Genomic DNA, 57,671 nt, shown 5'->3' with positions numbered 1-57,671 from the left:
GCTATGGTCTTAGCGGTAAGAAGGCCTATATTGATTGCGTCCATCAAAGCCTTGTCGTCAAAGATGGCCTTCTCTCTTCTGTGGGAATATGCTAATCCCCAGGGTGGAATGATGCACCCCATTGAAGTTAGAGTGGCGACAAGATAACCCGTAGCCCAGGAACCACCATCATCCGCGCCAACTGCTATGGCAGCTGCCACTTTCCCCTCAAGATAACTGGGCTGTCCATATGCTACCATATTTTCCATGGAAGTCATCCGGTCAATGAGGTTCTTCATTTGACCAGAGGGAGCGAACCAGTAAATTGGTGTTGAGAAAATGATTCCATCTGCCTCGTAGATCTTCTGCAAGATTACTTTTCCATAATCATCAAAAATACAGGGGAACTTACAGTAGGGTTCCTCGTCTTTTATACACCCTACACAGGGTTTTATCTCACCATCATACACACTTACAAGCTCTGTTTCGGCACCCAGTCTTGAGGCGCCTTTCAGGGCTGCAATCAAAAGCTGGGCAGAACCACCCGTTTTATGCGGTGATCCTAGAATTCCTAAAACCCTCATAATACCTCCCTAACCTTGCTAAGTCATTGAGTATAATAGATATAAAGAATTTCTTTCGAATTTTCAAGGGATTGAGACGCATTTAGCGTAAAAGCGAGCCAAAAAATGCTAAAAGTTGTCGGGCTATCGGGCCTTTTTAATTCACCTTTTCAAAATCCTGACTTCCTAAAACGCAAGAACCATTCTAAAATTATTAAGTGATAGAACGCTTAATCTTAATCCTGCTTTACATTTACCTTCTTTTGAATCTGCCCTTTCCCAGCATAATAATCAAAAAAATGCCTCTAACAAAGGGAGAGATCAATATCGACTTCGAACCGGTAACTGCATTTTACCGCGCAAAGATAAGGTTATCAGGCAACTTTGACTCACTAAAGGTCGAAGGAAAGGATTACTCCCAAACGGTTTACAATGCATCCTCCCTTGAACTTCCATTAAGTTCAGGCATCAACGAGTTCAATTTATCTATCTACAAAGGTAAAGAACATAGTTCAAAAGCCATCCAGATTTATAAACTTCAGGAAAAAACAAGAATTGCAGTATTTACCCCACAATTTAACCCGCTCTTCAAAGTAATAAATTCTCATGGAACTAAAAGAGGAGACTTGATAACTCAGCCTTTTGTAACAGTCAATAACGACTGGATAACCCTAAAGGAAAACAGCTTAGTCAAGGAGAAAAATCCAGATTTCACCAGCTTCAATGCCTTAATTATTGATAACACAGAAAAGCAAATCCTTTACAGAAGGGTAAAGTTTCCGGTATGCCTTATTGATCGTTCCGAAAATACTGTAAAACTAAACAACGCCTTTATAGTCTCCGACAGGTTCAAATTAAGGGCAGAAAACATCTTCCTTTCACCAGTACAGAGAGAGGTCAAAGACACCATTATATGGATAGAGCCCAACAAAATTCCTCTTTTCTTCCTCGGAGCCGATGGAAACTTTTGCTTTAACCTCGAAAACCTTTTTGAGCTCTCCTTGAAAAGCCCTGAAATTACGGACTCTATCTTAAACGTAATTATCGAGAACATCTCTTACCCAAAATTTAAAATAATCAGTTTAAACCAAGATAACTATTTGTTATGTGAACCACCCCATCTACCCGAATATCTTTTGGTTGAAGCTTCGAGAAATGGCAAGAAAATGCCAACTTCAAGTCTCATTCAGGGCTACCTTAAAATCCTGCCTGAAAAGGAAGTTGATACAATCAAAGTAACAGCAAAGGTTATGGAAAAAGTTATTTACGATACCACCTTTGTTTTGCACAGCAAGCTCAATTATAAGGATAAAAAACAATACAAAGCCAAAATCCATTTTACAGTTTTGCCCTCGCAATCCAGCTCTCTTTTTCTCATTTTGCTTTTTATCTACACTGCTTTAATTTATACTTTTGGAAGAACCAGGAGGCAGAAGGATGAGAATGGTTGACATAATAAAGAAAAAGAGGGATGGCGGTATTTTATCAAGGGAAGAAATTGCCTTTTTTGTGGAAAACTATACCAAAGGGGAAATTCCGGATTATCAAGCCTCTGCACTCCTTATGGCTATTTACTTTAGAGGCATGACTTCTGATGAGACCGTCGCACTCACGGAATATATGATGAAATCAGGGGAAGTTCTCGATCTTACAGATATTCCAGGTCCCAAAGTAGACAAACATTCAACGGGTGGTGTCGGAGACAAAATTTCTCTCCCCCTTGCTCCCATAGTTGCTTCTCTTGGAATCTTCGTTCCGATGATTTCAGGAAGGGCCCTGGGACACACCGGCGGTACCCTTGACAAACTCGAATCAATCAAAGGTCTGACAACCGCAATTTCGCCTGAGAAATTTAAAAAGCAACTCCTTGACATAGGTGTTGTAATGGCAGGCCAGACCGAAAACCTCTGCCCTGCCGACAAAAAACTTTACGCGCTCAGGGATGTGACCGCTACCGTAGAAAGTATTCCACTTATTTCTGCAAGCATAATGTCTAAAAAACTGGCCGAAGGTATTGACGGCCTTGTCTTAGATGTAAAAACAGGTAACGGCGCCTTTATGGCAAAATACGAGGACGCTAAAAAATTAGCCCAAACTATGGTAGAAATCGGTAAAGGAATGGGTAAAAAGGTAAAAGCCTTTATCACCAATATGAACCAGCCTCTTGGCTATAAAATAGGAAACGCATTGGAGGTTGAAGAAACTATCGAGATTCTTAAGGGAAAAGGTCCAGAAGATGTAAGGGAACTCACTTACACCTTGGCAGCTGAGATGTTAATTATTGCAGGAAAAGAAATCTCAAGAGAAGAGGCGCTCAAGAAAGTAGATGAGGCAGTGAAATCAGGAAAAGCACTTAAAAAGTGGGAGGAGCTTGTAAAATACCAAGGCGGTGATCTTGATTACATGTACTCTGAAGAATTCACAAGGACAAATTATTCCTTTGAGTTAAAGGCAAATTCTGATGGATATCTTTATTCTTACAATACTTACGAGGTAGGTGTAGCGGTCTCAATACTTGGAGCAGGGAGAAGCACAAAGGACGACGAAATCGATCACAAGGTTGGTATAATCCTTCACAAAAAAGTTGGTGACGAAGTTAAATCGGGTGAGACAGTTATGGAAATTAAATACAACGATGTAAACAAATTTAATCAAGCTTTGCAACTTTTAAAAAATTGTTACATTGTAAAGAGCGAGAAACCAGCGAAAGAACCTTTGGTCTTTGAAGGCGTGGAATAAATCCTTGATTTTTCCAATAAATGCCACTATAATTTAGTACAATTGGGAGGTTTTTAAAAATGGCAAAACAGATAAAAAAAGTACACAAAGAGGAGTTGAGGCACGACCCAGTTAGAGATGCTATACTTTCAATAATTGCTTTCTTCAAGAAAATTTCGAAATTTAAGTACTTCTGGTATGGCCTTTATGGACTTGGAGGCGTTGTTACAGTCGTAATTGCCGTTATTTTATACAAAAATGCAACTAAACCGAGAATATCAACTGAGGCTGATTTCGTGCTCTTACAGGCAATAGTGTCTATTACCCAACAAGATACCACAAAAGCGCCTCAACTCCTCCAAGAACTTACTACAAAATATAGAACCACAACCGCGGGACAGAGAGCATACTATTACAGTGGTCTTTACTACCAAAAGATGGGAGACAACCAAAAGGCTCTTGGATATTACCGAAAATTTTTAGGTTCCTCCATTGAGGATAAATTGCTTCGAACTTTTACTTACGCAAATCTGTCAGATATATATGTAGATATGAAAAATTTTGGCAAAGCCTTAAATTACATTCAAAAAGCTGAAAAAAGCGCCCCAACGGAGCCTTTAAAAGCATACTATTATTACAAACTGGCAAGGATCTATTATCTAAAAGGCGACATTAAAAAATCGAAAGAAACCCTTGAAGCCTTTAACAAAAAATTCCCCAAATCCTCCCTGACCCAAGCTGTTAATGAAGAGCTACAATTTCTTAAGGGGATGCTCGGGGAGGTGAATTGAATTTTATGAATCTACCCTATTATAATGATTTTACCGCAAGCCTCAAGAAAGTTGTTGAAAGAGCCAAAGAAGAGGCTTCAAAAGAGGGCATTAGTTCCACCGTTAATCTTGAACACTTAATCCTTGGGATTTTAAGTATCCAGGATGGCAGTGCCTATGCTTTTTTAGAAGAAGAAGGTGTTTCTTATGAGCGCTTCAAACGAGCCCTCGATAGATTAAGACCTCCAAGACTTCTCTTAGAGCACCCAATCAGTGCAAAAGAAATAAAATTTAGTGCAAAATGTATCAAAGCCTTTGAACTTGCAAAGGACGAAGCGCTTAAGCTACACAAGCAATATATTGGAACGGAGCACCTCTTACTGGGGATTCTAAGAATCGAAGAAGACGTTACCTACAGGATATTGGTTATTGATTTCAATATCACTTACGAAGTTATACTCGACAAAATCTTAAGGGGTTCGAGAGAGGGTGAAAGAACAGGACTAAAAAGCGGTAAGTTGAAAAACCTTGAAACCTTCTCAACAGATTTAACAAAATTGGCTAAGGAAGGTAAGCTTGACCCTGTAATCGGAAGAGAACGAGAGATTGAAAGGGTTCTTCAAATTCTGGCAAGGAGGAAAAAGAATAATCCAGTTTTGATCGGCGAACCAGGGGTTGGAAAAACCGCCATTGTTGAAGGAATTGCCCAAAGAATTGCACAGGATCAGGTTCCCGACTCTCTCCTGGACAAAAGAATCTTGCAGTTAGATTTAACCGCAATCGTTGCAGGTACTAAATACAGAGGCCAATTCGAGGAGAGGCTTAAAGCCATCGTCGACGAAGCTAAAGAAGCCCCAGATGTAATACTTTTCATTGATGAGCTTCACACCGTGGTCGGCGCCGGCGCAGCAGAAGGTTCTCTTGACGCATCAAACATCTTAAAACCTCCACTTGCAAGGGGACAAATTCAAATAATTGGGGCCACTACCCTTGAAGACTATAGGAAATACATAGAAAAAGACGGTGCCCTTGAAAGAAGATTCCAGCCTGTATTCGTCGATCCTCCAACGGTAGAAGAAACCATTGAAATACTTTATGGTCTTAAAGAAAAATACGAAAGCTTTCACGGCGTTAAATATACAGACGATGCAATAGAAGCGGCTGCGAAGCTATCAGATAGATACATTACCGATCGCTATCTTCCTGATAAAGCGATAGACGTACTGGACGAAGCAGGGGCTAAGGTAAAGCTCAAAACTCAGGAAAACGATGAAGTACTTGAAGAACTCAAAAAAGATTTAGAAAATGTCAAAAGAGCAAAGGAACTTGCAAAAGAAAAGCAGGATTTTGAAACAGCCTCTCTCCTTAAAGAAAGGGAAGACCGATTAAAGGAACAAATCGCAGAGAGAAAAAGAAAATTAAGAAGCAGGGGTGAACCACTGCTCGTAACCAAAGATCATATTGCTGAAATTATTTCCCTCTGGACTGGAATACCAGTTACAAGGCTTGCCGAAAGCGAGATGGAAAAGTTGCTGAAAATGGAAGAAGAAATGCGGAAAAGGATTATCGGACAGGACGAGGCGATCTCTGCTCTTGCGAAGGCAATAAGAAGGTCCCGTGCAGGCATTAAGGATCCAAGAAGGCCAATTGGTTCCTTTATCTTCCTTGGGCCTACAGGTGTTGGAAAAACAGAGACCGCAAAGGTTCTTGCCGAATTTCTATTCAACGATAGGGATGCAGTTATTGAGATCAACATGTCGGAATACATGGAAAAGTTCAATGTTAGCAAGTTGATCGGCGCACCACCAGGGTACGTAGGGTATGAAGAAGGTGGCCAATTAACTGAAAAAGTGAGAAGAAAACCCTATTCAGTTATACTTTTCGATGAATTTGAAAAAGCAGACCCGGAAGTCTTCCACATCCTCTTACAAATAATGGAAGAGGGAGTCCTCACAGACAGCTTTGGACGGAGGGTAAGTTTCAGGAACTCTATAATCATTTTAACATCCAACATTGGAACTAAAAGTCTCAGTAAAAACAAAATGCTTGGTTTCAAGACGGAAGATTTCAATAAGACCTTTGAAGAGACAAAGGAGTTCCTGCTTCAAGAGTTAAAAAATGCAATCCCTCCAGAACTCTATAACCGTCTAGATGAAATCATCATATTCAAACCTCTCACAAGGGAAGACCTATTGAAGATCGTTGACCTTCAGCTTGAGGATCTTGAGGCAAGAATTAAAGAGCTCAACATAAAAATTGAACTTTCACCTGATGCAAAAGAGTTCCTCATTGAAAAAGGTTACGAACCTGAATTCGGTGCAAGACCTTTGAGAAGAACAATAAGAAAGTATGTTGAGGAACCGCTATCAGAACTTATCCTTGGTAAGCACCTAAGTGAAGGAACCTTTGTAAAAGTTTTAAGAAAAGGAGAACAACTCGATTTTGAAGTAATTCAGCCCGAGCCAGTAAAAAAGGGAGGCTAACCTTTGTTCCCCAAAATCCTTGTTTTGCTTTTCGTAGGGCAAACTCTATTAGTTAAAGATGTAAAGGTAGAAAACATCAATTGGTGGGACCAACAAACTATTCTCAATGCCATAGGTATCAAAAAAGGACAAAGCATTTCACCTGCTTCCATAAGGTCTGTCCTCAAAAAGGCATATCTTACTGAGTATTTCAACGACATCTATGTAAAAGCAACTGCTGAAAATCAAAAAGCAGATGTTCTTGTAAAAATCAAAGAAAACCCAAAACTAAAGGAAATTACCTTTGAGGGCCTAAAGGCACTGAAGCCATCCAAAGTAAAAGACACCCTGGGAATAAAAGAAAATATACCAGTAAGCAATGCTACCCTCTTCAAAATAAAGAACTTCCTGCTCGAAGAGTACAAAAACAAAGGATATTACGGGACGGAAGTAAGTTTCAATCTTTCAGAGCCTGATGAAAATGGAAGAGTGAAGGTGTCTGTAAATGTAAAGGAAGGGCAAAAGGCAAGAATCAAGGAAATTATATTCCACGGTAACGACCATTTCTCCTCCAGTAAGCTTAAAAGGGTAATGAAAACGAAGGAGAAGAAATTCGTTATCTTCACTGGGAAATTTGACGAGGAGAAATTTAACGAAGATCTCAAGAGAATCAAAACGTTCTACCTCAATAACGGCTTTCCTGAAGCCAAAGTCGATTCCTTCAAAAATGAAGTTAAAGGTAAAGATCTCTTTGTTCACCTTTACCTTACGGAAGGTAAAAAATACTTTTTCGGTAAGGTTTCCATAGAAGGTAACAAATTTTTCCCAACGGAAGAGCTTCAGAAGAGGATCAAGATTAAAGAGGGAGCTATTTATTCCCAAAAAGGTATAGATAAAACCGTTGAAGAACTCACATCAATATACGGGGACTCAGGTTTCCTATATGTCAACATTACCCCATTTCAGGAAGCCGTGAGAGACTCGAGTATCGACTTAAAGTTTTACATTTTTGAGGGGCCGAGAATCAAAATAAGAAAGATCGACATTGTGGGAAATACAAAAACTCACGATGAAGTTATAAGAAGGGAGCTGGACTTATTCCCCGGCGAGTACTTCTCGAGAGAGAAGCTGATTAAAAGCCAGCGGGATCTTTATTACATGAATTTCTTTGAGAATGTCGAAGTCAACTTCACTCCCACAAAGGATTCCAATCTTGTCGATTTGGTCTTTAAAGTGTCAGAAAAATATACAGGTAACGTAGGCCTTGGCGCTACATACTCTCAGCTCGATGGCCTTTCCTTCTACTTTCAAATACAACAACCCAATTTCAGAGGAAAGGGAGAAATTGTTAACTTTCTAATCGAATACGGATTTAAAAAGAGGAATTTTCAGATTAGTTTTACTGAACCCTGGCTCTTCGGAAAAAAACAGCAGGCTGGTTTCAGCCTCTACTCCCTTACAACCTATTACCCCCAATATACTGTAGCCAAAAACGGGGGCAACATAAGCTACGGTAAAAGACTCTCTAAAAATGATTACTGGAGAATTTTTACTCAGTATACCCTCGAAAAAACCAACGTATATAATATTGACAGCGTCCTCCTTAGCCATCCCTACTATTCCTACTGGGCCCATAAAGGCTGGCAATGGTCCTCAGCAATAAACTATAACCTGTCTTTTGACAACCGGGATAGGGTTTTCAATGCAACCAGAGGCAACATCTTCTCATACCGTGGGGAACTATCCGGTGGGCCCCTCCAAGGTGATATTCACTTTATAAAACAGGAATTCGAATTTTCAAAACTCTTTCCCGTGACTAAATCCTTCATCTCAGCAGCCTCATTAAAAACAGGTTACATCCGCGGAATCTCAAACCCCGATTCAGTGCCTTTCTATGAGAGATTCTTCCTCGGTGATGTTGGCACCTACGGCCTGAGGGGATATGAAGCAAACAGTGTTGGTCCTATCGAAAACGGTGTGAACATAGGTGGAAGGCTTTACTTCATTTTTACCTTTGAACAACGGTACAGGATAAATGACAACATGTACCTCCTTGCATTTTTTGACGCAGGTAATGCCTTCAAGAATGTGAACACAATAAGGCCATTTATCGTCAAAAAAGGTGTAGGTGTAGGATTAAGGATGGAAATACCACTCATGGGTGTTATTGGGTTTGACTTTGCTTATGGAATAGATTCAAAGAAGTGGATGCCCCACATACAGGTGGGAACCTCTTTTTAAGTAAGGAGGTACGCTATGGCCAAAAAGCTAAAATTAGTGCTTCTTATAGCAATTATATTCCTCGCAGGCACCATTAGCGGTTTCATTATAACAGCACAGTTAAGGCTTGCCAATTTAGAGGGAAAAGACTCAAAGCCATATTTCGTTGAAGGCGATTCTGGTACCTTAGAAAGTCCTTTCGTACAAGTTGCCGAAATTGCAACTCCAGCCGTCGTTAACATCTCAACAGAGAGGGTAGTAAAATTCACAAGAAATCCCTTCTTCGACGATAATGATCCTTTTTTTGAACAATTCCGAAAATATTTTGACATTCCCATTCCATCTATCCCAAGGGAATATAAATCCACGAGTCTCGGTTCAGGCTTTATCTTCCAGAGAGACGGTGACAAATATTACATTCTAACCAATAATCACGTAATCAAAAACGCCGATAAGATAATAGTAAAGCTGAACGACGGAACAACAATAACAGGAGACAACGTAAAGGTTGTCGGAACCGATAACAGTACAGATCTTGCAGTGCTATCAATCAAGACAAAGAAAGACCTTCCGGTTCTAAAATTCGGTGATTCTGACAAAATAAGGGTCGGAGACTGGGCAATAGCCGTTGGAAATCCCTTTGGTCTTGAAGGCACATTAACAGTTGGCGTAATCAGTGCAAAAGGGCGTTCAGGTATTCCACTCCCTGAAGGCCCTATTTACGAAAACTTTATTCAAACTGACGCTGCCATTAACCCAGGAAATTCTGGTGGACCGTTGTTGAACATCCGCGGTGAGGTAATTGGCATAAATACCGCAATCACCTCTCCATCGGGTGCCTATGCAGGTGTAGGCTTTGCAATACCGATCAACACAGCAAAATTCGTTGTAGAACAAATATTGAAAAAAGGTAAGGTAACAAGGGGATACATTGGAATCTACCCCCAAGAAATGACTGCCGATTTAGCTAAAACCTACAACCTGGATAAAGTTTATGGTGTTCTTGTAGCAAGAGTAATAAAAGATAGCCCGGCAGAAAAAGCAGGACTTAAAGAGGGGGATGTAATTCTTAAGTTTAATGGTAAAGAGGTCACCAACGTTGAAAATTTCAGGCTTATGGTTGCCCATACCCAACCGGGAGAAGTGGTTACCTTAGAGGTAGTTAGCGAAAACGGTGAAAGGAAAACTCTGAAAGTTAAGGTGGGAGAATATCCCGAACAAAATCCTAAGGAGGAGCAAGAAGATACTACGGGATCTGAGGAGGAAAAAGGTCCTGAAGCAAACTGGCTTGGAATGACGGTAATAAGCACTGAACTCGCAAGACAATACAATTTATATTCAGGCAATGAAAAAGGTGTGGTCGTAAAAGAGGTTGAACCCGGTTCCGTTGCTGACTTTGCAGGTATTATAAGGGGCGACCTGATACAAAAAATCGGGAACTATGAAATTAAAGACATCAGCGATTTCGTTAAGGCTTCAAAGACCTACAAAAACGCATCAGGACCTCTCAGATTTAAGATTCTGAGAAATGGAATGCCCATTTATATTGCCGTGACAATCCGATGATAAGATACCCAAAACACGCAGGTACCTTCTATCCAGACACAAAGGAAGAATTAGAGGTATTCTTTAGAGAGTTTGAAAAGAGAAAAATTTCTACTCCAATTAAATTCGACGTCTATGGCGCTGTTGCACCACATGCGGGTTATGTATATTCAGGACTAACAGCATATAGCACCTACAGGAATATCTTCGATAAAAACTATTATAAAACGGTGGTTATCCTCGGGCCATCTCATTACGTCTATTTTAGAGGAATTGCGGTCTATCCCGAAGGAAAATGGATAAGCCCACTGGGAGAAGCGATCATAGACTCAGAAAGTGCAGGGAAAATCCTAAACAATGATATATTTATCGCGGCTCCTGAAAATCATCTTCGGGAACACTCCATAGAAGTTCAGATTCCCTTTATACAATACTTATCACCGGGCTCAAAGATCTTGCCTCTTCTTGTTGGCGAAATGGAACGTGATGAAATCAGAGAGGCTGGCAAGACCCTATCAAAGCTGCTACTTGGTTCCAAGGAAGTTTTAATTGTAGCGAGCTCGGACCTTTACCATGGATACTCATACAGAGAATGCGTAGAAACTGATAAAAACACAATTGCAAAAATACTGGAATTAAATCCAGAAAGTTTCATAGATGCCTCCCAAAAAGGGTCTATTATGGCCTGCGGTGAAACAGGCATTGCTATATTGCTTTATGCTATAAAGGAGACCTTTGAGACGCCTAAGGCACAGCTTATCCACTACACAAATTCCGCAGATATTACAGGAATTAAGGGAGGATACGTTGTAGGATATGCAGGGATAGCGATGGGGGTGTGAAATGGAGACCCTTACCCTAACTAAAGAAGAAAAAAAGGTATTACTGGAATTAGCAAGGAAGTCAATAGAAAACAAACTTAATGGTCAAAAAGACCCTGTCTTAGAAAACCCGACTCCGAACCTACTTAAGGAAGTCGGTGCCTTCGTCACCCTTAAAAAACATGGTGAACTCAGAGGATGCATAGGTTACATCACGGGCATCAAACCTTTATGGAAAGCCATTGTAGACCTGGCAAAGGAATCCGCTTTCCATGATCCACGGTTTTACCCTGTAAGAAAAGAAGAATTAAAAGACATTGAGATTGAAATCTCCGTTTTAACACCGCTTCAAAAAATCGACGACATAAACAAAATAGAAGTGGGTAGGCACGGAATTTTAATCAAAAGAGGATTCTACCAGGGCCTGCTACTTCCTCAAGTTGCCGTTGAAGAAAACTGGGATAGAATTACCTTTCTGGACCATACCTGCTTAAAAGCAGGACTTTATCCAGGATGCTGGAAGGACGAAAAAACAGAAATCTACATTTTTGAAGCCTTAATTTTCAGTGAAAAGGACTTAAAATAGAAAATTATATCCAGCCTTAACCTTGCTTGTTGCTGTCAAGCTTTTAGAATAAAATCCATCAATAAAAAACTCTCCACTCCCGAAGGGCCTTTTTATGGATAGATTGATTCCATACCTCTTCGCAGTTGGAAGTACCGTAGGAAGAGCACTCGGAGAATTTAAAGGAAAATTCAAGTAAAACGAGCCTACAACCCTGAATTTTTCTGAGGCTTTAAACACGCTACCTTCAAGATGTAGACCGGGAAAGTTGACGGACTCAAAATAGGTGTAATCCAGCCCAGAAGTCAACGACATAAAAGTAAACGTAAAGGTAAGGTATCCGCTCCAAATGGAATAGTTAACCGGCGTCTCAAAGCAATCTCTATACTTCAAGTTCAAAAAAATCGGCTTTAATAGGGGAAATTTGAGACCAATCTCACTATTTTCTGTCTTATGCCCATTTAAAACATTGGAAAGGTTTCTAACCGATCTTTGCCAATTGAATTCCAGCTGATTTTTTCTCAAATCTACTGAAATGAGCGTGTAATCAGTAAACTCGGAATAGGTTCTTTCAAACCGCGCGGATCCAACAAAAGTGTAATCAAAATCAACTCCAAAGGAATAAGACTTCTGAAGCGTCGTATCCATAACTCCAAGGACTACCAACTCCCTCTCGTATCCTCCGTTAATATCAGGAACGAAAATCCCTGTCCTTTCGTCATAGTTAAACATTCCCATTGGAGAGGGGTAATATCTCTCCTCCTGAAGAGGCAGAAAGACGGGCACAAAAGAAAAAGATCCATTAACTGACAGGCCACCTACAAGCTTAGATGTGCCGCCGAGGCTGTACAACAAAGTTTTCTGATACTCCGGAAGATAAAGGAACTCGGCAGATAAATGGTTCTCATCGGAATTATAATTAAAACCGGCCTTAGAAAACAAAGAAACTTTTTTAGCCAACGCGAAATTAACACCGATAAGGTATTCAAAACCATGTAAAGAGTCATATAAAAAAGCCTTAGCGCTGCTGCCCTTAGAGATTAGAAGATTAAGAGATGGCAACTTTTTAAAGTCAAAACCTGCAAGCATTTTAAAACCCAGAGTATCAGTTTTACTCAAAATTCCTTGAGCATGAAAGGGACCCACTTGATTTACAAGAGAAACAAGGTAAGAAACCTTTTCTTCCGTAGCCCTTACAGAACTTTTTAAAGAAGTCCCTACCCTTTTAGAATCGAAAAATAGGTTAATCTGGTGGGAAAAGCCCTTATCCTCTGTGCCCCACAGAGGGTCTATTTCCCCGTCTATGGTAGAAAAGTTGGAACTTTGATTACGCCAGTTGAATTGAAAATCAAAAGCCTTTGTATGAAAATCCCGACCTAATTCAAAATCGTAGCCGAGATTATCACCATCATCTTTAGGGCTTAAAGTATTAAGGTCCCTATAACTTACCCTTCCTGAAAACCTAAATAGTCCATCATAACTAAACTTTCCAAGCAGAAAATCGGTAGGGGGATAAAGATCAATCTCGGGTTCGTAAAGCCCGTTACCTTTGCCTACGAACTTATATCCTCCGATTAAATTATCAAAGACATAGCTACCCTGGCCTTGGCCTTTAAATTTAAAATAGACCTGATAATCACCCCTACCCTGCCCTACAAAAACATAAATAGAATCCTGTAAAATATAATCCCCCTTTCCCGTTCTGATACCTCCACGATAGGGCTCTGATGCACAGGAATCCCCCTTCATCCTTAGGTAATCCAAAATTTCTGCAGGAAAACCAGAATAAAATCCCTCCACGGAATTGAGCCTTTTTAGTTCGAAAATAAAATGGCCTGACCTTCCCCTTACACCTGAAAAAAGGGAGGGAGCATACGAATAGGTGCTATATTCTACATAAATAACATCACCTGGCAAGATCCTCAATCCCTTGAAATAAAGGGAACCAGTGGAGTAATCAAAGGAATAATTTGCCTTATCCAGAGTAAAACCGTTCAAGAAAACTCGAACCGAACCCGGTACTATCAAATAACCATAATCCACAAAATAAGGCCCGTCATAAAAATCCCTGTACTCAATAACCTTTTTCTTCCTTGTTTGTTCTGTGCTGCCGTAAACTGCTTCATAATTCTTATAATCAGCTTCAAAGCCAAGGAGTTTTCTGCCTTCATAGAAAAACTTCCCAAGGTCCAACGAAAGACCTCTCCGATCCCTAACACTCAAATAAATTTCATCAAGATCTCCAAGGGATTTGCTATAATAGTCATTCCCATAATAGGTAAAATTATCCTTAAGGCGGGCGCTTAGGGTCATAGATTCTGTAAGTTTACCCTGTAACTTCAAATCAAGAGATTGCGAAAGGTCTAAATTTAAACCCTGAAAGACAACAAATACGCCCTTTGAACCTTCAAAATTGAAAACCTGCGAGACTGTATCTACATGCGCTTCCTCGGTAACAAAATTAACTGTACTCTCCTCAACAACCCGCGGGTTTGTGAAGATTAATGTGTCAGCAACAAGAAAAAACAAAAGAAAAATCACTTACTTCACATTCAGCACCGCTTTTATTATTTTCTCATCAACGCCGTATTTTAAAAGGAATTGTTCTCTTTCCTTTTTGATTCTAATTACCCATTCATTGTATTCGTTCAATCTGCCCTGCTTTTCGTAAAGTATCCTGGGATAAAGAATTTCAGCAGGCACCTTTTCCAGGAGTTTTTGATTTTCCGGGGCATTAACATCTACAATCCAGTAGCCAAAATCGGGATCCTCCATCCATTTAATTTCGTTTCTAAAGAGTGCCTCCAGCATAGCGGTAGAATGGGATATCTTTACTTTAAGAGCTATTCCCTTTTTCTCATCCAGCTGATCTCCTCCCACATAGCCGGTATTCATCATCCAAGTAATAAGCCCAGGGTTTTTGGCCATAAGCTCACGAAATCTCTCAGCCTGTAGTTTGTGATTAAGTGGGAAAAAGGGCTGAGTAAATGGAGATCTCGTCTTTCCTCGTTCTTTACCAGCTGCAGAAGTCTTCGAAGTTTCTCCGAGCATAAAATAACCAGAAGCAATCTCAGGATTTGGGAATAGAACGATACCTGGAGTCGCGGCATCCTTGCCCTCGTCACGATTAAGGATGCCAACATACTTTAAAGGCGGAAGATTATTCAAATCGGCTACATTCTCAATGGCTTTCAGAGGAATGATGGAACGTCCATTTTGCGTCCATACAACAAAATCCCATCCGTCCTTTGGGATTCCGTATTCATCAACCACTTCCTCAAACTTCACCTCTCCATTTATATAGGCATCAACATGGGCTGGATCACTTCCCGTTAAAATAAATATCTCTCTGTACCTTTTTACCTCTTGTGGTGTAAGTGCCTCCTTTGAAAAATCGTAAGTTCCATCCTCATTCATATAAACATTTTCAACCCAGGCAGAAGGGTCAATAGTACCCTTATAAATGACCGGTTCTGTTTTCTCTGTAAGCCCAAAGGTCTTTGCAAAACAGCCGTTCTCCGTCACTGTATAAGAACCATCGGGCCAGAGAGTGATCATATCATCCTGGATGGGCATGGAATGTTCCCCATGCTTAGCAAAAGTGGTGGTAGTCTTGCCGGTTCCGGAGAGTCCAAGTATTGCAACAGCATAATCTTTCCCGTCAATTCTTACAGACTTCGCTCCAGCATGAAGGACAAGTCCGCCCTTCAAATAGAAGTAGTGATTTAACATCCTTAAAATACCTTTTTTGCTTTCACCGAAGTAGTCTGAATTGATCACATAGGTCACGTAATTTTCAAGGTCAACTAAGATTGCCATTTTACCCGGAAGGTCATCAAGTTCAAGTCCGGGCGTGTAAACAACTTTAAATACAGGTTTAAATTCCTTTTTATACCACTCGGGCCCCTCGACTTCCTCCCGAGAAAACATCATTACTTGTTGCATCCCAGCAACATTCGCTGCTTCAAGGGTGTAAAAAGCCTGTATGGGAACTGCGGTTTCCCCAATACCATAATATCCCTGAATTTCTATTAGTTCACCTTTCCTTTCGATAAACTCTTTCTGAAGGTTTATGTACTTCTCAGCCCTCTCCGGGCTCATAACGGCAGAAGAAAACTCCGAAGCTCTGCTTCCATCCGCTATAATGTAAGTAAACTTTTCCATTCTGGCTTTACGCAGAGTTATCCTGTTGATATTGCCGTAAGCAGACACAAGACAGGTGGGTATGTGCTTCAATGCCAGCTCCCTCAACTCCTGCTGTGAAGGATTGACATGATATTTTACGTTAAAGGGTTTATCCTTTTTTGCAACAATCTCTCTAATTGACATCTCTGTCTCCTTTTTTTATAAGACAAGGTCCTTTGGTACGAAGGTCAAATTAACGGTCCTTCCCTCTTTATCAATGTATAGGGTGTCCTCAATTCTAATTCCAAACCCCTTAGAAGGATAATACAACCCTGGTTCAATGGTAAAAACATCACCCTTTTCAAGGGTGTGTTCAGAGTTTAAATTTATAACGGGGAGTTCATGTACATCAAGACCTACACCGTGACCAAGGCTATGAACATATCCCTCCTGAGCCTGAGGATTTTTCCTCAGCGTCTCATGGCCCTTTGACTCAAAATAGTTTACGACAAGTTCTTCTAACTCCTTACAAGCCTTACCCTCTACCGCTTGTTTCACAGCCTCTTCCTGAATATATCTAACCTGCTCAAAGGCATCGATTACATCCTCAGATGGTTCCCCAAAGGAATAGGTTCTTGTCATATCGAAATAAAAGCCGCCCCCATACTCTCTCGGGTAAATATCAAATACGATGGGAGTGCCAACTTTAATGGGCTCTTCATCATTACCGTGATTATGGGGAACTCCACCATCTCTACCCTGGGCTATAATCATGCCAGAAGAGTCAATCAGCCCTCTTTTTATTAATTCATTTCTAAGAAAAACCCTTGCTGCACCAATTGTAACAGGCCTACCATTATCCTCAAGGTATCCACTGGAACGGTCTAACTTTTTCAAGTAGTCAATCAAAACCAGAAAAGCTTCTTGGGTTCTTGTGGCAACAGACATCAACCTTTCTATTTCCTCTTCTGTCTTCTGCCGCCTTGCAATATAAATGATGTCTTCCTTAATTGGTGGAAACTGAATGCCACTTAGCTCTGAAGAAATTCTCTTAAAAACTTCCAGTGAGACGTTATTGAACCTTTCGCCCTGGAAATAGACTTTTCCCCTTACCCCAAATCTCTCGAAGATCCTCTTATAATAGGCAAAACCCCGTTCCACTGGATCCTTAATTTGGTTTAAGTCTCTAAGATTCAAGGAGGAGAAAGAAACGAGACTAAAGTCAGCAAGATGCTTCACATTATCGCGCTCCATATCAATGTGAATAAGAATAGGAGATTTACCTCTTTCCTTAAGGAAGATGCCCGAACCGATATGCGCACCCCTTGTAAGATAGAAGAGGGAAGTAGCGGATCCGCTTCCCTCAACAACTACCCAATCAACACCATACTTCTCCATTAAAAGATCAATTCTTTCAGGATTCATGCGATAATATTAAATCTAAGCTTTTGAATAAACAAAAATCAGAGAACAGGCCTCAATAAATCCTGTAATCTCTCAATTATTACTTTTTGGTTGTCACCTTCCATGTAGTTTGTGATACTCGCAGAGAACTTAACATTTTTACAAGGTGGGAACATCCCAGACCTCAGGATGTTCAAAACCCTCTGATAAACCACATCGGTCCCAGTAGAATTTGTAAAGGGCAGAATCACAATAAAAGAGTTTTTAGACAGTCTTCCAACAATATCTGCTCTTCTTAAATTCTCTTTCAACGCCTTAGCAATATTTGACATTGTAGATTCTACTTGATAATTCCCATAAATACTGACAAGTTTTTCATAATTCTCAACCCGAATCATTAAAACCGAGAAGGTTATTCCATACCGTTTTGCCTGTTCACATTGCACATCCAGAATCTCTCTAATCAGCACTTCGCTGTAAGTCTGACTAATTAGGTCTTTGTAAGATAATGCCTCGTATTGCTTTTTAAACTCGGCCTTTTGATAAACGAGGGAATAATAGTAAGAGAGGAAAACGAGAAGATTGTGCTCTTCTGGTTCTGGTTCTCTAAATTTATCAAAGAATAAAACGCATAAAGAATCGACAAAATCCTCTTCAAAACCAAAGGGAATAGCCCACCCAGAGACATATCCCGCTTCAATAATTAGTTCTTTAAGGCTTTCCCATTTGTATTCCCCATTTGCAATAATTGGCATTCCGACGCTTAGATAAGTTTCATCCTCAACTTTAACCTGAACTCTATCCCTAAGCTGTTTGAAAGATTCATCCGTTCCGAAAACTATAAAAAATCTCGAAAGTTCCGTCTTGCTTCTCTTCAAAAGCATTGCGTTAGAAGCGCCAAAGATTTCGCAAAGCATAGGTAACGTATGTGCGATAAACTCAGGAAAGGTTGAAACCTCGAGAGAGACTTTAAGTAAATCCCTTAAATTAACAAGAAGGGAGCTACTGGGACTCTGTCTGAGTTGCTCCACTTTATAAAAGGAAAAAACAAAAAACGTGATTCCCTCAACTTCGTATTTCTGGGAGAAAACTTTATAAAACTCCCCTTTTATACTCGTTTCAATTGCAAGGTCTTCAACAATTTCAATTTGGATTATCTCTTTCAAATTCAAACCGATGAGGTCATCCCTATGAACGTCAAAAAGCAATGCGAAACCAACCGAAGCATCGAGAATATTCCCATTAAAGTCCGTGAGGACCATGGGAAGGGGGTTGGTACCAAAAGCAGTTTTATACAATTCCCTTTCAAACATGATTAAATTATAACAAGCCATTTTTGTTTTATCAAATTTTTGTTTTAAAAATTGACTGGATAAGCGATTAAATCTATAATTTAAGCAACGCGGAGGATCGTAATGCTAAAAGAAGATAAAGTAAAGTGGCTTGTGTTTGCTATTGTAGGACTGTTTGCCTGGTTCATATTCTTTCTCACCACAGCTCCCACGATAGTATTCTGGGATGTTGGTGAATTCCTTGCTTGTTCGGTAATATTTGGAGTTCCACACCCGCCGGGTACACCACTTTACGTTTTATTAGGAAGGTTTATGACCATCCTTCCACTCCCCCTCGATACACTATACAAGCTCTTTCATCCGGGAAGTTATCCGGTAAACACGGTATTAAAAATAACGCTAATCGCAATGACTACAGGTGCCCTAACAGCCAGCTTCGTTTACCTAATACTGTACGACCTCGTTAGAATGCTATTCAAAGAGACACCTCCTATTTTTGCTCACATTGCAGGAATATTTGCGGGCTTAATGGCTGTATTAGCTAAAGTAAACTGGGAAAACTCAATTGAAGCCGAAACCTATACACCTGCGAATTTTATCATAGTAATGCTGACCTGGCTTGCATTGAAATGGTATAAAGAAAAGGATGACCCTGCATCAACGAGATATCTTATTTTTTCAGGATATCTTTTGACCCTTGGAATTGGATTCCATTTAACCTCTTTTGCCTTTTTCCCGGCATTGCTTCTCTTCACTTTTATCGCAAAAAGGGAACTGTACTGGGATAAAAATACCTTAGGACTTCTTGGGATTACATTCTTTCTACTCGCATCACTTCAAATAGCTTACGAACCTGGAACCCTTGGTATTGCTGTATTAATATTAGGAATTATCTTGATGCTGTATTATCTAACCTCCGAAGTTTTCAAAAAATTTAAAGGATCTGACATCCCTTATGAAATAATATGGATCATTCTTGCTTTGATTTACCTTGTGGGCCTATTTGCCAAAAACCCCTACCTTATAATTGGTGGGGCACTCCTGATAACTGCCTTGTTATACTATGAAGCAAAGCTTTATCAGGACTGGAAAGGCCTTGCCGTTCTCTTTATGTTCCTCGGCTTCCTACTTGAAATAACAATGGTATTACGAGCAATTCACAATCCATATATCAACGAAGCAGACCCATCGACTTTCAAAGCCTTTATGGATGTCCTTACAAGAAAGCAATACGGTCCAATGAACATGTTACCAAGGAAAATCCCGTTCTTTGATCAGATTAGGAACTATTGGGTCTACTTCAGCTGGCAGTATCTACATCTTTTGATTCCCATCACGGTGTTAGGAATCTTTGGAATAATTTCCCACATCTCTAAGGATAGAAAAACCTTGGCACTGGTTGGATTTACCTTCCTCATTTTAAGCTTTGGTTTTCTTTGGTACCTTAATCTGAAGGATTCCCCTTCTCAGCCAGTAAATCCTTTGAATCCTACAGAAGTCCGTGACAGGGACTACTTCTACTCTGGGGCTTACATATTTTTCGCCCTTTACGCAGGTTTCGGATTGTTCGAAATCTTAAGACTTATATACGAGAATCTTAAAAAGAAAGTCCTTGTGCCAGCTTTATTTGGGATCTTAGTAACTGCAGGAGCCGTCTTTGGTCAAATTTACGTTTTCTACCCAATCCTTGATCGTTCTGGGAATTATCTTGCAGAAGATTATGCATACAACTTGCTAATTTCACCAGGCTCTAAGGAAAAATGCGTCCTATTTACTAATGGCGATAACGATACCTTCCCACTTTGGGCAGACCAGACGGTACTGGGAATAGGAACTAATGTTATCATCGCAAACATGAGCCTTTTAAATACCAACTGGCACATATACCAAATAAAGCATCAGGGGGCACCGATAAGCTTTTCTGATGATGTTATTAAAAAGCTGCCTCCCGTTTTCGTTACCTTAGATGGAAAAATAATGTATCTCGTGGACCTTATGATAAGAGATATAATTGCAACATCAGCAGGTTATAAAACAACAGATTATGTGACTTATAACCCCTCAAAGGTGTTCCAGGGATACGACTTTCCCAATGTTGATTTTAAAATCCCGAGAATTTACTTGGCTTCAGCCGAAGAATTTGCAAAAGAAGTAATTGAAAAGGCTGACACCTTCAAAATGCCCATCTTTTTCTCCATGACTGTATCGCCAGAACACTATGATGGTTGGAACCAATACCTAAGGCTCGAAGGTATGGCAATGAGGGTTATGAAAACAAAACAGGAAACTCCGCCTGAAATCAAAGAAGGTATCGATATTGAAAGAACCATTTACCTTCTTAGGGACGGCCTTCCTTATAATGAATACATAGAAAAATACGGTGAGAAGATTCCACCTACGGAGACTTACAGGTACAGGGGCGTCTTCAACCCGAAAGTTTACAAGGACGATAACCAGGAAAGGATGATAAGAAATTATGCCAGTGTTACCTTTAGAACAGCACTCTACTATGAATATAAGGGAATGTATAAAGAGGCAAGGGACGAATGGGATTTTGCAAGGGCCTTCCTCAAGCAGATCAAATTAGACGAATATGCAATAACCAGAGAACTTCCTTACATATACTATAAAATTGCAAACCTCTCGTATATGATTGGTGATTATCAAAAAGCTATCGAGGCGATTGACGAAATCAATGAAAAGGTTCAATACGCACCATTCTACAGTCTGAAAGGCAAGGTTTTGAAAGCATCAGGAAATATCGACGAAGCGATACAAAACTTCGAAGTGGCAGTGCAACTTAACCCACAGGATACAGAGTCTTATATGGAACTGGTGGAACTTTATTTAAAGAAGGGGCAAAAAGACAAGGCCCAGAAAGCATTAGATAATTTGTTAAAGGTAGACTCAACAAATAAATGGGCACTTGAAATGAAACAAAAGATTTTTTAGGAGGTAAATATGGCTCATGCTTATACGCCTGGTTTGAAAGTTACAAGAAAAACAGTTCTGAGAAAAGAGAGAAGATTACCTTTGCCGGGTGAAGTAGTTGTAAAGGTGGGCGATAAGGTATCAGCGGAAACAGTGGTTGCTAAGACCGAGCTACCTGGAAATGTTCAGCCTATAAATGTCGCAGGTCTTCTCTCAATCCCACCCCAGGAAATAAACAGTGTAATGATTAAAAAGGTAAATGACCCTGTTAAAAAGGGAGAACCAATTGCTGAATCTAAGAGCTTTTTCGGGCTCTTCAAAAATACCGTTACTTCACCAGTAGATGGATACATAGAGAGCATTTCCAATATCACAGGACAGGTAATTCTCAGAGAACCTCCCATCCCGATAACTGTAAACGCTTATATCGATGGAACGGTGGTAGAGGTAATTCCTAATGAAGGAGTGGTTGTAGAGACTACAGCAAGTTTCATACAGGGAATTTTCGGAATCGGGGGAGAAACTATTGGGGAAATCCTGGTTGTTGCAAAATCTCCTGACGAAGAATTAACAAAGGAAAAGATAACACCCGAAATGAAAGGAAAAATTCTTATAGGTGGTAGTTACGTTACCTCCGAAGCACTTAGAGAAGCTGTAAAATGCGGAGTAAAGGGTGTCGTAGTTGGGGCAATAGATGATAAGAATTTAAAAGATTTTCTCGGATATGACATTGGAGTGGCAATAACAGGTAATGAACAAAAGGGAATAACGTTGATGATTACAGAAGGATTTGGAAAGCTTCCAATGGCAAAGAGAACCTTCGAACTTTTCCTTGAGCTGAACGGGAAAAAAGCCTCAATGAATGGTGCAACCCAAATCAGAGCTGGAGTCATAAGGCCAGAAGTGATTGTAGCAATTCCGGAAGGACAGGTAGTTTCTGAAGAGAGCGAGGAAGAGCTCAGTCAGGGATTAGCCATAGGTACAATTGTCAGGGTAATTAGAGAACCTTACTTCGGTAGAATTGGAAAGGTAACTGCCCTACCACCAGAGCTTCAGATTATTGAAACCGAGGCAAAGGTAAGGGTGCTGGAATTAGAATTTGATAATGGTGAAAGGGTCATCGTCCCAAGAGCTAACGTTGAGATAATTGAGGAATAAAGGAAATGATAAAGGATAATAAACTCGTTCAGGCAAAAATTATTGAAAGGATTGAGGAATCGGCCTCTTTTGCGGTCCTTGGAAAAGCGAAAGAACTTGAGAAGCAGGGTGAAAAAGTCATACACCTGGAAATAGGAGAACCTGATTTTAATCCTCCCGAATCTTCCATTAACGCCCTTATTGAATCTCTGCGCCGAGGTGAAACCCACTACACTACAGCGCAAGGAATAATTGAGCTCAGAAAGGCAATAGCTGAGTACGAGAGGAGTTTTAGAAAAATAAAGGTTGAACCGGAGCAAATCGTTATTACCCCAGGCGCAAAGCCCATGATCCTCTTCGCGCTTCTTGCAGCAGTCAACCCAGGGGAAAAAGTGCTCTATCCGGATCCGGGATATCTTTCCTATAAAAGCTTGATAAGCTTTATTGGAGCAATCCCCGTTCCTTATAAATTGGATAAATCTAGAAACTTTGCAATTGATTTCGACGATTTAAGAACAAAAATAGATAGAAAGACTACCTGCATAATTATAAACACGCCATCCAACCCAACGGGGATGATACATACTCCAGAAGAATTAAAAGAAATTGTTAAGATCGCAGACGAAAATAACCTGCTCATCATCTCTGACGAAGTCTACTCGAGAATTTACTTTGATGGAGAGGAGCATAACAGCATTTTAAACTACACAGATAGCCACCATAATATTATCCTTATTGACGCCTTTTCGAAAACCTATGCGATGACGGGATTCAGATTGGGATACGGGGTTTTACCAAAGGAACTGGTCGGTGCTGTTGTCAAACTCATTCAAAATTCCTTCTCCTGCGTTCCAGAGTTCATACAAAGGGCTGGCATTGTTGCCCTAAAAGAGGGAGAAGAATTCATCTCCAGAATGGTCAATGAGTTCCAGAAAAGAAGGGACAAAATATATAGCATTTTAAAAGACGTAGAAGGTATCCACATTTCCAAACCAAAGGGTGCCTTTTATTTCTTCCCGGAAATCAAAGTTAACATAGACTCTGCAGAGTTTGCAAAATATTTACTTGAAAACTATAAAGTAGCTCTACTTCCCGGTGATGCCTTCGGTGAAAATGGCAAAAACCATGTTAGAATCTCCTTCGCAAACTCCTTAGAGAATTTAATAGAGGCATCAAACCGTATCGCCGATGGTCTTGAAAAGCTGAGAAAAGAGAGAGGACTCAGAGCTTAATCAGCAAGTAAATCACAAAAAGAGCGAAAATTACGGAAAAAATACTAATCACAAAGTAAAAAGAAAAACTAAAACCCAAAATTCCAAGATTCAAGCTTATTTGTGGAATCCCAATTCTAATTTCCTCAAAAACTATCTTTCTGGCGGGGCTTTCTGGAAAAATGTGAAATAAAACTTTCCCTATTATACTCCCAAAAATTAGGCCTATAAGGATTGATATAAAAACATTTTTACTCGTTCTTTGAAGTAGCATTTTTCTAAAGTGCCGGGGGCGGGACTTGAACCCGCACGGGATTTTGTCCCAGGGGATTTTAAGTCCCCTGCGTCTGCCTTTCCGCCACCCCGGCAAAGGCGACGCCCGGATTTGAACCGGGGAATAGCGGTTTTGCAAACCGCCGCCTTAGGCCGCTTGGCTACGTCGCCGTGTTAGAAAATTATAATTAATGATTCGCGAATATTCAATACAAAAGAGCGTGATAACCAGAGTTCGGGACTAAACATGTTAATCGCTTAAGCAGGTGGGGGCAAAAATTTGGGAGAACTCTTCTAACTTTTGTACCAAAACTTTCAAACTAAGCCTGCACACCGAGAACAAATAGGAAGCCAATATAAAAAAATTCACCTATATCCTTGCCTTTTCCCAGAAGGGAAGGCATTTATCATGCATATTTTCGTGGAACTTCCCATCACCCATTGAAAGTAGTATTATAAACTCTGCGAACGCTATAATGGCAGGTATTAGAGTTCAACAGAAAAGTAATTATACTAAACCCCATTAAGTTTGCCCAAGATAGACTTTATGAGCACCTGCCTCACAAAAAAGTGCAAGCAATGCAGCTTTCAGCCTGTTCTTACCTGATTGGGACTCGCTAAAGGTTGCCTACACCACATATAGGCAGATTTCCGCTTTAGCGTTAATTTCCGTGCCGCAATTTATACAACTTTTTACCCGGCTATATTGTTCAAACACGCCACGCCTCCTCTCAATCTTTTACAATTGCCAGCTTCTTAGTCATTATGGACGCTCCAAAATGTAATCCAAGGAAATTTGTTTCGTCAAATATGCATACCTCCTCAAAATTAAGTTAATTGAACTATTTTCAACTTTTGTTCTGATGCTTACCTGAAGTTTCTTTTCTTGTTGTAAGCCTTGCCAAGCCCCATTTGTAATCGATTTGACACCAAATAGTTTTAAGTATATAATTAGTTCAAACAATGTTTGATTTAAATTAAGCTCTTTAAAAAACAAAATCGAATACCGCTCCCCGTAGTTTGAGGATCGATATTCAGGAAACCTGCATTCCACTTACGCAGTGGGATGTTAAACAATGGAGGAACCATGCACAGTAGAAAAATCATCAAGTCGGTCCTCATATTAGCCCCTGTTTTATTATGGGGGTGGGGAAGCGACATTGTGGTTGAAACAATGAGAAGTGGCAATAACCAGTATCCTGCAGGTTATGACATAACGTGGCGCGATAGCACCGACATGCTGGTTGGAATTGGTTTCAACGACTCGGATTCCAATGCCTATATCTATTTTTACAACTCTAACGATAGAGGCAATTGCTGGAATCATGTTGCAACTGCCCAATGGATCGGAACAAAAATCAACGGAATACAGCTTCTCGAATCCCCACCTTATTTGGTAGCGCTCTGGCAGGGACAGGGAAACAGACTTGGTTTGACACTTCATAACCGTAACAATCTGAATTCTTACTATGGTGGCACTTTGACTGAGTCAGACAGCATAGTAGATGCAAAAATTGTATGTATTAAAAAAGGCGATACTACGAATCTTTATATTGTCCTCATCACAAGGAACACAAATTCAAACACGGACGTTTTAAAGATATACAAATCTTCAAACTATTCTTCTTTCCAGCAGGTTTTCACACAACTTTTCACCAACAATACAAATTTTCTTTTCCTTAAAGATCTAGACGCCACGTTAAACCACGACACTACTATGCTCTATCTAACTCTCGAAAACCTTGATCGCTCAAATAACAAAGCATCACTAAATTTTAGAATCCTTAGAGAAGAACCTTCCGGAAACATTATCAATACCGTATTGGGATACCCATTACAATATGCAAGCCCTCTTAACACTTCCCTCGGCGTTTCAGGACCATATGCACTATCACTCCTCCAAACAGACAACGATCTAAAATACGTGGTCGCTTATGAGTATTTCGGGAATATGGGGATGTACAATTTTCCCTACAACTCAACCGATTCCGTGGAATGGGGACCTTTTGTAAAGGGTTATAATAACAATGGAAATCTTGGTTTTCACATAATCTATTCCCGTGGCAGCGCAACCTATGGCAGTAAACTTTACTATGTAGAGGCAACAGTAAATGGAAATTCAATTCAATTTTCACCTCCTGTACTTGTATCCAATGAAATACCAGTTTGTAAAACACCGTACAACTTCCAATCAATTTCCTACAACCCCGAGGTTGCAACTTTAAAGGATGAATATATCCCTGTTTTAATCTGGCCCCAGGATTTCTGGCATTTATTCTATGGTTCTCCTTTTTATGACAGTACCTATTTTGTAATCGATAAAATGGAACAAGTTCCGGTCAGCGAGAAACCAAAACAAAATATAAAGCTTTTCAGCCTGAACATTTATGGCGACTTTATTCATTTGAACCTCGAGAACATTACTAAAGGCGAACTTAAAGGGGAAATTTACAACATAGAGGGAAAACTTATCGAGAGTTTTTCAGTACCTTCGGGGTCTAAAAACTTTGATTTAGAAATAAAAAGGTTCAAAAAGGGTGCATATTTTATTGCACTTAAGGACAAAAATTCGCTTTTAAGCGTAGAAAAATTTTTAATATGGTAAAACAAACAGCCCCAAAAGGGCAAAGGAGAGCCATGAAAAGTAAAATAGTGAATGTGTTGGTGGGAATGGCCATACCTGTGCTTCTTTTCGCATGGGGTAATGACATAGTCATCGACACCATGAGAAGAAGCAATAATCAATACCCAGTATCCTACGATATAATTTGGCCGAATGACACAAATATGATTGTCTCAGTAGGATACAATCAGGGTAGCGATTCCTATGTAAATCTCTATAAATCGACCGATGCAGGCCAAACTTGGAACAACTCTGCGGACATTAGTTACCCTGGGCACAACTTAAGAAGCGTACAACTCAAATACTATGAGCCATACGGGCTTTTACTCTGGTTGACAGAAGATGGAGAACTTTGGATGGTTGTTTTCGACCTACAAGCTCTAACCTATGTCAATGCGGTTCAAATTGGTGCATCTTCTGACAGCGTGGTATCCGCATCTTTTTCAAAAGCTGTTAAAAATGATACTCTAACACTATACGTTGCTTATACATCCAGAAACTCAACCTATGACATCTTGAAAATATATAGGTCCATCAATTGGGGCTCTTTTCAAACCGTCGATAGTGTGAGTTACCCAAATTCTTCTATTTATTATACCTACAGGGAAATAGACGCAGCCCTCAGGAATGATACTATTAAAGTGTATGCAACCATTGAATATTTAGATCGCTCTACAAACAAGAAAGACCATTTCCTGTGGATATTTAATGACAAACCGGACAGACTGTTCTATTATACAGGTTATAAAAATGTGGAAAACGACCCTTCAATAGATTCAAAATACCCTTCCCTAAGTGTTGCATCGGGTGGATATTTGATATGCCTATACGAGGTGGATGGAGACATCAAATACATCTTCAGCAATGACTATGGCAATAGTGTTGTAACCTACGACTTTAATTTTAATTACGCTGACTCAATAGAATCTACGCCGGTAGTTATTCCATGGTCGATTCCTCCATACTTCAGAGGATTTAACACACTTTTCACGAGAAACAATATACTTTATTTCGTAGAGGCCAGTTGCTCAGGAGGTGGTATGAGCTGGGGAACACCAGTTCTCGTTTCAGACGAACATCCCTATTACACTTATATTCTTAGGGATGTTAACTCGTATCTTCCAAGGATTGCAAATCGATACGACATCTCAATACCAGCAGTAGTATGGGCGAGAGATTTCGTGCACTTTAGCTATCCCTTTTTCTTCTACGACAGTACATATTTTTGTGTAGATAATATGACAGCGGTTGGGGTATTTGAAAATAATCTTCTGCCACCAAATTTAAACTTTACAATTAATACAATTTCAAAAGGAACGATCACACTGCACTTTGGCGCTGGGCTGGAAGAAAGCGTAAATGGAATGATCTTGTCTACGGATGGCAGGATTGTAAAGAACTTCGAAATTAATAAAGGAATAAAAGAGTACACTATTGAAACCAGCGAACTTCCGACTGGAATCTATTTCATAAACGTAAAAGGCAGTAAAACAAGCGGATTAAAGAAATTCATCGTTACTAAATAGCAGGGCGAATTTAGAACTCAAAAGTGGGGCGCCCCGAGAGGGGCGCCCCACTTTTACTTCCTGTGGTTTTACAACCTAAAATAACTTTTCTGCGCGCAGTAATGCAAAGAGAATCTTGATACCGCTTCCCTTTTTATATGTCGAAGTGGCGTATCAAAAATTTTCCACTTTCAACGCTGGAAACTTTTTTGTTCCAAACTTCCATCTTTAAAATTCACCCATGAGAAAGCTCTTAATATTAATCCTCTTTCTTCCTGCCTGTATGCCAAGAAAAACTTTGAAAGAAGAACTGGATGTTAATAAACTCCAGGAAAATCTAAAAAAACTTTATGAAACGCTTGCATCTTCAGAAGTAAAGGGAAGTTATCTCTATCAATCCGCTGACCTTACACTGAGCGGCCATTTTAGAATGACGAAAAAGGGGAATGAATGGATTGTAATATTACAAAATCCATTGAGCCCATCAATCATTAAAATAAACGAAGACACACTGCCTATAAAAAGTATGCTTAATCAAAACTGGAGCGAGGCTGGATTGAAGTATGAGATTTTGGGAACTTCTTTAAAACTTAATTACAAAGACTCTTTATACGTCCAGGTTGAAACCATCAAATCTTTACCATACCGCATCTCGTATAACGGCGCCACAGCAGTTCTTTCTTACACTGGTGGAAAATTAAAGGAAATTAAAATCCAGACCGAAGAAGAAAAGTTAATTTTGCAGCTGAATTATTAAATTTATTAAACGCACCAAAGGATTTAAAATTAAACCATGCCCGAAAAGAAAAAATCAGAAAAATCTGGCGAAAAAACATCGAAATCCGTTTCCAAGCAAAAGGCTGAGAAAAAGGAAGGGAAAAGCGATCCTATTGAGGCAGGAAAGGCCCAAATAGGTGCAAAGAAACTATTAATAGTGGAATCCCCTACAAAGGCTAAGACCATTAAAAATTACCTTGGCAGAGAATTCGAAGTTATTGCCTCAAAGGGCCATATTAAAGACCTCCCGGAAAATACCTTAGGTGTCGATATAAAGGCAGGATTCGAGCCTAAAATTATAGTACTTCCAGAAAAGAGAGAGGTAGTAAAACAAATACAACAGAAATCTCAGGAAGCAGAAGAAATCTACATAGGCAGTGATCCCGATAGGGAAGGTGAGGCAATAGCGAAGCACATAAAGGAAGAAATTGAGAAAAAGGCAAAAAATAAGGTAATTAAGAGAGCACTTTTCTTTGAAATAACAAGAGATGAAATCATAAAAGCAATTCAAAACGCAGGAGATATTGACGAAAACAAGGTAGAAGCTCAGAAGGCCCGCAGAATTCTCGATAGATTAGTGGGATACCTTGTAAGTCCTCTGCTTTGGAAAACAATAAGAAAGGGTTTATCTGCAGGTAGAGTCCAAACCGTTGCCTTAAGACTTATCTGTGAAAGAGAAAGGGAAAGGCAAGCCTTTAAAAAGGAAACCTATTACGTCATCAAAATCTTGCTTTCAAAAAACGGTAAAACCTTTGAAGCAACGCTTAAGACAGAAGATCCGATAAAAAGTAAAGAAAAAGCTGATGAGATAATAAACTCACTTAAGGGCAAAAAAGCCATTGTGTCATCTTTTGAAAAGAGATTATTACAAGTGAAACCTTATCCTCCCTTGAAAACCTCGACTCTTCAGCAGGAAGCATCAAAAAGATATAAATTCAGTCCTGGTAAGACCATGTCCATAGCCCAAAAGCTTTATGAAGGTGTCGAAATCGATGGAAGAAATCTCGGATTAATAACATATATGAGAACCGACTCACTGAGACTCTCTGAAAAAGCGGTAACGGCTATAAGATCTTTCATAAAAGAAATCTACGGACCTGAATACTTACCACCATCACCAATAAACCACGAAACAGGAGGTAAATTGGTACAGGGAGCTCACGAAGCCATAAGACCAACCCATCCCGAATTAACACCTGAGTCTCTTACAGGAAAAATAGAGGGTGATTTTCAAAAACTTTATAGCCTCATATGGAAGAGAGCTATAGCCTCTCAGGGGAGCTATGCACGAGAAGAGGCGAAAGAAGCAAATTTAGAGGTTAATGGTTTCACCTTCATTGCAAGAGGGAAAAAATTAGTCTTCGAAGGATTTTATAGAATTCTTGGTGAAATTCCCCAATATGAGGATATTCCAGAACTTACAAAGGGTGAACTGCTTGATATAATTGATGCATACTATAAAATCGAGCAGACCGAGCCTCCGCCAAGATACACCGAAGCCTCACTAATAAGAACAATGGAACACCTCGGCATAGGGAGACCCTCCACCTACGCACCTACCCTCGAAACCCTCTACGAAAGAAAATATATCAAAAAAGAAAAGGGATATCTTGTTCCTACTGAACTGGGCCTTCAAGTGAATGACATTCTGGTCTCCCGTTTTAGAGATATCTTTGAAGTAAAATTCACCGCCAAAATGGAAGAAGAGCTGGATGAAATCGAAAACGGCACTAAAAAAGCTTTGGACGTACTAAAAAATTTCTACTCAGAGTTCAGCAAAGACTTAAAATCCTTTGAAGATAATATAAAGGAGATTAAAGAAGAACTCCAGAAGACCGAAGAGGTATGTCCCCTTTGCGGTGCACCTTTGCTTTTGAAGTGGAGCAAATACGGAAAGTTTTACGCTTGCTCAAGATACCCTGAATGCAAATACACAAGACCCGCAGAAGCAAGTGAAGTTACAGATAAAAAATGCCCGATATGTCAGAAGCCGATGATCTTAGTAGAGGGTAAAAAAGGTAAATATTATCGATGCATCGACTATCCAAAATGTAAAGGCACTCTACCCTATACCCTGGGAATAAAGTGTCCAGAATGTGATGGTGAAATCGTTGAAAAGAAGGGGCCGAAAGGTAAAGTTTTTTACGGATGCAGTAACTATCCAAAATGTAAATTCATTACACAATATAAGCCTGTGGACAAGAAATGTCCGCAATGCGGATACCCCATAATGCTCGAAAAGAAAAATAAAAAAGGGAAAACCTATCTCGAATGTCCTCATTGCAAACACAAAATAGAACAGGAGGAAAGGGATGAAAAAAGTCCTGATCTTTGATTTTGGTGGAACCATAGTGACCGATGAATCTGATGATAAGCTTCACCTCGCATTCTATAAGGAATTCATCAACATGTTTAACATACCGTCAACTCCTGAAGAAATGTTTCAATTTTTAAAGGCCGAAATAAAAGAGGTTCTTAAAACTGGACATGAAAGGTGGGAAAATCTCTCTAACGCTTATACAAGAGCAGTGGAAAAATTTCTTAAATCAAAAAACATTAACATAACGCCTAAACACCTTGAAACCTTTAGGGAACTCTACTTAAAATACCATGAAGAATTTACTGAACCTTTTCCCGACGCAGTAGAAACCCTTTTAAAACTGAAATCACTCGGTTTTAGGTTAGCCATAATCTCAAACATCGACAATGAAATTATCGAACCAATCTTGAGAAAACTCGGCATAATTGATATTTTTGAAGCGATTGTGACCTCTGAAGAACTGGGCTTTGGAAAACCAAATGTTAAAATCTTTGAAGAAACTTTAAAAAGACTGGGGATAAGCCCAAAGGATGCAATTTTTGTAGGAGATTCCTATGCTAACGATGTGCAAGGGGCGAAGAATGTGGGAATGGATGCAATCCACTTTGGTGTTGAATGCAAAAACTGGAAGGAACTTTACCAGGAACTTTTAAACAGGGGGATAAAAAATGGGGGTAATAATTAAGGAGATAGACCCAAAGGACAAAAAAGCACTTAAACAATTTGTACTTCTGGAGTGGGAAATCTATAAAGGAGACCCTAATTGGGTTCCACCTTTGATAGATGAAGATATTAAAAGACTCAGTCCCAAACTCAACCCCGTTTTTAAACACCAGGAAGCGAAATACTTTATGGCCTTCAAAGATGGAAAGCCAGTAGGGCGTATAGACGCCCATTATGATTGGAAATACAACGAAATCCATGACGAAAATGCGGGGTTCTTCGGCTTCTTCGAATGTATCAACGATAAAGAGGTCGCTCACAAATTATTTGATGCAGCAATTGAATGGCTGAAATCAAAAGGCATGGAGACGGTTTATGGTCCAATGAATTTCAATACCAACGATGATGAATGTGGGCTATTAATTCAAGGGTTTGACCGCCCCCCAGTGGTGGGAATGTCTTACAATCCTCCCTATTATATTGAGCTTATTGAAAGCTACGGTTTCCAGAAGGCGAAGAACCTTGTTGCCTATATAATAAATATAGACGACGAATTCATAAATTTCGTAGGCAAGCTTGAATCAAGGTTAAAACCGCTTTCACAGAAAGCCCAAGAGTATGGGTTTACTATTAGAAACGTAAACCTGAAAAAGCTGGATGAAGAAGTTAAGATCATCTTCGACATCTATAACGACGCCTGGGAGCAAAACTGGGGATCCTTAGCCTTCGAAGAAGAAGAAATAAAACACTTAGCCAATAGCTTAAAACAAATTGTGATACCTGAACTGACGAAAATCGTTGAGTACAACGGTGTGCCAGCTGCCTTTGGACTTATAATTCCAGACATCAATCAGGTCCTTAAAAAACTCAATGGAAGGCTTTTTCCCTTCGGATTTATCAAATTCTTAACAGGTTTGAAAAAGGTCGACGGTCTTAGACTTCTTGCACTGGGGATAAAGAAAGGTTACAGGAGAAAGGGTGCAGATTCACTCCTCTACTACCATCTAATGAAGGATGCTCTGGCTATGAACAGATTCAAGTACTGTGAAGTCTCCTGGCTACTGGAGGACAACTACCTCATTATTAGAGCAACGGAATTTATGAGAGGCAAATTGTACAAAACTTACAGAGTTTACAGGAAGTTTATTTAATACTAAGGTACTATTACCTTAAGGGCTCTCGGAACACAGGTCACCTCGATAGGAAGCTCTCCTCCAAACTCAGAATCTATATGGTAATAAACGCCTTTACCGGAAAGTCTTATATTTCGACCGCGATGGATATCAATACTTCCCATCTTATGATGGATACCCAAAAGAAACCCCATCCAATGGCTTATATCGTTTATAAAGCCAGCTTCTCTGAATATCACTACATCTAAAAGACCATCGTCAGGAAGCGCCTCAGGGGCCATTTTCATCCTTCCGCCATAATTTGGAATATTTGCCAGCACCACTTGATAGCCGATTCCGAAATCCTGTCCATCGATCTCAACATAGATTGGAACTGGCATATAATCAGGATACTTCACAAGGGCAATAACGACATGAGCAGGAGCACCAAGAGCCTTTTTAAACTCGTGGGGCATCTCCTTTATAGTAAAGCCATCAATTCCTGCGCCCAACATCATATGAAAATATCTTCCCCCTACGACCTTACCAAGATCCACCTCTTTAATCTTTCCATTTAGAATCACTTCCGCTGCCTTCTCAACATTTCTTGGTATCTTCTGTGATAAAGCAAAAACATTGGTAATTCCTAAGGGCAAAATTCCGACCTTTACATCCTTTCCTGCACAAGCGTTTGCCACTTCATTCAACGTTCCGTCACCACCAGCACTAATAATTAGCGAAGCCCCAAATTCCATCGCTCTCTCCGCAAGGCGCGTGCCATCTCCAGCTTTTACGGTTTCCCATATATAAACATCGTATTTTTGTAACAGTTTTTCTAAAACTTCACTGCGCTTTTCCTTAAACTTCCTTGAATTCCTCGACTCCGGGTTAACAATAATTACTGCTCTTTCCATAGTCACCTCAGTACTATGAATTTGCCTCTATAAACAACGCCATCGCTCTTGACTTCATAAAAATAAATACCCCTCTTTAATTCACCTGCATAAAACTTATTGCCTACGAATTTTCCACTGACAACCCGCCTGCCAGAAGCATTGTAAATATAACCAAGGGCTTCACCGAAATTTTTATCAAAAACTAAATATCCAGCTGAATAAAATGTACGGGGTGCCCTCTCCACAAAGTTTTCCTTTACACCAATAAATCCCGTATTCGAAAGATAGGCAAAAAGATTCACCACATCCTGAGTTCTCATGTAATAAAGAGGAAATCCAAGATATACAAGGGAATCTCCCAGTTTGAAAGCACAGATTCCGCCTTCAAAACCTACACTGTCTCTATAAGAATCAAAATACAAAAGAGGCTCCACAGAGTTAGAAACGTAAACTTCTATGTTCTGCATTCTCCCATTCCAGGAAGGTAAAAGCTTTGAAGGTTCAGGTCGTAGCTCAAGCCCGAGCCCGCTGTTATAAGCTCTCTGAAAGTCAATAGCACCATTTAGCTTAACAGAGTCCAATGGTAACCCGAATAAATTAGAGGGTTTCACAGCCTGAGGATAAGAGGAAACAATTCCGAGATTCTGAGAATTTTTATAGCCCTCTACCAAGACTTTTCCACCAAAAGAGATATACTCAGCCAATGCGCTCCTATACTTACTTCCTAAGTATTCGCTTGCATCATCACTCATAACCCACACTAAGGAATAAATCCCCAAGTCTGATAAAGAAATTGCACTTACCTGTGCTGCATCTATTATATCAAAAGTATCAACTCCCACATAATCCAATATCGAGTCCACAAAACTTCTCTGCATTTGGCCATTTGGGGCTATAGGGCTACCGCTACCATCACGAAAATCATCAATAACAAGAATCCCTTCACTGAGTGTCACAGGACGGGCAGACAAAATGTTGCTCGAATCACTTTCATTTCCATCTATATCAACAGCAGTAATGTAATAACTATACCAAAGGGGAGAGGTAGCAGAATTATCCTGGAAAAAAGTATCAACGACGGGATTTTCATTAAGTTTTAAAAAGTTACCACCTGAACTTCTGTAAACATTATAACCGGAAAGGTCCCCTTCTGTGTTCCCCTTCCAGAACAAAGTAATTGCGCCCCTTTCTGGCTGAGCCTTTACTAAGACAGGAGCTTGTGGTATTGAATCAACGGTGATCCCATTGATGGGGGTACCAAACCCTTCTCTGCCGTTGTATTTAGATCGAACAGTATAGTAATAAGTAACACCTACCTGATGCCCTTCAAGGACAATGAAGGTATCAGAGGTCTCAGTCACAAAAGAAAGATCTGTAGGTGAAGTTCCTCTGTATACGGTATAACTCACACCCTCAGCGTTTACACGAGGCCACTTTAGAACAACGCTATGTCCGTCACCATAATTTCCCACGAAGAGGCTCTCAGGTGGTAGTGGCAGAAGGGAATAATATAGAGCGGTGGCAACCGCTACCTTTGTGGCGTTTATCATTTGCAAGGTGTCAAGGGTAGAAACCAGATCCGTTGTTCGATGGTAATTAGGATTCAACTGATAATTTGCTTCAATCAAGAAAACCCATGGATATCCTCTTACTGCGAAGGGATAGTGATCAGACCCACTAAAAGGGGAATAGGAATAACGGTTATTTCCCTGAACATAATGGTCAATCACATACCTAACAACCTGACCAAACAAACTAAGTGTGTCAAGATTTACATCAAAATCATAACCATCCTGAGGGTTAAAACCGACCATATCAAAATTTAAAATACCATGCAAAGGCAAATTATTACTTGATACATACCCCGCATAATAATAGCTTCCAATAAGTCCCAATTCTTCAGCAGAGAAAGGAACAAACTGAAGGGTTAAAAAGGGGGAGGAAACATTGCTTAAAACTCTTGCACATTCTAAAACTACAGCGGTGCCTGAACCATTGTCATCGGCGCCTGGTGCGTTATTCCACGGATCGTTGGAATAAGAATCAAGATGAGAAGTTATCAATATAAAATCACTTACCGCTCCATTTCTCAAACCAACAACATTGTTCATCCATGTGCCATTATAGTTAAAGGGCCACATATAGCCAAGATTCACATAATTTTGTATCTTGCCAGCCAGATACTCTTCTGCCCTTCTACAGGAATCAGTGTAGGCATAACGGGTTTTGAAGGCTTCGAGTCTATTTAGGAGTCCAAAGATTGAGTCTGCATTGATTAGGCTAAAATAATTCCACACCTCTGGCAAATCTGGTATGTAGTACTTTCCACTTTTATAGTGCCCCTTCACTTCCTTTTCAATAGGCCTATAGAGGATAATTTCATAAGGAGAGTAGTCCATTTTTTCCAATTCGCCTTCCACAAGGTAAGTTATACTGTCTACCTGCTGGATTACCTTTGCCCCCTGTTTTTCCAGATATTCAAGACCTATTCTCTTAGCATCAACAACCAGATACCGGGGAATAGACAGCATTAATGCGACTAATAGAGCGCTCATTTATACCCCCTTTCTTAAACTTTTACAATTCACCATTTACTTCCCCCAAAACCGTATTTACCTCTCAGGGGAACGAAACTACAGTAAGTAAGCTCCTCCCCTTTTAGCTTTCCATCTTTTTTAACAAATTTATACAATACATCCGAAAACCCTTTACTGATGGGTATTACCAAAATGCCTTCTTCCTTAAGCTGTTCTTTTAAGGGTTCTGGCACATCCGGAGCAGCAGCAGTCACCAAAATCCGATCAAAAGGAGCCATTTCTTCCCATCCCTCAGTACCATCGCCAATTTTAAAGAAAATATTGTCATAAGATAAATCCTTTAAAATTCTCTGGGCCCTTTCCGAAAGCTCCGGAATGATTTCAACGGTGTAAACCTCTTTAAAAAGCTCGGCTAAGATGGCTGTTGTATATCCTGAACCGGTGCCTATTTCAAGAACTTTTAAATCCTTCGATGGCTCAAGAGCCTGAACCATATAAGCAATCATATAAGGCTGAGAAATAGTTTGACCAAAACCTATAGGTAAAGGATAGTCTTCGTAAGCTTCACTCAGCAGGTTTTCAGGTACAAAAAGATGCCGAGGAACTTTAAGAAAGGCGTTGAGGACATCTGGATGCCAGATATCCCTACCTTTCAGGTGTTCCTCCACCAATTTCTTTCTCAAATTTTCGTAATATTCCGAGCCTTTCATAGTCCGTAATGTCAATTAAAAGGGGAGAGATAGAAACGTACCCATTTATTACCGCCTCTAAATCCGTACCCTTAGAGAGCTGCCAAAGGGGTTCGCCTCCTATAATGTAAATATTTTCCCTTAGTTTCATCACAGGATCTTTGTAAATTCTTGTGGAGAGCCTCGTAAACTTCACTCCTCTTATCTCACTTAGTGGTAAATTTGGGACGTTTACATTAAGAAGCTCTCCATTTAGACGGTGAGTAAGCAAGAATCTGGCAATCTTCTGTGCAAAGTGAGCGGCAGTTTCGTAGTGTTTAACTTTATCCTCACGCTGAAGGTAGAGAGACACAGCCAATGCCGGAACGCCATACATTGCACCTTCCCGAGCAGCAGCGACTGTCCCAGAATAAAAAACGTCCTCACCAAGATTTTGACCCAGATTAATCCCAGATACAACCAGATCCGGTTTCTTCTGTAAAACACCATATATCCCGATAAGAATCGAATCCACAGGAGTCCCTTCCACTGCGTAGATATCCTTTTCAACTTCTTTAACGGAAATTTCCCTCCTCAAGGTAATAGAATGACTGGATGCACTTTTTTCACAGGAAGGAGCAAATACAACAACCTTTCCCAATTCAAGCAAATATTCTCGGAGGACCTTTATGCCCTCACTATCGAAACCATCGTCATTGGAAAGCAAAATTAGCTTTTTTTCCATACGAGTCCAAAATACATTTTTAAAAATCTCAAAGTATCCACAAACCTATTGATCTTGCTTCTCAGCTTGTCGTGGTACCTTGCAGGTATACTTACATAACCAACTTTCTTGCCCTTCAAAAGGGCTTTAATAAGAATTTCTGATTCCGCCTCAAATTTATTAGACTTGAAATCTATCTCCTCAATAACTCCCCTTTTATAGGCTCTATAGCCACTTTGTGAATCTTCAATTCTCCTTTTACAAAGCAAGGAAATAGCCAGGGTAGTAAGCCTGTTGGAAAGATAGCGATCTCTTGGCATTTCTTTAAGCTCTCTCCACCTTGTTCCAATAACAATGTCAAAGCCTTGCTCTAACTTTCTCAAAAACTCAAAAACTAAAGACGGTGGATGTTGCAAATCGCCGTCCATCGTAATTATCACATCTGCCCCACTCTTTAAAGCTTCCAAGAACCCTATTCTCTGTGCGAAACCCTTACCCATATTCTTTCCGATGCTTATATATCGCGCGCCTTCGGATTCAAGAATTTCCTTGGTTTTATCCGTTGAACCGTCATCTACAAAGAGAGAAAATTGTAAAAGTCCATAATCTTTCAACGTATTGATCAAATCCCTAATTACGATTTCCTCGTTGAAAACGGGAATAATTATCAAAAAATTAAGCATCGGGGCGAGTGGACTCGAACCACCGACCCCCAGCCCCCCATGCTGGTGCGCTAACCAACCTGCGCCACGCCCCGATGCATAAAAATTATAGCCCTCAACCATTGTTCAATCAAGGTACAAATTTCAAATCGAAGCTTATATTATCGCTTTTTAAAAATTGCTCGTAAGTGGTTCCCGTTAAATAAACGGTCACTTTCCCAATCCCAAAATAATTGAGAGAGCCATCATAAAGGGAATCTACTTTGAAGGCACTCTTGTTATCAAAGGACAAGTAAAACTTAAGATTTTTAATCTCTCCATCTTCGAAGGGTATAGGTGGATAAACGAGCGCCTCAAAGGTGTTAATCGTTTCACCGGTAGGAGACTTTAATACCCATACGATTTCATCGAGGTACCCAACAGTGGCTCCCTCATATCTAACTTTAACATTTAGAAGAGTGGAATCCCAGGTTATTACAGTGTCTGAAACCCCAAGCCAGCTATTGGCAGGATTTCCGTCAGGATCGTGAACTCTAATAGAATCGCTTATACTAAAGGAAAGGATTTCAATCTTAGCCTGCTTAGGCGCACATGCAAACAGAAAGATCACAAAAAAGACTAAAAATCTTCTCATAACTCAACCACAAATTCACCGTTTTTATAAATCAACTCACCATCTGCATAAATCTCACCCTTTTTTCTGAGGTCGTAAATCATATCCCAGTGTACTACTGACTTATTTATTCCACCAGCCTGGGGGAAGGCCCTCCCAAGTGCAAGATGAACAGTACCACCGATCTTCTCGTCGAAGAGCACATTCTTGGAAATACTTTGTATTCCATAATTTAATCCAAAGGCAAACTCTCCCAACCTCTTGGCCCCCTCGTCGGTCTCCAGGACTTTCTTCAAAAAGGAATCGCCCTTCTCCGCATTGGCCACAATTACGACTCCGTCCCTAAATTCTAAGTAAACTCCTTCTACCTCTTTACCCATATAATATTGGGGTAAATTGAACCTGATCTTTCCATTAACCCCATTCTCCACAGGGGAGGTAAAAACCTCTCCATCGGGGAAATTCTCTTTTCCGGACGCATTAATCCAATTTCTTCCATCAGTTCTAATCACAATATCAGTATCCTCGCCAATAATTCTAAATTCCCTCTTGTTCTCGAGAAAATTCACAATTTTCTTTTGCCTCTCATCAACCCCTTTCCAGTATTCAACAGGATCCTCTTCATCTAAGTGGCATGCCTTAACCACAAAATCTTCAAATTCCTGAAGAGACATCTCTGCATCTTGGGCCTGCGCTGCTGTTGGATAAAGGGTAACACTCCAGCGGAGCTCACCTCTATTATAACGCTCTTCAAAGATCTCAACCAATTCTTTGCTCGCGAGGTTTGAAATACGCATCTTTTCGGGATCAATATTCGCCAAGGCTTTCGAATTTTTGGTAGCTATGATATTCAAAATACAATTGGCCGTTTCCATTTCCACTTTTGACCAGGGTGGTATGAAACGCAACTGATGTTCCTGAGCATACCTGTAAAAGTAGTAAGATGAATCGGGCAAACTAACCTTTAATACGGGATGAGCGCCCCTGAGAAGCGCCTCTTTGTAAAGCTCCAAAAGGAGGGGTTCGGAAAGGTAAGATGAATTAATGATGAGAATTTCATCCTTTTTAACTTCTAAAGAGTAATCGAGTAGAACTTTTGCCATTTTTTCAACGTAACGGCTGTTCATAGCACCTCCTTAATACCTTTTAGGGATTATCTCACCTTTAAGCACTTTCATGACCCCATAAGCCAATGCCTCCATTTCGTTCTCACCCGGATAAACCTTTACAGGTGCAATCCAGGAGATATATTCGAGAAGGTCTCTCTGTAACTTACAAGATTTGGACATTCCACCAGTTAAGATTATGTAATCGACCTTTCCCTTAAGGGCACAGGCCATTGAACCTATTTCCTTGGCGATCTGATAAACCATTGCTCGGTAAACAAGGTCTGCGTAGCTATCACCCTTTTCAATACGAGAAATCACCTCTTCAAGATTATCGGTCCCAAGATAATCTACAAGTCCACCAAACCTTACTGCTTTGTTCAGCATTTCCCTTTTGCTATATTTTCCCGAATAGCAAAGTTCAATGAGGCCGGTAGTTGGCAACGTTCCCGTTCTCTGAGGGCTAAAGGGGCCACCATCGTTTGCATTATTAACATCTATTACTCTGCCCTGTCTTGTAGCAGAAATTGATATTCCGGTACCAAGGTGGGCAACAATCAAATTCAAAGATTCGTAAGGTCTTCCTATTTCTTCCGCAAGCTTTCTCGAAACATATTTAGTATTTAAAGCATGAAACAAACTTTTGCGAGGCAGTTCTTTAAGACCAGACAACCTCGCCACATCATCGAATTCGTCAACGGAAACAGGGTCTACAAAATAAGCTGGACACCCAGAAACCTTTGCCAATTCATAAGCAATTAGCACTCCAAGGTTAGAGGGATGGTCCGCCTGTACTCTACCGTTTAAGACATCATTCACTACATTTTCATCCACGTAATATACTCCAGACTCGAGGCTTTTGAAAGGACCGCCTCTCGAGGCAATAGCATCAATTTCTTTTAAAGAAATACCCTCTTCATCAAGGAATTTTAAAATCTCCTGGTACCTGAATTCCCTCTGGGATATAGTATCAGGAAATTTTTTCAACTCCTCTACAGGATGCCTGATCTCTTTAGATTTTAACAGTTTTTCATCTTCAAAAAGAGCAACTTTCGTTGAACCGCCGCCAGGATTAATTACAAAAATCTTTAACCCCATCTCTACCTCCTGAAAAATTATAATAGAAAAAACAGGAATAAAGAAAAGCAATTGATTTTTAACGGGGTTTGCTTTAACATAATCTTATGGTTGATGTTTTATGTAAACTCGAAGAAGACGACATAAAATTCCAGGAAGAATTCCTTGAAAAACTAAGCAAGATAGAAGAAAAAGTTATAGCAAACTTTGACATTATATACCAGGAAGGTGTTTATATTGCAAGAATTTATCTTGGGGCTTCTGATTGGCCTGGCCTCGGTGAGACAGTTATAGGTATAGTGCATGAAAAGGGGTACAACATTGCCTTTGTTTATGGAGTTGTATCTACCGATGGAAAATATGCCTTTATTGCCATCAAAATTCCCTTCCCGCCCGAAAAATTAAATGATGTTCGATTCCATCTTGAGGAAATAACGGAAGAACTTAAGGGACTTGCTCGGGAAGGGGATCAAATTAAAGCCCGCTTAGTAACCACTGGCATTGAAAAGCTCGAAATACTGGAAAAAATAAAATCCGCACTAAGAGATATTGCTTTCCCTGAGGAATACGAAGAGATTTCAAAAACGGGCGGTGAGCTTGAAAAATTTGTTTTTTCAAGATCCCTGGCTTATCTCAAAGAGCGGGATCCCAAAACCCTCGCAGAAATAATACTTGGGGGACATCGATTCATTAAGAAACTACGACAAGTTGGAATGGGCGTAGAAATTCAAATAAAGAATATCCAAACCGAAAGGGAACAGCTTACTGGGCTAACAGTAGGCGGGTTTCAAAAAGACATTAGCATGGATGAGGTTTTTGACCTCATTAAAGAGGTTTTCCCCAATTTCCAGAGGAAATTCGATAAAGAGTTTATAACCGATGATGGTATTTGCATAATTAGAGTAGAGTTCACCGTTAATAATAGGCCCTTAACTCCAGAAGAACAGAAAAAACTTGAACAACATCTTAAGACAAACCTAAAACAAGGGAAAATCAGAGTACCTCTCAACATTAAATTCGGCGGTGAAATTTTTGGCAGAGCCCTTGTGCCTAAAATGGTGGACGAAGCGCTAACCTCACATATACCCCAAGTTGCGATAATACCTATTGAGCAGAGTAAAACGACGGTAACCTTTAGAATAGCAATCGTCGATAACAACCCTGAAAAGTTTGATACCCTTATAAAAAACATTGCAAAATCGGACGGTTTTGTCTTAATATCCTTTAGGCCCCCTTCTAAAGTGCGAGAAGAGTATGTTTTATTCTTAACAGTAAGAGGCCTTGTTTCCTTTTTTAATTCAGATGTTGAACTCTTTGAAAAATTAAAGGATTTAATTAGAGAAAGTATAGGGCCATTTAGAGATTTTGACGAAGGCTTAAGAACAATTGATAGGAAAAAACTTGAAAAAATTTACTACCTTATCTCACGAGCCAACATACCCGAAGAGCTGGTAAGGACTTTTTATTTTTCAATAGACGATTTCATAAGAACCACACTGAGTCCTGAAAAAATAGCGGAAGATATCAATTTTGTCTCTAAATGCATTCAAGAACACCTTGAGAATGAAAACAAAAAGCTCTTTGTAAGATACGAGAAAAACTCATTGACAATTGTTATAGTCTACCAACCAGAGGAGCGAATTTTTGACAAAATTTTCCCCATTGTTGAGAAATATGAGCCTATTTTAGTCAGGTTCGAAATTTACGGCCTTAATGTTACCTTTATGGAACTTGACATAAGAAACTTTAAAGAGGAAAATGAAGCAGAAATCATTGAAAACATAAAAAAGGAGGTATACAATGAAAATTACCATATCGGTAATTAAAGCCGATATAGGTGGATATGTCGGACACACTTCTGTTCATCCAAGAATAATGGAAGTAGCAGAGGATCACCTCCAAAAAGCCAAGGAACAGGGAATCTTGATTGACTATTTCGTCACAAGGGTCGGGGACGACTTGCAACTTATCATGACCCACAAAAAAGGCACAAACTGTGGCGAAATTCACAAGTTGGCCTGGGATACTTTTGTGGAGGGCACAGAGATAGCAAAATCTCTGAAACAATATGGTGCTGGGCAAGACCTTCTGAGCGATGCTTTCAGCGGGAACATAAAGGGGCTTGGGCCAGGACTTGCGGAAATGGAGTTTGAAGAAAGGCCAAGTGAGCCCATAATAATCTTCATGGCTGACAAAACTTCACCAGGTGCATGGAACATTCCCCTCTTTAGAATTTTTGCAGATCCTTTCAATACCCCCGGATTAGTTATCGACCCAAAACTTCATAACGGATTTATCTTTGAGGTACTTGATGTTTATGAACACAAAAAGATTTTAATGAGTACTCCAGAAGAGCTTTACGACCTATTGATTCTCATTGGGGCCGCTGAGCACTATATAATAAAAGCGGTCTACAGAAAGGAAGATAAAGAAATTGCAGCAGTTTCCTCCACTCAAAGACTTTCTATGATGGCGGGGAGATACGTTGGAAAAGATGACCCAGTTATGATAGTAAGAGCCCAGAGTGGCTTCCCCGCAGTGGGTGAAATCCTTGAACCCTTTGCCTTCCCACACCTTGTGGCAGGATGGATGAGAGGCTCCCACTATGGTCCGCTGATGCCGGTAGCACTACATCAAGCAAACCCATCCCGTTTTGATGGACCTCCCAGAGTTTGTGCTCTTGGCTTTCAATTGGCTGAAGGTAAACTAATAGGCCCCCGAGACCTTTTTGATGATCCAGCCTTTGACGAAGCCAGAGCAACCGCCAACAAGATAGCAAATTACCTAAGAGCACACGGCCCCTTTGAGCCTCACAGACTCGGCCTCAAAGAAATGGAATACACAACACTCCCCGATGTACTGAAAAAGGTTAAGAACAGATTCATCGACCTTGAGTAATGCTAAAGCATATACTCATAGCGCTTCTCTTTGGAAAAACATTAATAGTTGGAAAAGTAAAGATAGAGGGGGTAAAAGCCCTCTCACAGTCAGAGATCAAAAGTATCCTCAGAATGTCAAGGGGGGATAAATATTATCCCCCCTTGTTTAACTCTTACAAGCAAAGATTGCTGGACGAGATAAAGGATCGAGGCTATTTCGATGCCAAAATTATTGATGAAAAGGTTACAGAAGAAAATGAAAAAGTTTACATCTACTTAAAAATCAAAGAGGGCACGAGGTATATCCTAAGTGGCATTCAGACTTCCTGGGAGAGCAGTGATACATTGTTTTTTCGAAAAACGATGAATATTTTATACTTCAGAATACCAATCCCTTATTCCTCAGACCTTTTAGCAAAGAAAGAAACCGAAGCTCTCGATTTCCTGAGAAATCAGGGATACCTAAAGGCCTCAATCGAAAGGGCAGTCATCCGCGATAGCATTAGGAAAACCTGCACTGTAATATGGAAAATTGACAAGGGGCCTCGTTACAGAGTTGACGATATTCAAATCACAGGAAATAGAACGGTAAGGAGGGCAATAATTGAAAGAGAAATTAAGGTTAAAACAGGTCAATTTGTTTCCCCAGCAGATGTCATGGAAAGCATACAAAGAATATATTCTACCGGCCTTTTTAAGACGATTTATCACACTTACGAGTACCAGGGAGATTCCGCAGTTAAAATTATATTCAACGTAGAAGAAAGGAAAAATCGTTACATAAGGATTCAGTGTGGAGTTTATCCCTTCGAGCTTGTTAACCTAAACCTTGAATTAGGGCACAGGAATCTCTTTAACAACAACCAAAATCTAAGTTTAAGATTAGAAAATGGATTTGAGCCATTCACAAGATTCGAGAACTTTTATACTGAACTTCTTTATTCTGAGCCTTATTTTTTAAGCACGCCTTTAAAATACAATCTTAAATTCTTCGGTGGAACATCAAAAATTGACAGTACCTCTTATGTAGGCGTAGAAACTTATATATCTTATTATTGGACACGGAAGAGTAGAAGCATCTTGGGGTTGCAATGGAGAAAATTCTTAGAGGGCAAATATTCCGAGGGGGTGACAAATAAAGCCCTATTTTCTACCATATTTGATAAAAGAGATGATCAGTTATATCCAACAAAAGGGTATGTGATGCAAATAAATTTCTCCAGAGCGGGCGGAATACTGGGGGGCAATTACCATTTTTATAAATACGATGTAGGATTCTCATCATATATTAAGATATGGAAACCCAAGGGGGTTATTGCCTTACGGTTATCTAATGGAAACATTTTTCCTCTTTACTCCTCAACTATACCACTAATAGAAGAGTTTAAAATTGGCGGAGACGGAACCCTAAGAGGGTATAAATATTCCCAGTTTTACAGCACCTCCTTCTATCTTGTTAACCTTGAGCTACGCTCTACAATAAATTCCAAATATGGCCTCTGCCTTTTGACTGACATCTATCCCCAGATCGGAGGCAAAATTTACTTTAGTGCCGGTTTAGGCTTCAGATATTTTTTGCCTGTAGGCAACTTGAGAGTTGATTGGGCCTTTAATCCCAACCGCTTTGGAGATAGGGGATATTTCGGTAACCTTTATATAAACCTTGGTGAAATGTTCTAAAAATAAATACGGCCTTTACATCCATGTGCCTTTTTGCTTATCAAAATGTCCATATTGCCATTTTTACTCTGTATCCATAGACAAAAAGGACGAGTTTTTCGACATTTACCTCAGAGCACTGCAAGAAGAAGTTGCAAGATACAAATCCTTAGATTTTAAATACGAAACCCTTTATGTCGGTGGGGGGACACCGAACGTTTTATCCCCAAAGGAGCTGGCTACACTGCTTGAGCTCGTGCACAAGAGCTTTGATTTAGGGGAAGTAAAAGAAAAATCTATTGAAGTCAATCCAGAAAATGTAAAAAAAGATTTTATCAAAGTAATAAAGGAATTCGGCTTTAACAGAGTTAGCATCGGCGTACAAAGTTTCATTGACGAAGAATTAAAACTACTTGGGAGGCAACACACCGTCAAGGACAATATTAGAACTTTCCATATGTTCAGAGAGGCAGGATTTAACAACATTAACGTCGACCTGATCTTTGCCTTCAAAGGGCAAACATTGCCAAGTTTCCAATATTCTCTTGAGCAAGCCTGCGACCTTGCCCCCGAGCACATTTCAACCTATACCATGACCCATGAGAAACCCGCAAGAAAAGACCTTGAACTAAAGGATGAAGAAACGGCAGTCAAAATGTTTCGCTTAAGAAATAAAATTCTGAAAGCACATGGATTCAAAATGTACGAGATCTCAAACTATTCAAAAAAGGGATTTGAATGCCTTCATAATTTAAAATATTGGCTCCGGCACTATTATATAGGTCTTGGACCTTCGGCATCTGGATTCTACCTCAAAGATGGCAAAGAGATTAGATACACAAATCCTTCCTCCTTCCTGCAATATTCCAAGGGGATCAAAAAAATCGAAATTTTAAACGAAAATCAGAAACTTATTGAAGAAATTTTCCTATCTTTGCGAACAAAGTGGGGCTTAAAGGTAAAGAGCGAGCTTTTGAAAACCATTCCAGAAGAATTAAAACCTTACATAAAGGTGAAAAATAATTCGCTATTCCTTACGGAAAAAGGAATGTTGGTTGCAGATTCCATAGCCCTTAAAATATATGAACACTATGAAGAACTTAAAAAGGAAACTGGTTTATGAGGGGCTAATCTTTAAGGTATGGCAAGAAGAATACGAAATTGAGTCCCATACCTTAAAGCGAGATATCGTCGAGTTTCCAGAGACCTGTGCTGTTCTGCCAATAATTGAAGAGGATGCTATACTGATTACCCAATTTAGATATCCACTAAAGAAAGAAATCCTGGAGATTCCAGCAGGTAAGATCGATCCCGGTGAAACACCAGAAGAAGCGGCAAAGAGGGAATTGATGGAAGAGATTAAAATGAAACCCGAAAAGCTGATAAAGATCGGTGCTTTTTACCTTACTCCCGGATACTCTACCGAAAGGATACACATTTATATAGGGGAAAACCTCAAAGATGCATCCCTGCCAGAAGATCTTGGCGAAAACATTAAGATACAGAGAATGCCTCTTACAAAACTTATGGATTTAATGAATAAAGGCGAAATCGAAGATGCTAAAACTCTTCTTGCCCTTCTTTACTATTTCTATTTTTATTGGAAAAAGTGAACCGAGAAAATTAAACCCCAACGTCGCTACCTTTGAAGAACTCCTTTCCATTCCAATCATTACAGAGGAAGAAGCCCTGGCAATTATGACAGCGAGAACGGTAAAAGAATTCAAATCAATAACGGACCTAATCGAAAGAACGGGATTAGATACCGCAAAAGTGGAGGCCCTTCAAGAAGTCTTTATTTTTAAAAGCCCTGAAAAATACAATATTCAAATCAAATTCTGGCGAGAGCACAATGCCCAAGGTTTTTACTCCAAATTCACATCATCAAAGTATTTTGGCTCTTTTTACATGGATAGTAAGTTTTTGGGTGCTTATTTGGGCAATAATTGGATCACCATAGGAAAATTTGACCTTCAAATCTCACCTTACACCCTGAATCCGGTATTTTATCCAAATAAAGGAAATTTCAACCTTTGCTTAAACCGGCCCTTAACGGTCGCCATAGGGCTGCATAGATTAAAAATTGGAGTTCCACTGCATTTTAATGTTACTCATATTCTTATCTCCCCTGTTTTTGTTCATAAAGAAAGAGCCGATTTTCAGATCTTTGCCAGAAGTAAGATAGAACCCATCACTTTCTATACTTTTTTATCTTCGCTAAACAAAACAGCGGTCTTACGGTTGCATTTTAAAGAGAAAAATTTAAACCTTTCCGCCCAGGCAAAATTAGTAGATAAAAAGTTCTTTGTGGACTTTGGAATTTCAAGAGCTTTTCAAACAGGAAATAGTTTTTACCTGAAATTAAGCAACAAGGAATTTGATAATGCCTCTTATTTGCAGTACTCACAAACTTTACCATCCGGTTGTGCCTTTGACGTTCGCGCAACCCTCACAGAAAAATATCCAGAAATATACTCAGTGAAAATTTACTCGAGAAATTTATTCATCCAGTATCTAAAAGGGCAGACTGAAAGAATCACGCTTAGCACCTTTTATGAGGCAATAAACCTCAAAGTGTTTTACTATCCAACAATCAGTGCCTTCGAATATAGGGTTGCAGGAAATTTTGCTATTCATTCTATGCCTTTTAAAATAGCTATCGGCTGGAAGGACAAAAAATCCTGGAATGTGTCATTAGAATTAAAGATAAATGCTGAAAAAGGACAGGGCGATAATTTTGAGAACCGATGATTTCATGGAAACCTCTCTAATTCTTTCTGCAATAACAAAGGAAGATGGTATGATGAAATTTCTTGCTAAGGGTGCAAAAAGATTAAAATCTCCTTTGAGGATGTCCTTCGAACTTTTTTCGGAAAGCGAACTCATTTTTTACTACAAACCCGAAAGGGAATTTAACATTGTAAAAGAGGGCAAGATTCTCAAGCGCTTCCCGGGGATATACGAGAATTATAGCAAATATGAGCTTGCATCAAAAGTCTCTCAATTCTTAATTAAAACCATCCCTCAGGGCAGTGGTCAAGAGAGTTACGATGAACTCCTCGACTTTTTGAGATTCCTTGACAAAGCGGAGAGAATAAACTCGCTCCTTTATGGCTTCTTCATAGTTAGGTATTTACAGAAAGAAGGGTTACTTCCTCAATTTGAATCCTGTCAAAGATGCAAGCAAAGAAAGGCTGACTATTTCCTGGAAGAACTAAAAATTTCAGTTTGCAGGTCTTGTCTGGAAAACGGTGAGATAGGCGTTCCCATTAATGATGGGACCCGAGCAGAAATTAATTTTATTCTATCTAAGGACTGGAAAGAATTGAACAACCTCGAACTTCGAGAACAAACGAAAAAACTTCTTTTGTTAATTGGGGAAGGGCTATGAAGAAATTATCAAATGTGATAAAAATTGCTGTTTCACTGGGGCTTCTTATTTTGATCCTAACCCGTTTAAAGTGGAGTACAATAATTCACGAGATAAAGGCAGCCAATTATATCTTTCTGATACCCGCTACCCTTATTTATTTTATTGCAATACTCCTTTCCGCCTATCGTTGGGTAATCTTCCTTAAATTGAGGAGTATTGTACTCACCTTATCACAGGCCTTGAAGTATTATCTTATTTCAATATTTGCCGGAAATTTCCTGCCCTCCGGAGGGCTCGACGTTGTAAGAGCAATCTATGCAGGAAAAGGTGGGAAAGTTTCTATAGCACTTGCCGCAACCTTCATTGACAGGCTCTCGGGCTTTTATGCGATACTTTTCTATCTCATTATCGCCGCTATCACACTAACTATGAAAACAAAAGCGCTGCTAAATATCACTATTATTGGGATTTTACTCCTTTTAGCCATAAACCTTTTGCTCTTTACAAAACAATTTTACGAGACGGTAAACAAAGTTAAGCGAAATAAAATCACAACACCCATTTTAAAATTTTTGAATTCAATCTATGAATACCGCGATGAATGGCCTTTGATACTGAAGACACTCCCCATTTCCATACTCATCCAGCTCCTATTCTCTCTTGTTCCAATAGTTATCAGTTTTGGATTAAAGGTAAAAATACCGATATGGGAAAGCATTCTTCTTTTGCCCATTATCAATTTTGTAATGATGATCCCTGTTACTATCTCGGGGCTCGGACTGAGAGAAGGTGCATTTATAATTCTTTATGGAGACCTAATAGGAAGGGAAAAGGCCTTGCTCCTTTCCCTCCTCTATTACCTTACCTCTGTAATAATAAGTCTAATCGGATGGGTTCTATTTCTCTTTGACAAACCTGAAAAAGATTTTAAACAGAGCCTCTAAGGAATTTAAATCCACCCATTCGTCATTGCCATGAATGTTACCGCCTTTTGGTGCGGTAATTAAAACTGGCATCCCTCTCTCGGAGAAGAACCGTCCGTCCGTAGCACCATGCTCTTTTGAGAAGGATAGCTTTCTATTTAACACTTCCTCAGCGATTCTCTTGTACCTCAAAAGATAAGGGTTATCCTTTGGCGTAAAAACTGTTTCACCTGTTGAAATAAGTTCATATTCAACCCCTTTGTACTTTGAAAGGATGCCCTTTAATAGTTCTTCCATCTTTTTTACAGTAAAAGGATGCACAAAGCGAATGTCAAGATACATCTCACCGTAATCTGGAACCCTATTAACGGAATCACCTCCCACCATTTTACCTAGGTTTATCGTATTATGCCAATGGTCGGGATCACCGCAGGGTTCAGGATGAAAGTGCGATTTTAATTCATTGTAAATCTGGACAAGTTTATCAAGGGCATTTTCGCCTGCGAAAATCCTTGAGCCATGGGTAGCAACGCCGTGGGCTACAATTTTTACATGAAAAACCCCCTTCCCCTCTATAACAAGCTGAAAGTCCTCCCCACCATCAGGTATTATAACAAACTCTCCGCCAATCCCTTCTTTTTCGACAAGATATTTAACCCCATTTTCGCTGCCCACTTCCTCATCCGTCGTAAATAGAAATCCTACGTTGGGGCTATCCTTTTCCTTAGACAAAGCCTTAATAAGTTCTATCATAACAGCACAAGAACCCTTCATATCTATGGAGCCTCTCCCGTAGAGCAGGTCACCTTCGCGGCGGGGTACAAAGTCCTCATCCCTTCCACTTACCACATCAAGGTGCCCAACAAAAAGGATCTCCGGATGATAAGTATTGTAAAAAGTGTAGAAAATAGAAGGTTTATTGTTAACAAGATATCTTCTCGAAAATAGACCCTGAGTTTCTTTTAACTCCTCTTCAACAAGGTCAATGATCCTGGAAAGCTCAGGAAGGTTATCACTCACACTTTTCACCCTGATCAACTTTTCAAGGAGCATAGCTATATTTTCTTTCATTACAACACCTCCGCTTAGTTAGATTATAAAAATGACGGCGTGAAAACAAAAGCGATCCTTTGGCAAAGCTTCTAAAATCTTTCAAGCACAAAACTTGAAAACTAAAGCCATTAAACGATTTTTTGAAGTTCTGATTTCTATTGTAAACTTCTTTTCCCGCTATTAGCCTTGGTAAGCCTATCTTTACACCTTGATTATCCATTGATCCTGCTTTTCACTGACAACTTGCAACCTCAGGCCTTAATACATGTAGAAAAGCCCATCCGTCCCATTCTTCTTTATAACTTTAACATTTACTCTTTTTCCCACCACTTTCATCTCAATTACCCTGATTCTTCTAACAATCGAATCTTAACTTGATTGGCCTTTCTAACACATAGCTACAGGGTAGCTTTTTAACTCAGAAATAAAAGAAGATGCTTGGCAAGGAAACAAAATAATCAAAATAAAGCTACTTTTCCCTCGTAAAATTAATGTGCCTATCCTTTACCACCTTTTGTTCTGTGAAATTACCGTTGAGTAGATCACTCCTGAATGCCTTTTAGTTTCTCTTTTTCTCGAGCCAGCTTTACAATTTACTTTGAAGGAGGGAACTATGAAGAATTTGGTTAAGCTTGCCTTAGTCATAGGCTTCATAGTTAATTCAAGTTTACATGCAAAAACTCTCTCCATAGTAAGAATTTATATCGATAACTACTCAGAACTTGAACAAAAGGTACTGAGACACTTTCCAAAGGAGGAATTTCCTGAGATAACGGGAGTTAGCCCGAAAAAGTGGTATGATCTATTGGTTGACGAAAAAGGGCTACAAAAAATCAAGGCTTTGAACATAAAGTACGAAATAACAGTCCCTGACCTCGAAAAGGAGAAATCTAAGGTCAAAGACAGTTACCACTCCTACGATCAGATTGTGAGTCTCCTTAGAAATTATGCCTTAAGTTATCCTACCATATGTAAAATAGAGAGCATAGGGCCGACCTACGAAGGTCGGTGGATTTACGGCGTTAAAATTTCAGACAATGTGGCAGAAGATGAAGAGGAACCGGAGCAACTCTTTTCCGGTTGCCACCATGCAAGGGAATGGGCAAGTGTGGAAGTCCCCCTTTTTATAATTGACACACTCCTTCGTGGCTATGGATTTGACCAAACTATCGCTAATATTGTGAACAATCGCGAAATATGGATCTTCCCTGTTATTAATGTAGATGGATACGTATATGATTATTCAGGAGGACGTCGCAACTGGCGGAAAGATAGGGAACCATACAGAAACGCCATTGGAACCGATCCCAACAGAAACTACAATGGAATTTGTGACAGCAACGCTATAGATGGATGGGGGGTAATCAACTCCTCTTCGGTAAGTCACAACCCGAGTCAAGAGATCTTCTGTGGAAAGCGTCAACACTCCGCCAAGGAAATTTTTGCCTATTCAGAATTTATAAAATCCCACAAATTCGTAACTATTGTAGACTACCATTCCTATTCTGAACTTGTCCTTGCACCCTGGGGGCATAAACAGGACGCTACACCGCACGATAACTGGTACAATTCCATCGGTAGTACAATGGCAAACCTCATAGGAACCCTGAATGGTGGAACTTATACCTATGAAAAATCGGTGAGTCTATACCCTACTTCGGGTAGCTCTACAGATTGGGAGTATGGTTGGTATACCAATGTAAATGGTACTCCATGCCTGGCATTTACCGTGGAAATTGGAACCGCTTTTTATCAAAATACTTCAGACTTACCTTACATTAAAAGACAAAACTTTAATGGCGTGCTCTTTCTTTTGCAGAAAGGTGATTCAATCTATCACTTTATGAAAACAATACCACCTGCACCCATTATCATTTCCCCTGCAAACGATACCGTTTCGGATTCTATCCAGCTCATATGGACCGCTCCAAACAAAGAATTCAACCAGCCAACTTCCTACGAAATTCAGATATTGAAAGGACTAAACAAAGTAAAGGAAACTTTTGAAGGGAATACAAGCCTCTGGGACATTGAAAGTTTTTCCCTGTCAACCCAGAGGGCCCACTCAAGCTCAAAATCGCTGAGGTCTGACCCAGTTAATTACGCTATTTCCCAGGCAAGGACAAAATTCCCTTACTATGTTGAACCAGGAGACAGCTTTTGCCTTTGGACTTACTATAACATCGAGACCGATTATGACGCCGCAATTGTTGAGATCTCAGAGAACCTAAGGGAGTGGTTACCACTGGAAAACGAGAGGATAACGGGGCAAAGTTCAAACTGGATTTACAAAAAATACGATATTTCAAATTACGCAGGGAAGAGTGTTTACTTTAGAGTACGATACATGACAGACGAATATACGCTTTACGAAGGAATCTATATCGATGATGTGTATCCCGTGGCAAGTTGGGACTCCTTCGTGACCCTTTCAAACATTACAGACACCACCTACGTTTTGAGAGACATTGACACAGGACTCTACTACATTAGGGTGAGGGCCCACTCAAACCAATTCGGTAACGGTAACTACAGCACGCTAAAAAAGCTCTATCTTACACGATCTCATACTTTAATCAGCGAAGCGCAAAATAGAGCAGAAATATCAGTACCCAGTCTCGCAAAGGCGACGATCAATATCTTTGTTTCGGCAAAAGATCCGGAACTGATAATTTTTGATGCACAAGGACGCAAGGTCTGGCAGATAAGACAAAAGGGGGATGTCAAGACCTCTTATCAATTAAAACTTCGGAAGGAAGGCGTGTACTTTTACCTCTTTAAGAGCGGAAATCATCAGCAAAGAGGGAAGATTTTGTACGTAGACTAATCTAAATAAAGAAGCGGATTAACCGCCTTTCCGTGATCGCGAATCTCAAAGTGCAGTCGTGAACCGAAATAGTGGTCAGAGGTTCCGACCGTTCCAATGATCTGACCCCTTTTAACTTTAGCACCGCTTGTTACATTAACCTTATGCAAATAGGAATATACGGAAAAGAATCCTCTATGATCAATGATAACGGTATTTCCATAACCTGTCACAGTTCCTACAAAAATCACAACCCCATCATCAATGGCCAGTACTGAACTCCCCGGCGCTGCTTCGATGTCAATGCCAGGATTAAATATCTTAGTCCCGTACTTAGGATTCACAATGGTACCATAATCCATTACTACCCTTCCTTTAACGGGCCAAGGATATTTTCCCGTTGGACTTTTCGCAACTATATGTTCTTCCATCCTCTTCTTTTCCTGTTCCTTCTCGAGCCTCGTTATCAAAGCCTGCATCTCCTTTATAGCTTTCTCAAGCTCAGCCAACCTTTGCTCTTCCGTTGTTTTCTTGGTCTTTAAGGACGCTAACAATTGTTCTTTCTTGCGCTTTAATGCTTCAAGTTCCTTCTGTTGCTCAACAACTTCACTCTTCATCGCCATTACAAATTCTAAGTTTTCATTTCTCAAATCCTTGTACGCTTTAAGTTCATTATAAATTTGCAGCGCCCTGTCCCTCTCCCTTTTCTCACTTTGTATCGCATAATCCACAAGATAAAGGGCCTCCTTTTCTTCTTCCTTAGAAGGTAAAAATTTCAAGATTTGATTTTCCTGAGGGGTCTGATAAAGCAAATTGAGGCTTAACTTTATTCTGTCGGCGCGTTTTAAAAGTTCTTCTTCTTTTTGGTTTATTTGTATCTCCAATTTTGCAATCTCATTTTGAATAGACGCTATATCTCTGTTAAGTTTATCAATGAACCTGAGAATTTCCTTTTCCTTGCTTTCAATTTTTGCAATCTCTTCCTCTGTAGTCTTCATCCTTGTTTCCATTTGGGAAATCCTTCTTCTCGTCTCTTCAAATTCCTTTTTAAGTCTTTCCAGTTGCTGTCTTGAAGACTCTATATCAGCTGTTTGTGCCAGTAGAATAAAAATTAAAAGGGCTCTCATTTCTCAAGCACATCAATACTAAAAATTACTTGCAATAAAAGGAAGAACAAAAGAATAAGGTAAATGGGAAACAAAGGAATATGAAGCACCCCCGAAACCAAATTAAAAACCACCAAGATAAATAGTGAAACTATAACAAGAGGCATTGAGGATGCTAATACGAAAGTAATCTCGAGTCCCTTCTTTTCGTAACCTAAATATTCCACGAGGTCGAAAAGCTTTCTTTCCCTGTTAAAAATACTCCTCATAAAGGAAAGATTTAGCGGGATGTAAAAGATAAGAAAGGTCACAAAGAGCCACAACCCTATCAAAAATAGGGACTTCCTTAGCTTGTAAATTTTTAGAGCCGAAGAGTAGTTATGCTGTACATTTGAAACAGCAGGAAATCGGGAGTAGAACTCCGTGAGTTCCTCGATCAAATCGTTTCCAAGGGCCTTTCTGTTAAATCTTATCTCTATATTTTGTGGAAATGGGCTCTCCTGGAAAATTGACAAAAGCCCAGAGTATTTTGGAAAACGCTCCGCAAACTCTACCTTAGCCATCTCCTTACTGACATAGACTACCTTATCAACGGCAGGAAGTGGCTCTGTGTAAGCCCTAATTGCCTCAATGACCTTTGGGTCTACATCATCTTCAAAAAATACCTTCATAAAGCTCACTTTGAAGGATTCACCCTGAAGCCTTGAGAGATACGCGTAAAACTGAATGAGACTTGAAAAGATTAAAAGTGTTAAAAAATAGACTACTGCAAGAAAAACAAAATCGCTAATCGACTTTTTAAATATGTAAGCCAGTTCTTCAAAGTAGAATTTAACTTTCAATTTTTATCCTCCCCTCCTCAATTCTGAAAATCCTGGCCTTTGGTACCTTTGCTAACACCTCCATATTATGGGTTGAAAGCAATATCGTAACTCCAAGCTCGTTATAAGCCTTCATCTTCTCTATCAGCCAGTCAATATCATTCATATGAAGATTACTGAAAGGCTCATCAGCAAGTAAAAGATCGGGTTCATTAATCATCGCTCTGGCTAAAGCAAGCCTCTGCTGTTCACCACGGGAAAGTGAAGAGGCTAAATCATTCGATTTATGAGTAAGCCCAACATCCTTAAGTGCTAAGACGACTTTTCTCATTAAATCATCATCACCCTTCAGTCTAACAGGTAATGCAAGATTCTCAAAGACCGTTCGGTCGTCAAGAAGCATGAGGTCCTGGAACACAATGCCCATGCCCCTTCTGAGCTCGAGAAGCTTGCTCTTACTTATCTTTTTAAGGGGAAACCCGTCGACCCTCACTTCTCCTTCAGAAGGGAATATATCACCGTAAATTAATCTCAATATCGTAGTTTTTCCCGCACCTGTAGGACCTACAAAAAAGACAAAATCACCCTTTTTCACAGAAAAAGAAACATTATTTAATGCATACCATCTTTCGTTAAATTTCACTGAGACATATTCAAATTCAACCTTGTCGGCCATAGAGCTCCTTATTTACTGCAGTGGGTGGAATTTCTCCATTAAAAAATGCCCTTAAATTTTCAACAACGAGTTCCGCCATTTTGGTCCTTGCCTCAACCGTTGCACTCCCTATGTGGGGAAGCATTACCACATTATCCAGTTCATAAAGTTCCTCAGAAATTTGTGGTTCAAACTCAAAGACATCAAGCCCCGCACCATAAATTCTCCTTTCTTTAAGGACCTTTACCAAAGCCTTTTCGTCCACAATTTTACCCCTTGCCGTATTAATAAAAATTGCATTGGGCTTCATCAGATTAAACTCCCTCTCCCCAATTAGGTTGTAAGTTTCGGGAGTAAGTGGAAGGTGAAGGGAAATAATATCAGAAACTTGTAACAATTCATCGAGATCAACCTTTCTGGCACCAAGCTGCTTTTCGAGTACCTCATTAGGCCTTCTATTGTAATAAACAACCTTCATCCCAAAACCTGTAGACTTGAGAGCAAAAGCCTGTCCTATACGACCCGCACCTAAAACTCCAAGAGTTTTACCCTTGAGTTCAATTCCCAAAAACAAAGTGGGAGACCATCCTCTCCATAGCCTTTTTTCCACATATTTGTGGGCTTCTACTATCCTTCTCGCCACAGCAAATACAAGGGCCCAGGCAAGCTCAGCAGTTGCATCTGTAAGAACATCAGGGGTATTTGTTACAACAATTCCCCGCCTTGTACATTCATCCACATCTATATTGTCATACCCAACAGCATAGTTTGCTACGATCTTCAATCTTGGAGCATTATCAAGAATCTCAGCATCAATCCTATCAGTAAGAAGCACTACCAAGCCATCCACATCTTTAATCTTTTCCTTTAACACTTCTCTCGGAATCGGCGGTTCACCCTCATATATTTGCACATCAAAATCTTTAAGGTACTTTTCCACATTTATAACCAGTTTGGAGGTAAAAAATATTTTCTTACGGGACATATTTCTCTACCCCCGCTGGATCCACATAAAGATTTGTTCCTCTATACCTCTCAAGCCTCTCTGATAGATTACTTACCACTCTTAGAATTCTGCCTTTTAAAGGCCTATCCTC

General features: G+C 39.8%; 45 protein-coding genes and 3 tRNA genes (2 of these 48 running past the window's edge). 26 read left to right on the top strand and 22 right to left on the bottom strand.

What is annotated here, in order from left to right; translation table 11 throughout:
- A protein-coding gene (locus ABIM45_01290) for a flavodoxin family protein (GenBank protein ID MEO0238548.1) crosses the window boundary here: on the bottom strand, nt 1-563 show its 5' portion. The gene continues 139 nt to the left of window position 1, outside the view; only the first 563 of its 702 coding nucleotides appear in the window; it begins with the start codon at nt 561-563; its stop codon lies beyond the left edge, outside the window.
- A 197-nt stretch (nt 564-760) separates the two neighbouring features.
- On the opposite strand from ABIM45_01290, the gene ABIM45_01285 reads away from it, so the two are divergent.
- The 8 genes from ABIM45_01285 to amrA are packed head-to-tail and all read left to right on the top strand — an operon-like array spanning nt 761 to nt 11,664.
- Nucleotides 761-1,993 (top strand): hypothetical protein, encoded by a 1,233-nt coding sequence (locus ABIM45_01285; protein ID MEO0238547.1) that lies wholly within the window; start codon nt 761-763, stop codon nt 1,991-1,993.
- A complete protein-coding gene (locus ABIM45_01280) occupies nt 1,986-3,281 on the top strand; it encodes a thymidine phosphorylase (GenBank protein MEO0238546.1) in 1,296 nt (431 codons plus the stop codon). Before ABIM45_01285 ends, ABIM45_01280 begins: the two co-directional genes overlap by 8 nt.
- Nucleotides 3,282-3,340: 59 nt before the next feature.
- Nucleotides 3,341-4,051 (top strand): tetratricopeptide repeat protein, encoded by a 711-nt coding sequence (locus ABIM45_01275; GenBank protein MEO0238545.1) that lies wholly within the window; start codon nt 3,341-3,343, stop codon nt 4,049-4,051.
- Nucleotides 4,052-4,056: 5 nt separating this feature from the next.
- Complete coding sequence (locus ABIM45_01270) at nt 4,057-6,513, top strand: ATP-dependent Clp protease ATP-binding subunit (protein MEO0238544.1); 2,457 nt, start codon at nt 4,057-4,059, stop codon at nt 6,511-6,513.
- 3 nt (nt 6,514-6,516) lie between these two features.
- Nucleotides 6,517-8,733, top strand: a complete 2,217-nt coding sequence (gene bamA, locus ABIM45_01265; protein ID MEO0238543.1) for an outer membrane protein assembly factor BamA — start codon at nt 6,517-6,519, stop codon at nt 8,731-8,733.
- Between the two features lie 15 nt (nt 8,734-8,748).
- Entirely contained in the window at nt 8,749-10,278 is a 1,530-nt protein-coding gene (locus tag ABIM45_01260) for a DegQ family serine endoprotease (protein MEO0238542.1), read from the top strand.
- A complete protein-coding gene (gene amrB, locus ABIM45_01255; GenBank protein MEO0238541.1) occupies nt 10,275-11,099 on the top strand; it encodes an AmmeMemoRadiSam system protein B in 825 nt (274 codons plus the stop codon). The genes ABIM45_01260 and amrB overlap by 4 nt, the downstream gene beginning before the upstream one ends.
- A 1-nt stretch (nt 11,100) precedes the next feature.
- On the top strand, nt 11,101-11,664 hold the full coding sequence (gene amrA, locus ABIM45_01250; GenBank protein ID MEO0238540.1) for an AmmeMemoRadiSam system protein A: 564 nt from the start codon (nt 11,101-11,103) through the stop codon (nt 11,662-11,664).
- On the opposite strand, the gene ABIM45_01245 is transcribed toward amrA, so the two are convergent.
- Genes ABIM45_01245 through ABIM45_01230 form a run of 4 tightly spaced genes read right to left on the bottom strand, consistent with a single transcriptional unit; the run spans nt 11,656 to nt 18,485 of the window.
- Nucleotides 11,656-14,184 carry a hypothetical protein gene (locus ABIM45_01245; GenBank protein MEO0238539.1) on the bottom strand — a complete coding sequence of 843 codons (2,529 nt, stop codon included), beginning with the start codon at nt 14,182-14,184 and terminating at the stop codon, nt 11,656-11,658. The two genes, amrA and ABIM45_01245, sit on opposite strands and share 9 nt — an antisense overlap.
- A complete protein-coding gene (locus tag ABIM45_01240; protein ID MEO0238538.1) occupies nt 14,185-15,972 on the bottom strand; it encodes a phosphoenolpyruvate carboxykinase (ATP) in 1,788 nt (595 codons plus the stop codon). It lies immediately after the preceding gene.
- A gap of 15 nt (nt 15,973-15,987) precedes the next feature.
- Nucleotides 15,988-17,193, bottom strand: coding sequence for a Xaa-Pro peptidase family protein (locus ABIM45_01235; GenBank protein ID MEO0238537.1), 1,206 nt, complete (start codon nt 17,191-17,193; stop codon nt 15,988-15,990).
- A gap of 38 nt (nt 17,194-17,231) precedes the next feature.
- Complete coding sequence (locus tag ABIM45_01230) at nt 17,232-18,485, bottom strand: diguanylate cyclase (GenBank protein MEO0238536.1); 1,254 nt, start codon at nt 18,483-18,485, stop codon at nt 17,232-17,234.
- A 102-nt stretch (nt 18,486-18,587) separates the two neighbouring features.
- Between ABIM45_01230 and ABIM45_01225 the strand changes: the two genes are divergently transcribed.
- The 3 genes from ABIM45_01225 to ABIM45_01215 are packed head-to-tail and all read left to right on the top strand — an operon-like array spanning nt 18,588 to nt 23,764.
- Nucleotides 18,588-21,416 carry a DUF2723 domain-containing protein gene (locus ABIM45_01225; GenBank protein MEO0238535.1) on the top strand — a complete coding sequence of 943 codons (2,829 nt, stop codon included), beginning with the start codon at nt 18,588-18,590 and terminating at the stop codon, nt 21,414-21,416.
- 9 nt (nt 21,417-21,425) lie between these two features.
- Nucleotides 21,426-22,553, top strand: coding sequence for a hypothetical protein (locus ABIM45_01220; protein ID MEO0238534.1), 1,128 nt, complete (start codon nt 21,426-21,428; stop codon nt 22,551-22,553).
- 5 nt (nt 22,554-22,558) lie between these two features.
- Nucleotides 22,559-23,764 (top strand): pyridoxal phosphate-dependent aminotransferase, encoded by a 1,206-nt coding sequence (locus ABIM45_01215; protein ID MEO0238533.1) that lies wholly within the window; start codon nt 22,559-22,561, stop codon nt 23,762-23,764.
- Between the two features lie 263 nt (nt 23,765-24,027).
- Here the strand turns inward: ABIM45_01215 and ABIM45_01210 are convergent.
- A tRNA-Leu gene (locus tag ABIM45_01210) sits at nt 24,028-24,111 on the bottom strand.
- A 2-nt stretch (nt 24,112-24,113) separates the two neighbouring features.
- Nucleotides 24,114-24,187 (bottom strand) — tRNA-Cys (locus ABIM45_01205).
- Nucleotides 24,188-25,103: 916 nt separating this feature from the next.
- Here ABIM45_01205 and ABIM45_01200 point away from each other — a divergent pair.
- From ABIM45_01200 to ABIM45_01175, 6 genes are all read left to right on the top strand, one after another.
- On the top strand, nt 25,104-26,621 hold the full coding sequence (locus tag ABIM45_01200) for a T9SS type A sorting domain-containing protein (protein ID MEO0238532.1): 1,518 nt from the start codon (nt 25,104-25,106) through the stop codon (nt 26,619-26,621).
- A 32-nt stretch (nt 26,622-26,653) separates the two neighbouring features.
- Nucleotides 26,654-28,165, top strand: a complete 1,512-nt coding sequence (locus ABIM45_01195; GenBank protein ID MEO0238531.1) for a T9SS type A sorting domain-containing protein — start codon at nt 26,654-26,656, stop codon at nt 28,163-28,165.
- 220 nt (nt 28,166-28,385) lie between these two features.
- The gene (locus ABIM45_01190) at nt 28,386-28,901 is read left to right on the top strand and encodes a hypothetical protein (GenBank protein MEO0238530.1); all 516 of its coding nucleotides are present in this window, start codon (nt 28,386-28,388) and stop codon (nt 28,899-28,901) included.
- 36 nt (nt 28,902-28,937) lie between these two features.
- Nucleotides 28,938-31,256, top strand: coding sequence for a type I DNA topoisomerase (gene topA / locus ABIM45_01185; protein MEO0238529.1), 2,319 nt, complete (start codon nt 28,938-28,940; stop codon nt 31,254-31,256).
- Nucleotides 31,234-31,926 carry an HAD family hydrolase gene (locus ABIM45_01180; GenBank protein ID MEO0238528.1) on the top strand — a complete coding sequence of 231 codons (693 nt, stop codon included), beginning with the start codon at nt 31,234-31,236 and terminating at the stop codon, nt 31,924-31,926. Before topA ends, ABIM45_01180 begins: the two co-directional genes overlap by 23 nt.
- Nucleotides 31,910-33,055: an N-acetyltransferase gene (locus ABIM45_01175; GenBank protein MEO0238527.1), complete on the top strand. Its 1,146-nt coding sequence runs from the start codon at nt 31,910-31,912 to the stop codon at nt 33,053-33,055. The genes ABIM45_01180 and ABIM45_01175 overlap by 17 nt, the downstream gene beginning before the upstream one ends.
- Before the next feature lie 2 nt (nt 33,056-33,057).
- Here the strand turns inward: ABIM45_01175 and ABIM45_01170 are convergent, their stop codons facing one another.
- The 9 genes from ABIM45_01170 to buk form a co-directional block, all read right to left on the bottom strand.
- Nucleotides 33,058-33,930, bottom strand: a complete 873-nt coding sequence (locus tag ABIM45_01170; GenBank protein ID MEO0238526.1) for a diacylglycerol kinase family protein — start codon at nt 33,928-33,930, stop codon at nt 33,058-33,060.
- A gap of 2 nt (nt 33,931-33,932) precedes the next feature.
- Nucleotides 33,933-36,467, bottom strand: a complete 2,535-nt coding sequence (locus tag ABIM45_01165; protein ID MEO0238525.1) for a M28 family peptidase — start codon at nt 36,465-36,467, stop codon at nt 33,933-33,935.
- A gap of 29 nt (nt 36,468-36,496) precedes the next feature.
- Nucleotides 36,497-37,132, bottom strand: coding sequence for a protein-L-isoaspartate(D-aspartate) O-methyltransferase (locus tag ABIM45_01160; protein MEO0238524.1), 636 nt, complete (start codon nt 37,130-37,132; stop codon nt 36,497-36,499).
- Entirely contained in the window at nt 37,095-37,862 is a 768-nt protein-coding gene (gene surE / locus ABIM45_01155; GenBank protein MEO0238523.1) for a 5'/3'-nucleotidase SurE, read from the bottom strand. Before surE ends, ABIM45_01160 begins: the two co-directional genes overlap by 38 nt.
- Nucleotides 37,847-38,524, bottom strand: coding sequence for a glycosyltransferase family 2 protein (locus tag ABIM45_01150; GenBank protein ID MEO0238522.1), 678 nt, complete (start codon nt 38,522-38,524; stop codon nt 37,847-37,849). The genes surE and ABIM45_01150 overlap by 16 nt, the downstream gene beginning before the upstream one ends.
- A tRNA-Pro gene (locus ABIM45_01145) sits at nt 38,524-38,598 on the bottom strand. Before ABIM45_01145 ends, ABIM45_01150 begins: the two co-directional genes overlap by 1 nt.
- A gap of 35 nt (nt 38,599-38,633) precedes the next feature.
- Nucleotides 38,634-39,137 (bottom strand): hypothetical protein, encoded by a 504-nt coding sequence (locus tag ABIM45_01140; GenBank protein MEO0238521.1) that lies wholly within the window; start codon nt 39,135-39,137, stop codon nt 38,634-38,636.
- Nucleotides 39,134-40,243 (bottom strand): aminopeptidase, encoded by a 1,110-nt coding sequence (locus tag ABIM45_01135; protein MEO0238520.1) that lies wholly within the window; start codon nt 40,241-40,243, stop codon nt 39,134-39,136. Before ABIM45_01135 ends, ABIM45_01140 begins: the two co-directional genes overlap by 4 nt.
- Nucleotides 40,244-40,252: 9 nt before the next feature.
- Nucleotides 40,253-41,320: a butyrate kinase gene (gene buk / locus ABIM45_01130; GenBank protein MEO0238519.1), complete on the bottom strand. Its 1,068-nt coding sequence runs from the start codon at nt 41,318-41,320 to the stop codon at nt 40,253-40,255.
- 86 nt (nt 41,321-41,406) lie between these two features.
- Between buk and ABIM45_01125 the strand changes: the two genes are divergently transcribed.
- The 8 genes from ABIM45_01125 to ABIM45_01090 are packed head-to-tail and all read left to right on the top strand — an operon-like array spanning nt 41,407 to nt 50,154.
- Entirely contained in the window at nt 41,407-43,125 is a 1,719-nt protein-coding gene (locus ABIM45_01125; protein ID MEO0238518.1) for a hypothetical protein, read from the top strand.
- Complete coding sequence (gene fbp / locus ABIM45_01120) at nt 43,100-44,197, top strand: fructose-1,6-bisphosphate aldolase/phosphatase (protein MEO0238517.1); 1,098 nt, start codon at nt 43,100-43,102, stop codon at nt 44,195-44,197. Before ABIM45_01125 ends, fbp begins: the two co-directional genes overlap by 26 nt.
- A complete protein-coding gene (locus tag ABIM45_01115) occupies nt 44,197-45,858 on the top strand; it encodes a POTRA domain-containing protein (GenBank protein ID MEO0238516.1) in 1,662 nt (553 codons plus the stop codon). Before fbp ends, ABIM45_01115 begins: the two co-directional genes overlap by 1 nt.
- The gene (hemW, locus tag ABIM45_01110; GenBank protein ID MEO0238515.1) at nt 45,845-46,960 is read left to right on the top strand and encodes a radical SAM family heme chaperone HemW; all 1,116 of its coding nucleotides are present in this window, start codon (nt 45,845-45,847) and stop codon (nt 46,958-46,960) included. The genes ABIM45_01115 and hemW overlap by 14 nt, the downstream gene beginning before the upstream one ends.
- Nucleotides 46,929-47,450 carry an NUDIX hydrolase gene (locus tag ABIM45_01105; protein MEO0238514.1) on the top strand — a complete coding sequence of 174 codons (522 nt, stop codon included), beginning with the start codon at nt 46,929-46,931 and terminating at the stop codon, nt 47,448-47,450. Before hemW ends, ABIM45_01105 begins: the two co-directional genes overlap by 32 nt.
- Nucleotides 47,395-48,588, top strand: a complete 1,194-nt coding sequence (locus ABIM45_01100) for a hypothetical protein (protein MEO0238513.1) — start codon at nt 47,395-47,397, stop codon at nt 48,586-48,588. Before ABIM45_01105 ends, ABIM45_01100 begins: the two co-directional genes overlap by 56 nt.
- Nucleotides 48,548-49,228 (top strand): DNA repair protein RecO, encoded by a 681-nt coding sequence (recO, locus tag ABIM45_01095; GenBank protein ID MEO0238512.1) that lies wholly within the window; start codon nt 48,548-48,550, stop codon nt 49,226-49,228. The genes ABIM45_01100 and recO overlap by 41 nt, the downstream gene beginning before the upstream one ends.
- A complete protein-coding gene (locus ABIM45_01090; GenBank protein MEO0238511.1) occupies nt 49,225-50,154 on the top strand; it encodes a lysylphosphatidylglycerol synthase transmembrane domain-containing protein in 930 nt (309 codons plus the stop codon). The genes recO and ABIM45_01090 overlap by 4 nt, the downstream gene beginning before the upstream one ends.
- On the opposite strand, the gene ABIM45_01085 is transcribed toward ABIM45_01090, so the two are convergent.
- Entirely contained in the window at nt 50,107-51,204 is a 1,098-nt protein-coding gene (locus tag ABIM45_01085) for a M20/M25/M40 family metallo-hydrolase (GenBank protein ID MEO0238510.1), read from the bottom strand. The two genes, ABIM45_01090 and ABIM45_01085, sit on opposite strands and share 48 nt — an antisense overlap.
- Nucleotides 51,205-51,799: 595 nt before the next feature.
- Between ABIM45_01085 and ABIM45_01080 the strand changes: the two genes are divergently transcribed.
- Complete coding sequence (locus ABIM45_01080; GenBank protein MEO0238509.1) at nt 51,800-54,013, top strand: M14 family zinc carboxypeptidase; 2,214 nt, start codon at nt 51,800-51,802, stop codon at nt 54,011-54,013.
- On the opposite strand, the gene ABIM45_01075 is transcribed toward ABIM45_01080, so the two are convergent.
- The 5 genes in view from ABIM45_01075 to ABIM45_01055 are tightly spaced (each overlapping or abutting the next) and all read right to left on the bottom strand, a layout consistent with a single transcriptional unit that may run on beyond the window.
- A complete protein-coding gene (locus ABIM45_01075) occupies nt 54,010-55,119 on the bottom strand; it encodes a peptidoglycan DD-metalloendopeptidase family protein (protein MEO0238508.1) in 1,110 nt (369 codons plus the stop codon). The genes ABIM45_01080 and ABIM45_01075 overlap by 4 nt on opposite strands.
- Nucleotides 55,116-55,940 (bottom strand): permease-like cell division protein FtsX, encoded by an 825-nt coding sequence (locus tag ABIM45_01070; protein MEO0238507.1) that lies wholly within the window; start codon nt 55,938-55,940, stop codon nt 55,116-55,118. Before ABIM45_01070 ends, ABIM45_01075 begins: the two co-directional genes overlap by 4 nt.
- A complete protein-coding gene (locus ABIM45_01065) occupies nt 55,930-56,595 on the bottom strand; it encodes an ATP-binding cassette domain-containing protein (protein ID MEO0238506.1) in 666 nt (221 codons plus the stop codon). The genes ABIM45_01070 and ABIM45_01065 overlap by 11 nt, the downstream gene beginning before the upstream one ends.
- Nucleotides 56,579-57,559, bottom strand: a complete 981-nt coding sequence (locus ABIM45_01060) for a D-glycerate dehydrogenase (protein ID MEO0238505.1) — start codon at nt 57,557-57,559, stop codon at nt 56,579-56,581. Before ABIM45_01060 ends, ABIM45_01065 begins: the two co-directional genes overlap by 17 nt.
- A protein-coding gene (locus ABIM45_01055) for a hypothetical protein (protein MEO0238504.1) crosses the window boundary here: on the bottom strand, nt 57,549-57,671 show its final stretch. 942 nt of this gene lie beyond the right edge of the window; 123 of the gene's 1,065 nt are visible here — the last part of the coding sequence; the start codon falls outside the window, past its right edge — the gene reads right to left on this strand; its stop codon occupies nt 57,549-57,551. The genes ABIM45_01060 and ABIM45_01055 overlap by 11 nt, the downstream gene beginning before the upstream one ends.

The organism is candidate division WOR-3 bacterium, assembly GCA_039803545.1.
Classification (GTDB): Bacteria; Hydrothermota; Hydrothermia; order UBA1063; family UBA1063; genus UBA1063.
Note: the sequence above shows the minus strand (reverse complement) of the source record. Positions and strands in the feature narration are given on the sequence as shown.

Excerpts from the sequence above, each read along its gene's own strand:
- ABIM45_01125 (MEO0238518.1), top strand. The coding sequence starts at position 41,407 with ATGGTTGATGTTTTATGTAAACTCGAAGAAGACGACATAAAATTCCAG.
- ABIM45_01105 (MEO0238514.1), top strand. The coding sequence starts at position 46,929 with ATGAAGAACTTAAAAAGGAAACTGGTTTATGAGGGGCTAATCTTTAAG.
- surE (MEO0238523.1), bottom strand. The coding sequence starts at position 37,862 with ATGGAAAAAAAGCTAATTTTGCTTTCCAATGACGATGGTTTCGATAGT.
- ABIM45_01140 (MEO0238521.1), bottom strand. The coding sequence starts at position 39,137 with ATGAGAAGATTTTTAGTCTTTTTTGTGATCTTTCTGTTTGCATGTGCG.
- ABIM45_01235 (MEO0238537.1), bottom strand. The coding sequence starts at position 17,193 with ATGAATCCTGAAAGAATTGATCTTTTAATGGAGAAGTATGGTGTTGAT.
- ABIM45_01190 (MEO0238530.1), top strand. The coding sequence starts at position 28,386 with ATGAGAAAGCTCTTAATATTAATCCTCTTTCTTCCTGCCTGTATGCCA.
- amrB (MEO0238541.1), top strand. The coding sequence starts at position 10,275 with ATGATAAGATACCCAAAACACGCAGGTACCTTCTATCCAGACACAAAG.
- ABIM45_01170 (MEO0238526.1), bottom strand. The coding sequence starts at position 33,930 with ATGGAAAGAGCAGTAATTATTGTTAACCCGGAGTCGAGGAATTCAAGG.
- ABIM45_01195 (MEO0238531.1), top strand. The coding sequence starts at position 26,654 with ATGAAAAGTAAAATAGTGAATGTGTTGGTGGGAATGGCCATACCTGTG.
- ABIM45_01225 (MEO0238535.1), top strand. The coding sequence starts at position 18,588 with ATGCTAAAAGAAGATAAAGTAAAGTGGCTTGTGTTTGCTATTGTAGGA.
- ABIM45_01065 (MEO0238506.1), bottom strand. The coding sequence starts at position 56,595 with ATGGCCGACAAGGTTGAATTTGAATATGTCTCAGTGAAATTTAACGAA.
- ABIM45_01085 (MEO0238510.1), bottom strand. The coding sequence starts at position 51,204 with ATGAAAGAAAATATAGCTATGCTCCTTGAAAAGTTGATCAGGGTGAAA.
- ABIM45_01260 (MEO0238542.1), top strand. The coding sequence starts at position 8,749 with ATGGCCAAAAAGCTAAAATTAGTGCTTCTTATAGCAATTATATTCCTC.
- ABIM45_01165 (MEO0238525.1), bottom strand. The coding sequence starts at position 36,467 with ATGAGCGCTCTATTAGTCGCATTAATGCTGTCTATTCCCCGGTATCTG.
- ABIM45_01180 (MEO0238528.1), top strand. The coding sequence starts at position 31,234 with ATGAAAAAAGTCCTGATCTTTGATTTTGGTGGAACCATAGTGACCGAT.
- ABIM45_01280 (MEO0238546.1), top strand. The coding sequence starts at position 1,986 with ATGGTTGACATAATAAAGAAAAAGAGGGATGGCGGTATTTTATCAAGG.
- ABIM45_01150 (MEO0238522.1), bottom strand. The coding sequence starts at position 38,524 with ATGCTTAATTTTTTGATAATTATTCCCGTTTTCAACGAGGAAATCGTA.
- ABIM45_01115 (MEO0238516.1), top strand. The coding sequence starts at position 44,197 with ATGCTAAAGCATATACTCATAGCGCTTCTCTTTGGAAAAACATTAATA.
- amrA (MEO0238540.1), top strand. The coding sequence starts at position 11,101 with ATGGAGACCCTTACCCTAACTAAAGAAGAAAAAAAGGTATTACTGGAA.
- ABIM45_01230 (MEO0238536.1), bottom strand. The coding sequence starts at position 18,485 with ATGTTTGAAAGGGAATTGTATAAAACTGCTTTTGGTACCAACCCCCTT.
- buk (MEO0238519.1), bottom strand. The coding sequence starts at position 41,320 with ATGGGGTTAAAGATTTTTGTAATTAATCCTGGCGGCGGTTCAACGAAA.
- recO (MEO0238512.1), top strand. The coding sequence starts at position 48,548 with ATGCTGAAAAAGGACAGGGCGATAATTTTGAGAACCGATGATTTCATG.
- ABIM45_01100 (MEO0238513.1), top strand. The coding sequence starts at position 47,395 with ATGCTAAAACTCTTCTTGCCCTTCTTTACTATTTCTATTTTTATTGGA.
- ABIM45_01275 (MEO0238545.1), top strand. The coding sequence starts at position 3,341 with ATGGCAAAACAGATAAAAAAAGTACACAAAGAGGAGTTGAGGCACGAC.
- ABIM45_01215 (MEO0238533.1), top strand. The coding sequence starts at position 22,559 with ATGATAAAGGATAATAAACTCGTTCAGGCAAAAATTATTGAAAGGATT.
- ABIM45_01135 (MEO0238520.1), bottom strand. The coding sequence starts at position 40,243 with ATGAACAGCCGTTACGTTGAAAAAATGGCAAAAGTTCTACTCGATTAC.
- ABIM45_01060 (MEO0238505.1), bottom strand. The coding sequence starts at position 57,559 with ATGTCCCGTAAGAAAATATTTTTTACCTCCAAACTGGTTATAAATGTG.
- ABIM45_01090 (MEO0238511.1), top strand. The coding sequence starts at position 49,225 with ATGAAGAAATTATCAAATGTGATAAAAATTGCTGTTTCACTGGGGCTT.
- ABIM45_01200 (MEO0238532.1), top strand. The coding sequence starts at position 25,104 with ATGCACAGTAGAAAAATCATCAAGTCGGTCCTCATATTAGCCCCTGTT.
- ABIM45_01220 (MEO0238534.1), top strand. The coding sequence starts at position 21,426 with ATGGCTCATGCTTATACGCCTGGTTTGAAAGTTACAAGAAAAACAGTT.
- ABIM45_01270 (MEO0238544.1), top strand. The coding sequence starts at position 4,057 with ATGAATCTACCCTATTATAATGATTTTACCGCAAGCCTCAAGAAAGTT.
- ABIM45_01080 (MEO0238509.1), top strand. The coding sequence starts at position 51,800 with ATGAAGAATTTGGTTAAGCTTGCCTTAGTCATAGGCTTCATAGTTAAT.
- ABIM45_01075 (MEO0238508.1), bottom strand. The coding sequence starts at position 55,119 with ATGAGAGCCCTTTTAATTTTTATTCTACTGGCACAAACAGCTGATATA.
- ABIM45_01240 (MEO0238538.1), bottom strand. The coding sequence starts at position 15,972 with ATGTCAATTAGAGAGATTGTTGCAAAAAAGGATAAACCCTTTAACGTA.
- fbp (MEO0238517.1), top strand. The coding sequence starts at position 43,100 with ATGAAAATTACCATATCGGTAATTAAAGCCGATATAGGTGGATATGTC.
- topA (MEO0238529.1), top strand. The coding sequence starts at position 28,938 with ATGCCCGAAAAGAAAAAATCAGAAAAATCTGGCGAAAAAACATCGAAA.
- ABIM45_01175 (MEO0238527.1), top strand. The coding sequence starts at position 31,910 with ATGGGGGTAATAATTAAGGAGATAGACCCAAAGGACAAAAAAGCACTT.